Source organism: Micromonospora marina (genome assembly GCF_900091565.1).
GTDB lineage: Bacteria > Actinomycetota > Actinomycetes > Mycobacteriales > Micromonosporaceae > Micromonospora > Micromonospora marina.
In genome coordinates, this window is the sequence record NZ_FMCV01000012.1 from 56,556 (window position 1) to 112,364 (window position 55,809).

Consider the following 55,809-nt stretch of genomic DNA (forward strand, 5'->3'; position numbering starts at 1 on the left):
GGCGTACGAGGCGGTCACCTCGCGGAGCATGGCGATCCGCTCCTCGACGGTGAACAGACCCTGCTTCGACTGGTTGACCAGCACTCCGACGATCACCTCGTCGAACAGCCGGCTGGCCCGGCCGATGATGTCGAGGTGTCCGTTGGTGACCGGGTCGAACGAGCCCGGGCAAACCGCACGTCTCATGATCGGCGACCGTACCAAAGAGTGGTCTCGCCGTAACGTCTGCTGCGCTCCGGAGTGACACCTTCCACCCACGTGACCGCTCCGGTACGGCTGGACCGCTCGACGATCACGAGGGCGTCCGGGGCGAGCCAGCCGCCGTCGACCAGCGCCGCCAGCATCGCGGTGATCTCGTCGTCCGGCACCGCGTACGGCGGATCGGCGAACACCACGTCGTACGGCCCGTCGGTGGGCCCGGCCGCCAGCACGCCGGCGACCTTGCCGGTGACCAGGCGCGCGGCCGGCGCGGCGCGGAGCGCGGCGATGTTCTCCCGGATGACCCGGGCGGCCCGCGCGTCGGACTCGACGAGCAGCACGTGGGCCGCGCCCCGGGACAGCGCCTCCAGACCGACCGCGCCGGAACCGGCGTACAGGTCGGCGAAGCGCGCCCCGTCCAGGTCGACGTGGGAGTGCACGGCGCTGAACAGCGCCTCGCGGACCCGGTCCGAGGTGGGCCGCGTGCCCGCACCTGGTGGCGCGGCGATCCGCCGGCCGCCGAGCGTGCCGGCCACGATCCGGGTCACCGTCGCTCCCTGCGCATGCCCCGACGCTACGCGACGCCCGGCCCGGTGACGCGTCGGCCACCCGGCCGCGCGGCCCTCCCGTGGATCACCGCGCCTCGGGGCCGTCGAGCGCCGACGTGATCGTGGCCGGATCGACCTCGGCCCGGTTGGTCAGCAGGACGAGCCGCTGGTCGGAGTCGGGCAGCCAGGCTGCGAACGCCTTGTAGCCGCCGTTGTCCCCCGAGTGGTGCAGCGCCCACCGGCCGGCCAGCGGGCCGACGAAGAAGCCGTAGCCGTACGCCTCCCCGGGACGCCCGGTGGGCGCGTGCGGTGCGGTCATCGCCGTCACCGAGGCCGCGCCGAGCAGCCGGCCCCGGCGCGGTACGTCCAGCCAGGTGAGCAGGTCCGCAGCGGTGCACCAGACGTCGCCCGCGCCCATGCTGACGGTCGCCAGATCCCAGGACGGCACCGGCCGGTCACCCTCGTGCCCGACCGCCACGTCCGGCCGTCCGTCGCCCGCACCGGCGAAGCTGCCCGTCATGCCCAGTGGCGTGAAGACCTCCTCGGCGAGGAACTCGGCGTACGGCCGGTCGGCTGCCCGCTCGACGGTCCGGGCCAGCAGCACGTAGCCGGGGCTGCTGTAGTGCCACCCGGCTCCGGGCCGGAACAGCGGCGGCAGCGCCGCGAACCGGTCGAGCAGTTCGTCCGGCTCGACCGGCCCGTGCAGGTCGACCGCCGGATACTCCTCCCAGTGGCCCAGGCCGGAGGTGTGGGTGAGCAAGTGGTGCAGCGTGATGCCGGACCATTCCGGCGGCGGCGTGCCGGGCAGCCACCGGGTGACGGGGTCGGTCAGGCGCAGTACGCCGCGTTCGGTGAGCAGCAGCACCGCCACCGCTGCCATCTGCTTGCTTATCGAGGCGATCTGGAACCGGGTCGCCGGGGTGCACGGCCGGCCTGATGTCTCGTCGGCCGCCCCGGCGACCCGGTCCACGAGCAGTTCGTCACCTCGGGCCAGCAGCAGCGCACCGCGTTCGAGTGAGGGTGTCGACATCTGCGCGAGCCTAGGCACGCGACGCGCGTGCCGCCGCCCCGCCGCCCTCGCGCGTCAGCCCTTCTCCAGGTATTCGGCCCGTTCCTCGTCGACCAGCGCGGCGACCGACGCCGCCAGCGCCGGATGCCGGGCCAGATCCGGATCCTCCTCAACCAGTTCGATCGCCTCGGCCCGCGCGTCGCGGATCAGCTCGGTGTCGCGTCTCAGCGACAGCAGCCGCAGGTGTGAGCGCCGGCCGGACTGGGTCGCGCCCAGCACGTCGCCCTCCCGGCGCTGCTCCAGGTCGAGTTCGGCGAGCTTGAAGCCGTCGGTGGTGGAGGCGACCGCGTCCAGCCGCTCCCGCGCGGACGAGCCCTCGGCCGCCTCGGTGACCAGCAGGCAGAGGCCGGCGGCCGAGCCCCGGCCGACCCGGCCCCGCAACTGGTGGAGCTGGGAGACACCGAACCGGTCGGCGTCCAGCACGATCATCACCGTCGCGTTCGGCACGTTCACGCCGACCTCGACCACAGTGGTCGCGACCAGCACGTCCAGCTCGCCGTCGGCGAACGCGCGCATCACCGCGTCCTTCTCGTCGGCCGGCAGCCGCCCGTGCAGCACCCCGATCCGCAGCCCGTGCAGCGGCCCCTCGGCCAGCAGCGGGGCCACCTCGGTCACGGCCAGCGGCGGGCGGCGGCCGTTGTCGTCCTCCCGCGGCGCCTCCTCGTCCGACACCGGCCCTTCTCCGATCCGCGGGCAGACCACGTACGCCTGGTGGCCCTTCGTGACCTCCTCGCGCAGCCGGCGCCAGGCCCGGTCGAGGAACGTCGGCTTCTCGGCGGCCGGGACCACGTGCGAGGCGATCGGCGAGCGGCCCTGCGGAAGCTGGGACAGCGTGGAGGTCTCCAGGTCGCCGTAGACGGTCATGGCCACCGTGCGCGGGATCGGGGTGGCCGTCATGACCAGCACGTGCGGCGGCTGCTCGGCCTTGGCGCGCAACGCGTCGCGCTGCTCCACACCGAAGCGGTGCTGCTCGTCCACCACCACCAGGCCGAGGTCGTGGAAGTCGACGCCCTCGTAGAGCAGGGCGTGCGTGCCGAGCACGATGCCGGCGCGGCCCTCGGCCACCTCGGCCAGCGCCCGGCGCCGGGCCGCCGCGCCCAGCGAGCCGGTGATCAGCTCCACCCGCGTGGCGTCGTCGGCGGCACCCAGCTCACCGGCCCGGCCGAGCGGGCCGAGCAGATCGAGGATGCCCCGGTGGTGCTGGGCGGCGAGCACCTCGGTCGGGGCCAGCAGCGCGGCCTGCCCACCGGCGTCGACCACCTGGAGCATGGCGCGCAACGCCACCACCGTCTTGCCGGAACCCACCTCGCCCTGGAGCAGCCGGTGCATCGGGTGCGGCCGGGCCAGGTCGGCGGCGATCTCCCGCCCGACGACCTGCTGGCCGGAGGTCAGCTCGTACGGCAGCCGGGCGTCGAACGCGTCCAGCAGGCCGCCCGCCGCCGCGGGCCGGGCCAGCGCCGGCGACGCCGCCGCCCGGTGCTTGCGCTGCACCAGCGTGAGCTGCACGGCGAACGCCTCGTCCCACTTCAGCCGGCGGCGGGCCCGGTAGAGCGCCTCCTTGCTGGTCGGACGGTGGATCTCGCGCAGCGCGGTGCCGATGCCGGCCAGGTTGCGGGTGGCCCGCACGGTGGCCGGCAGCGGATCCTCGGGCGGGGTGAACGTGTCGAGCACGACGCGGACGCAGCGGGCGATCACCCACGTCGGCACCGCCGCCGCGGCCGGGTAGACCGGGATCAGCGCCCCGGCGAACTCCTCGACCTCCTCGTTGGCCGCCGCCTCGCCCTCGCCGCCCTCGCCGAGCAGGACGTACTCCGGGCCGTTGAGCTGGCGCTTGCCCCGGAACTCGGTCACCTTGCCGGCGAACAGCCCCCACCGGCCGGGCCGTAGCTCCCGTTCCCGCCACGCCTGGTTGCCGAAGAACGTGCAGGTGAGCACGCCGCCGGAGCCGTCGCCGACGGTGACCTCCAGCAGGTTGCCGCGCCGCTGGCGCATCGGGCGGACCGCGGTGCGCTGCACCTGGGCGAGCACTGTGACCTGCTCTCCCACGTCCAGCGAGCGGATGTCGGTGTGCTCGCCGCGCTCGTCGTACCGGCGCGGGAAGTGGTAGATCAGGTCGCCCGCGGTGTGCAGGTCCAGATGCCCGGCCAGCGCCTTCGCGGTGCGCTCGCCGACCAGCTTCTTCAGCGGCGTGTCCACGGTGGCCGCTTCTCCGGTCATTCGACCCCCACCAGGAGCGGATAGTGCGGCTGCCCGCCCTCGTACGCCTGCACCTCGACGAACGGCCAGGCCCCCTCCACGTACGCGCGGACCCGGTCGGCCAGCCCGGCCGGCGCGTCCGCGCCGCAGAGCAGCGTGACCAGCTCGCCACCACCGCCGAGCATCCGGTCGACCACGGCGGTGCAGGTGTCGACCAGATCCTGCCCGATCAGGTGCACCTCACCCTCGACCAGGGCCAGCACGTCACCCGGGCGGGCCGGACCGGCGACGGTGAGCGACTCCCGGGCGGCGTGGCAGACCTCTGCGTACCGGCAGGCTCCGGCGGCCTCGGCCATCGCGATCACGTCGTCCTCGAAGCGCCGCTTCGGGTCGCGTACGGCCAGTGCCGCGAGCGCCTGCACCGGTGAACGGGTCGGCACCACGCTCACCTTCACGCCGAGGCCGTGCGCCTCCCTGGCCGCCGCGCTCGCCACCGACTGGGTGTTCGGGTCGTTGGGCAGCACCACCACCCGGGCTGCGCCGGTGGCCCGGATCGCGTCGAGCAGCTCGCCCGTGGACGGGTTGGCGGGCACCACCACGGCGCCCTCGGCGGCGAACAGCTCCGCGATGCCCGCGCCGGTGGCCACCACCACGGCGGCCCGCCTCTCGGGCAGCCGCGCCTGCGGCCCCGGCACCGGCGCACCCTGGTCGGCGAAACGGGTCACGGTGATCCGGTGCGGGCGGCCGGCGACCACGCCCGCCTCGACCGCCGCCCCGATGTCGTTGACGTGCACGTGCACGTTCCAGGTGCCGGCGCCGTCCCCGACGACCGCCAGCGAGTCGCCCAGCGTGGACAGCTCGGCGCGCAGCCGGGCCACCGCCTCGTCGTCTGCGTCGAGCAGGTACTGCACCTCGTAGGCGTACACGTCGGAGCCGCTCTCCCGCACGGCGGTGACCGGCGCGGGGCGGGCGGGCGGCGCGGGCGCCGGCTGCGCCGGGCTCTCCCCGGTGACCACCTCGACCAGCGCGTCCAGCAGCAGGCACAGGCCGCGCCCGCCGGCGTCGACGACGCCCGCGCGGGCCAGCTCCGGCAACTGCTCGGGGGTACGCGCCAGCGCGTGCGCCGCCGCCTCGGCCGCGGCCCGGGCCACGGCCCGCAGGTCGTCGCTGTCCGTCCGGCGGGCCGCGTGCGCCGCGGCGGCGACCACGCTCAGCAGCGTGCCCTCGACCGGCCGGGCGACGGCGGCGTACGCGGCGGCGCTGGCGTCGGCCAGCGCGTCGGCGAACTGCCGGCCGCGCACCGCGGGCACGGCGGCGAGTGTGTCGGCGAGACCGCGCAGGATCTGCGAGAGGATCACGCCGGAGTTGCCGCGTGCTCCGAGCAGCGCGCCCCGGGCCATCAACCGCAGCGCGTGCCCGTGCGGGGTGTGCCCGTCGTCGGGGAGGGTGCCGAGGTCCATCGCCAGGGCCTGCTGGGCCGAGGTGAACGTGAGCACCAGGTTGGTGCCGGTGTCGCCGTCGGGCACCGGATAGACGTTCAGCTCGTCGATCTCGCCCTGGTGGGCCCGGAGGGCGGTCAGCCCGCTCGCGCACCAGCGGCGCACCGCTGCGGCGTCGAGGGTCTCCAGCACGTCGGGAAGCCTACTGGCGTACACCGACACGCGCCGGGGTCGTCCGCCGCGTGTCCGCCCCGGCCGACGTACCGGCCGGCCCGCCGGTACGCTGGGTGGGCTCGCGAAAGGGCCGGTTGGGCGTACCGACTGTCATCGGGTAACCTGACCAGGTTGCCCGGGCAGCGCCTGGCGGCGACCTCATGAACGTTTCAATCCCAGGAGTATCCCGTGGCTAGCGTGTGCGACGTCTGTGGCAAGGGGCCGGGCTTCGGCCACAACGTGTCCCACTCGCACCGGCGGACCAACCGCCGCTGGAACCCGAACATCCAGTCGGTGCGTACCCCGGCCGGTGGTGGCACCACCAAGAAGTTGCAGGTCTGCACCTCGTGCATCAAGGCCGGCAAGGTCACCCGCGCCTGACGCGGTAGCGCCACCGGAACATCGTCGGTCGCCGGCGGATCCCTTCGGGTTCCGCCGGCTTCTGTCGTGCCCGGCTTCTGTCGTGCCCGGCTTCTGTCGTGCCCGGCTTCCGTCGTCCCGAGCGACCCGCCGCGCGCACCGGCTGGTATCGGCCGACCCGCCCCGCACCCCTGACCGACCGTACGGCGACCGCCGCGTTCCAGCCGGTAAGGGTGCTGCTGAGCCGGCCGTCCGGTTCCGGCGCGAGCCGCGGGGAGGGTGACCGGTGGACCTCGACCTGGGTCGCGAGCAACTGGTGGTGGCGGGCGCGTCGTTCGGCTCGCTGAGCTGGTTCGACCAGGAGCTGCCGCCCGGCGGCGTGGTGCTGGTCGAGGAGCCGGACGTGATCGCCCGCCGCGACCTGGCCCGGTTCGCCGAGCGGCTGCCGATGATCGGGCGGCTCGTCGCGGCCGAGTACCAGACCGGCTTCGACCCGGATGCCCTGCTCGCCCGCGAGCCCGGCCTCGCCGACGCGCGGCTGGTCCTGCCCGGCCTGGAGTACGCGGTCGGTGCCACCGCCCGGCTCGCCGAGCGCCTCGGCCCTGCTGCACAGCGAAATGGATCCTCGCCGACGGCGTGCCGACGCTGGTGGAGTGCCGACGCTGGTGGAGTGCGCGGCCCGGATGCCCGGCGACATGATCACCGCGCTCATCTCGATCGCCTACGGGCGGGACGTCATCGAGGCGTACCTGCGGATCCTGCGCGGCGAACGGCCGGCGCTGCCGGCGCGGGCGACCGGCGCGCGCCGCGCCGCACGCGCGATCCGCATCTCGGTCGGCTAGAGCGTACGGCCGTACGACAGGCAGCCCGGGGCGTCCTTGTAGAAGCCGAAGTTCGGGATCCGCTCGTAGCCCGCCGAGGTGTACAGGGCGATCGCCTCGGGCTGCCTGTCGCCGCACTCCAGCACGATCTGCTTGCGGCCGTGGTCGCGGGCGGACCGCTCGACCGCGGCGAGCACCGAACGGGCCACGCCCCGGCCCCGGACCGCCGGGTCGGTGTACATCCGCTTCAGTTCGGCCGTGTCGCCGTCCCCGCCGTGGCTGCGCCAGCCGCCGCAGCCCACCGGCCGCCCGTCCAGGTAGGCGACGAGGAACACGCCGTCCGGCGGGGTGAACTCGGCCGCGTCGACAGGGGTCTCGTCGCCGCTGCCGCCGTACCGGGCGCCGAGGTCGGCCAGCGCCGCCCGGATCAGCGCCTGCGACTCGGGCGCGTCGAAGCGCCGCTCCCGGATCTCGATCTCGCTCACCGTGTCAGGTTACGACCGGCTCGGGGCCCGGCCCGGCCCGGCGGCCGGGGTTCGGACGCAGATCACTCCGCTCTCCTGCTGTGCCTGCTACTCCGCTCTGCGGAAGTGGTCCCAGCCGCGCGGGCCGCTGTAGGCGGCGCCGTCGACGGTGACCCCGGCGCCGGCGGCCACCCGCCCCACCGGCTGCCAGCCGTCCGGCAGCGCGGCGTCCGCCGGGAACGTCGCGGCCAGCGCGTGGTCCTCGCCGCCGCCCAGGATCCAGGTGTACGGGTCGACGCCGAGCGCCTGCGCCGCGTCCCGCATCTGCCGGGGCACCTCGAACGCGTCCCGGCTCAGGTCGACCGCCACCCCGCTGGCGGTCGCCACGTGCCCCAGGTCGGCCAGCAGCCCGTCCGACACGTCGATCATGGCGGTGGCTCCGGCAGCGGCGGCAGCGGGTCCGGCGGCGTACGGCACCTCGGGGCGGCGGAACGCCTCGACCAGCAGCCGCGGCGTGCGGAACCCCCGGGACAGCACGGTGTAGCCCGCCGCCGACCAGCCGGTACGCCCGGCCAGCGCCACCACGTCACCGGGGCGGGCCCCGGAGCGGAGCACCGGGGCGCGGCCGGCCAGGTCGCCGAGCGCCGTCACCGCGATGGTGAGCGTCGGGCTGCCGGACATGTCCCCACCCACCACGCTCGCGCCGACGAGCGCCGCCTCCGCGCCCAGCCCGTCGGCCAGTTCCTCGGCCCAGGCCGGGTCCAGCTCGGCCGGCATGCAGAGCGCGACGAGCAGCGCGGTCGGGGTGGCGCCCATGGCCGCGATGTCGGCGAGGTTCGCCGCCGCCGCCCGGTGCCCCACGTCCCGTGCCGACGACCAGTCCCGGCGGAAGTGCCGCCCCTCCACCAGCACGTCGGTCGAGGCGACCACCCGCCGGTCCGGCGCCGCCACCACCGCACCGTCGTCGCCGGGGCCGAGCAGGCAGCTCTGCCCCTGTGCCAGCCGGGCGGTCACCCGGTCGATCAGGCCGAACTCGCCGACATCAGTGACAGTCATTCCGTCCCCTCGCTCCGCTGCGTCGTTCCGCACGTCCCACCCCTGTCCGCACCGGCGTGTGCTCGCTCACCGCGTCCGACCGGCGACCGATAGGGATCACGGCCGCTCAGTACGGTAGTTTCACCCTTCGGGTCGCCCGGAGGCGACGGACGGAGGTCGAGTCGTGGTACAGGCGTACATCCTCATCCAGACCGAGGTCGGCCGGGCGCGTGACGTGGCCGGTCAGATCGCGGACCTGGCCGGCGTGGTACGGGTCGACGCCGTCACCGGGCCGTACGACGTGGTAGTGCTCACCGAGGCGAACACCGTCGACGAGCTCGGCAAACTCATCGTCAGCAAGGTGCAGATGGTGCCCGGCATCACTCGCACCCTCACGTGTTCGGTGGTGCGGCTGTAAGTGGACGAGAAGGACACCTCCCCGCGCCGGGACGGCGCCAGCCGCCGTGCCGCGCTCTGGGCGACGCTCGTCGCGGTGCCGGTGACCGTGGCGGTCGCCGGGTTCACGTTCGCCAAGCTGGCCCCGGAGTCTCCGGAGGCCGAGCCGAGCGCGTCGGCGAGTCCCCGGGCGCAGTCCAGCGCGCCGGTCGAGATGCCCGCCCCCGCGCTGGCCGAGCGTCCGACGGTGCTCTGCCGTGCCCTGATGTCGCAGCTTCCGGACAACGTGCGTGAGCTGCCGCAGCGCCCGGTCACCGCGGGCCCGGAGCAGAACGCCGCGTACGGCGAACCGGCGCTGACTGTGGCCTGCGGCGGCAATCCGGCGGAGTTCCCGCCCACCGACGAGGTGTGGAAGGTCAACCAGGTCTGCTGGCACGCGGCCGAGGAGGGCGACGCCACGGTGCTGACCACCGTCGATCGGGAGACCCCGATCCGGGTCCGGGTGCCGAAGTCGTACGAGCCGCCGCTGCAGTGGGTGACCTCGATCTCCGACACGATCGTCAGCTCGGTGCCCTCGGCGAAGCAGGCCCCTTCGGGCTGCTCCGCCTGACGTCGGCCCCGGTCGGGGGCCGATGTGGCGGTGCCGGCGGTCAGCGGCCGGCGCGGCGGTGCAGGGCGGTCCGGATCAGGCGGTTGACCAGCTTCGGGTACTCCAGCCCGCTGGCCGACCACATCCGCGGGAACATCGACGTCGGGGTGAAGCCCGGCATCGTGTTGATCTCGTTGAGGTACACGTCCATCTGCGGGGTCACGAAGAAGTCGACCCGGGCCAGGCCGGAGCAGTCGAGCGCGGTGAACGCCCGGGCGGCGTAGTCGCGCACCTGCCGGGCCACCGGTTCGGGCAGGTCGGCCGGCACGTCGTACTCGCAGACCTCGTCGGCGAAGAGGTACTTGGCCTCGAAGTCGTACCAGTCGCGGTCGCCGATCATCCGCACCTCGGCGAGCACCGAGGCCTCGGGCGCGCCACCGGCCTCGCCCTCCAGCACCCCGCACTCGATCTCGCGGCCGACCACGGCGCCCTCGACGAGCACCTTGCTGTCGATCTCGCGGGCGGTGACGAGCGCGGCGTCCAGGTCCGCCCAGTCGTCGACCTTGGTGATGCCGAACGACGAGCCGGCCCGGGACGGCTTGACGAAGACGGGCAGCCCGAGGCGCTCCTTGTCCTCCTCGCTGAGCGACATCCCGGCGCGCAGCACCGCGTACGGGCCGACCGGGATGCCCTCGACGGCGCAGAGCTTCTTGGTGAACTCCTTGTCCATGGCTGCGGCGGAGGCGAAGACGTTCGCGCCGACGTAGGGGATGTCGGCCATCTCCAGCATGCCCTGGATCGTGCCGTCCTCGCCGTACGCGCCGTGCAGCACCGGGAAGACCACGTCCACGTCGGCCAGCGCGACCGGCCCCTGGGCCGGGTCGAGCACCATCAGGCCACCGGCGGCGGGGTCGGCGCGCAGCACGAGTTCGGCGCCGGAGCCGGCGGTGATCTCGGGCAGCTTGCGGTCGGCGATGGCGAGGCGGCTCGGGTCGCCGCTGGCGAGCACCCACTGGCCCTGCCGGGTGATGCCGACCGGGACCACCTCGAACTCGTCCGGGTCGAGGGCGGCCAGCACGCTGCCGGCGCTGACGCAGGAGATGCCGTGCTCGGGGCTGCGCCCGCCGAAGACGATCGCCACACGGGTCTTGCCTGGGGTGGTCATGGTCACCTCATCGTTCGCGACTGCGGCTGGCCGTGCTCGCCGGTGGCGCTCACCCGACTGACCTTACTGTGCGTTGCCGCAAGCGGTGGTCGATACCCGGGGAGACGCGGAGTCGCGTGGCAAACGGTCAAGGTTACATCTACGGGGAGTAACGGAATGGCGTGTCTCAGAGGGCCGGGTGCCGGGGCCGGCGGCCGACCGCGATGACCTTCACCCGCTGCCGGCCGGCCCGCACCATGCCCAGCGCCGTGAAGGCACCGGCGATCCGGTCGGCGGCCTCCCGGCTGCTCGTGCCCACCACCTGGCGGCGGCGCTCCGGGCTCGTCCGTTCGTCACGCCGGGTGCCGTCCGGCGGACGCACATCGGTCAGGACCACGAGGAACCTGGTCACCGCGGAACCCCTCCCCGTCTCGTGGACCGGCAGGGGCACGCGGCGGTCGGATCGTGGGGGAGTGAAGAATCCGACCACCGCGCGCCCCATCCCCTCCGGTCGCTCACCACCACCGTCGCCACGACAACCGGCGGTGAGGACGCCGTCACACATTGACAGGTTCACCGGCGTGAATGCAACTCTCATCGACTTTCTCTCATGCCCATTTTCCCGCGGGATGTGCGACCATCGATGCATGGCGCCGAAGACCGCCCGGGCCCGACGGCTCGGCATCGCCCTGCGGACCCACCGGGAGGCCGCCGGCCTCACCCTGGAGGCCGCGGCCGACGAGATCAACAGCACCCGGAGCACGCTGTCCCGCTACGAGAACGCGCAGACGCTCGTCAGTCCCGCCACCGTGCGCGCACTGCTGACCAGCTACGGCGTGGACCCGGCCGACATCGCCGCGGCGGTGCAACTCGCGAAGGACGCCCGCAAGCCGGGCTGGTGGGTGTCCTACTCGTACCTGCTGGACCAGCGCACCATCGACTTCATCGCGCTGGAGGCCGAGGCCACCGGCATCGCGAACTTCGAACCGTCGGTGGTGCCCGGTCTCCTCCAGACCGCCGACTACATCCGCGGAGTGATGCGCGGCGGCCCGCACACGCTCACCGACGAGCAGGTGGAGCAGCGGGTCCAGCTACGGCTGGACCGCCAGCAACGGCTCTCCGGCGCCGAGCCGCCGATCCTCGACGCCATCATCGACGAGGGCGCGCTGCTGCGCCCGGTCGGTGACCGCTCGGTCATGTCCGGCCAGCTCCAGCACCTGCTGAAGGTGGCCGAGCTGCCGAACGTCACGGTGCAGGTGATCCCGCTGGCCGCCGGCTACCACCGGGGCACCCGGGGATCGCTGCACATCCTGGAGTTCGCCGACCCGGAGGACCCGATCATCGCCTCGGTGGAGACCGTCGCCGGGCAGATGGTCCTCGACCGACCGGGTGACCTGCGTACCTGCGCCAAGATCATGGAGCACCTGCGGACCGTGGCCCTGAGCCCGGCGGCCAGTCGGGACCAGCTCCTCCGCCTGCTGAACGAGAGGTGACCAGATGAACGGCACGAACCGCACGAACCCCGCACCGGCCCGCTGGCGCAAGAGCAGCCACAGCGGTGACGAGGGCGCATGCGTGGAGATGGCGCCGCTGCCCGGCGCGGTGGCGGTCCGCGACTCGAAGGACCCGGCCGGCCCGGTGCTGGTATTCCCCCCGCACGCCTGGGCGGCGTTCACCACGGCACCGCCGCGCCCCTGAGCGGCCCGACCGGCGCCCGCTGAACGGCCCGACCGCGTCAGCCGAGCGGGGCGGCGGCAGCGGTGACGGTGGCGCGTACCGCCTCCAGCGCCGCGATGGCCACCCCCCGCGCCCCGGCCATGTCCCGGTCCGGCACCAGCGCGAAGGTGGCCACCGCCCGCTGCTCATCCCGCAGCACCGTGTGCTCGGCGACGGCGGCGAGGAACCAGTCCCGGAACTCCGGCGCCGCCTCCACCACGCCCCCGCCGACGAAGTACGCGTGCGGATCGGTGAAGTTGGCCGCGATGGTGAACAACCGGCCCAGCGCCTTGGCCTGCTGGGTGAACACCAGGCGGGCCAGCGGGTCACCGCGTTCGCCGTAGCCGCGCAGCAGCTTCGCCGCCCGGTCCGGCTCCTCCGCCGCGAGCGGGTGCTCCGGATGCCGCGCCAGCCAGTACGGCAGCAGGTTGCGCCGGATCGCGGTGAGCGACGCGACGCTCTCCGCGTCCCCGGTGAAGCCACAGGCGCAGACCGGCGCCGCCTGGTCCGGCTCGACCAGGCCGTCCAGCGGGATGTGCACGTGCCCGAACTCGCCCGCCATGCCGGCCGCCCCGCCGACCACCCGGCCGGACTCCACCACGCCCCCGCCGAGCCCGGTGCCGACGATCGCGGACACCGACGATCGGGCCATCGCCTCGGCACCGAAGTGCACGTGGTGGGCATAGAGCGCGGCGGCGTTGCCGTCGTTGGCGTACACGACGGGCAGGCCCAGCCGCCGCTCCAGCGCGGTGCGCACGTCGAAGCCCCGCCAGGCGGGCTGGGAGAAGTTCGTCGAACCGCGGGACGAGATCACACCGGTGGCGCTGGCCGGGCCGGGCGTGTCCAGCCCGACCGCACGGACCAGGTCACGCGGCACGCCGGTGTGGGCCAGGACGCCGTCGAACGCCCGCGCGAGCGCCCCCACCGCCGCCTCCGGCCCGGCACCGACCTCGCTCGGGATCTCCAGCAGCCCGTCCACCAGGAACCGGCCGTCGACTGTGAGCACTGTGGCGTTGTCGCTCGTGCCCCCATTGTCCAGCCCCACCACCACCGGCACACCTGCGCTGCCCACCGCCACCGCCTCCCGCCGCGCCTGACCCGAGGCTAGTTCCCGCCCGGCCCACCCGCCACGCCCCCGCGCGGACTCCCCCGCCGTGGTCAGCCGGGACGGCGAGCGGTGACCGCTGTCGCCGCCCGCTCCTCGTCGCGGACCACCACCGGCTCCAGCCCGGCCGCGGTGAAAACGCCGCACAGCTCGGGGGCCTGCGCGGCGCTCGACTCGACCACGACGTGCCCGCCCGGGGCGAGCCACTCGGCCGCGCCGGCGGCGACCCGGCGCAACACGGCCAGGCCGTCGGTGCCGCCGTCCAGCGCCACCGGCGCCTCGTACAGGCGCGCCTCGGCCGGCAGCGAGACCACCGCGGCGCTCGGCACGTACGGCGCGTTCGCCACCACCAGGTCCAGTTTCCCGCGCCGGCCCGCCGGCAGCGCGTCGAACAGGTCGCCCTGGTAGACCGGGACGCCGAGCGGTTCGAGGTTGCGCCGGGCGCAGGCCACGGCCACCGGGTCGATGTCGGCGGCGGCCAACCAGCCGGGTGCCAGCCGCTCGTGCAGCACCACGGCGGCGGCGCCGGAGCCACAGCACAGGTCGAGCACCGCCGGGGCCGGCCCGGCCAGCGCCGTCGCCGCGTCGACGAGCAGCGCGGTCCGGCCGCGCGGCACGAAGACCCCCGGGTGTACGGCGATCCGCCGGTCGCAGAACTCGGCCCAGCCAAGCAGGTGCTCCAGCGGCAGCCCGGCGACGCGACTGTCGACCAGGCGGGTCAGCGACTGCGTCGACTCGGCGGCGGCGATCAGCAGGTCCGCCTCGTCCTCGGCGAAGACGCAACCGGCGGCGCGCAGCCGCCGGACGAGGGCCGGACGGTCGGGGGTGAAGACGGTGGATGCCATGGCATGCCTTTCGGGAAGCGCTCGTCGGCGCCCCCGGCGTCGCCTCAGCCCTGAAGCGACGCGGACTCGGATGGAGCGCCGGTCCTCTGCTTGTGGATCGGACTCACCTCCTCGGGTCGCGACAGCACGGGCCGTGGCTGCCCGTCACCCTAGCCGAGCGGCCGGCACGCCGTCAGCCCGCCGTGTCGAGCGCCGCCGCCACATCGGCGAGCAGGTCGGCGGTGTCCTCGATGCCGCAGGAGAACCGCACGAAACCCGGCGTCGTGGCGTCGCCCCACTGGGCCCGCCGGTCGGCTGTGGTGTGCAGCCCGCCGAACGAGGTGGCGGCGGCCACCAGCCGGGAGGCACCGAGGAACCGGGCCACCCGGCGCTCGTCGCCCAGGTCGAACGAGAGCACGCCCGGCACGCGCCGCATCTGGGCCGACGCCACCGGATACGCCGGGTCGTCCGGCCGTCCGGGCCAGCGCAGCCCGGTGACGTCCGGGCGGCCCGCGAGCAGTTCGGCCAGCGCCCGCGCGTTGGCGGTCTGCCGGGCCAGCCGCAGGTCGAGCGTGGCCAGCGACCGGTGGGCCAGCCAGCAGTCGAACGCGCCGGGCACCCCGCCGGTGGCGTTGCGCCAGGTGGTCGCCGCGTCCCGCAGCCCGGCGTCCCGGGTGGCCAGGTAGCCCAGCAGCAGGTCCGAGTGGCCGGTCAGCGCCTTGGTGCCGGAGGCGACCACCACGTCCGCGCCGAGGTCCAGCGGGCGCTGCCCGAGCGGCGTGGCGGTGGTGTTGTCCACCGCGACGAGCGCACCGGCGGCGTGCGCGGCGGCGGCCACCGCCGCGACGTCGGCGACGTCCAGGCCGGGGTTCGCCGGGGTCTCCAGCAGCACCATCCGCACGCCCTCGAACGACGGGTACGGACCGGCCGTCGGCACGAGCACCACGCGCACGCCGAGCTGCTCCAGCGTGTCCGAGGCGAACGAGCGTACCGAGTAGTAGCCGTCGGCGGGCAGCAGCACCGTGTCGCCGGGGCGCAGCACGGTCAGCAGCAGCCCGGTGATGGCCGCCTGGCCGCTGGCGAAGACCCGGCAGTCGCCGCCCTCCAGCTCACCGATCGCCGTCTCCAGCAGCCGCCGGGTGGGGTTGTCGGGCCGTCCGTACCCGTTGACCGCCGCCGACGGGCCGCGCTCGGGGTCCAGGTGGTACGGCGCGGCGAAGACCGGGCCGGGCAGCAACGGCTGCCCGGGTACCGCGTCCGGCAGGCCGGCGTGCACGCTGCGCGTGCCGTCACCCCAGTGCTCGGTCATCCCCGCTCCGCTCACTCGTACGACTCGGGCTTGGCGGTGCGGCTCATCAGCGCGTCCACCGCCAGGCGCGGGTCCATCCCCTCGTGGCAGATCCGCTCGATCTGCTCGGTGATCGGCATCTCCACGCCGTGCGCCCGGGCCAGGTCGCGGATGGCCAGGCAGCTCTTGACGCCCTCGGCGGTCTGCCGGGTGGCCGCCTGGGCCTGCTCCAGCGTCTCGCCGCGGCCCAGGTGCTCGCCGAAGGTGCGGTTGCGGGCCATCGGCGACGAACAGGAGGCTACCAGGTCACCCATGCCGGCCAGCCCGGCGAAGGTGATCGGGTCGGCGCCGAGCGCCACGCCCAGCCGGGCGGTCTCGGCCAGGCCGCGGGTCATCAACATGGCCCGGGTGTTGTCGCCGAAACCCATCGCGGTGGCGATGCCGTACGCCAGCGCGATCACATTCTTCACCGCGCCGCCCAGCTCGCAGCCGATCACGTCGTCGTTCGTGTACGGGCGGAAGTACGGCGTCCGGATGGACGCCTGCACCAGCGCGGTCCGCCGGCTGTCGGTGCCCGCGACCACTGTGGCGGCCGGCTGCTCGGCGGCGATCTCCGGGGCCAGGTTGGGCCCGGAGACGACCACCACCCGGTCGGCGGGCACCCCGGCGGTCTCCGTGATCACCTGGCTCATCCGCTTCGTGGTGCCCAGCTCGATGCCCTTCATCAGCGACACCAGCGTGGCGTCCGGAGCCAGGTACGGCGTCCAGTCGGCGAGGTTGCCGCGCAGCGTCTGCGAGGGCACCGACAGCACCACCACATCGGCCCCCTCGATCGCCTCGGCGGCGTCACCGGTGGCGGTCACCCGCTCGGGCAGGCGCACGCCCGGCAGGTACTCCGGGTTGTGCCGCCCGGTCCGGATCGCCTCGGCCACGGCGGCCCGGCGGGCCAGGACCGTCACGTCCCGCCCGGCGTCGGCGAGGATCTTGGCGAACGCGGTCCCCCAGGAACCGGCGCCCAGCACGGCGACGTGCCCGCTCATTCGGTGGCCTCCCGGGCGCCGGTACGGGCGGGCCGCTGCCAGAGCGGCGGTGGTGTGCCGCCGCGGATCTCCGCGACCAGATCCCGGATACGCAGCATGATGGTGTCCGTCATCTCCTCCAGGATCGGCCGGGTCGGCGTGGCGCCGGCCCAGCGGCTCAGGTCCACCGGCGGCCCGGCGACGACAGTCACCGGGGTGCGCGGGCGCAGCCCGAACCGGGCCGTACGCGGATCGAACATCCGTTCCGGGCCGACCATGGCGATCGGGATCACCGGGGCGCCGGTCACCAGCGCCAGCCGGGCCGCGCCGGTTTTGCCCTTCATCGGCCACAGGTCGGGCTCCCGGGTGGTGGTGCCCTCCGGGTAGATCACCACCGCGCCCCTCTCGGCCAGCGCGGCGACCAGCTTGTCGAGGGACTTGACCGCCTCGACGGTGCCCCGCTCGACCGGGATCTGCCGGCACCGGTGCAGGATCCAGCCGACCACCGGCACCCGGAACACGCTGGCCTTGCCGAGGAAGCGCGGCCAGCGCCCGGCGTCGTAGATGTAGTGCGCGACCACGAGCGGGTCGGCGTGCGAGATGTGGTTCGGCACGAGGATCACGCCGCCGTCGTGGCGCAGGTGCTCCATGCCCCGCCAGGTGCGCCGGGTCCAGACGATCATCAGCGGCTTCACCAGCACCACGGCGAGCCGTCGCCAGAACCCCAGCCTGCGCCGTGCCACGGTGCCTCCTCGATCCGCCCTCGCGCCCCGGCACAGAATCATGCCTGTTCGGCCCCGCCGCGGCCAGTGCGGGTGCCAGCGCCCTCGCTGGCAGGATGGTCGGCGTGTCTGAGGCCCGCTGGACCGTGGTCATGCCGGTGAAGCGCCTTCCGGCGGCGAAGAGCCGTCTGCGGGGCGCGTTGCCCGGCGTACCCCACGAGGAGCTGGCGCTGGCCCTGGCGGCCGACACCCTGCGCGCGGTGCGGGCGTGCCCGGCGGTCGCCGGGGTGCTCGTGGTCACCGACGATTCGCGCGTGGCAGCGGCGGCCGGCGCGGCGGGCGCCCGCGTCGTCGGCGACCCCGGCGGCGGGCTGAACGCGGCGTTCCGGCACGGCGCGGCCGTCGCCGGTCCGCGTGCCGCGGTGGTGGGCCTGACCGCCGACCTGCCGGCGCTGCGACCGGCCGAGCTGGCCGCCGCGTTGCGGGCCACCCGGGGGGTACGCGGGTTCGTGGCTGATGCCCCGGGCGGAGGCACGGTGCTGCTCGCCGCGCCGGCCGGTGCGCCGCTGGCGCCGCGGTTCGGGCCCGGCTCGGCCGCGGCGCACGCGGCGGGCGGGGCGCTGCCGCTCGCCGGTGAGTGGCCCAGCCTGCGCCGGGACGTGGACACCCCGGCGGACCTGGCCGGCGCCGCCGGGCTGGGTGTGGGGCCGCGTACCGCCGCGCTGCTGGCGCGGGTCGGCGGGGCGGTCCGGTACGGTGCTGGCATGCAGGGGACGGTGGCTACCTACGACGCGTCGACCCGCAGCGGCGTGCTGCTGCTCGACGACGGCACCGAACTGGCGTTCCCGGCCCGCGCGTTCGACGCCTCCGGGCTACGGTTGCTCCGATTGGGGCAGCGTGTCCGGATCGAGCGGGACGCCGACGGCGAGGTGGTCCGGGTGACCTTGCCGACGATGGCGTGAATAACCTGGCCCGAGTTCATTTTCCGTTCACCCTTATCGGGGAATCATGAGGTGGTGAGCACCCCTCGCGAGCACCCCGAAGTCCCGCCGCCGATCATCGACCCCGGCACCCCCCGCAACGGCCGCCGCACCCGCGGCCCGGACGGGCGGTTCCGTCAGACCCGGCCGCCGGAGGAGCGCCTCGGCGCCGATCCCGACGCGGCCGGATCAACCGGACTGGACGAGCCGCTCGATCCGGTGGAGGGCCCCGGCCCGGCCGACGAGACCCCTGCGGACGCGGGCCCGCCGTCCGCGCCGCCGCTGCCGGAGGACCGCTTCCTCAACCGGGAGCTGTCCTGGCTCGACTTCAACGCCCGGGTGCTGGCGCTCGCCGAGGATCCGCGCGTCCCGCTGCTGGAACGGGCGAAGTTCCTGGCGATCTTCGCCAGCAACCTGGACGAGTTCTACATGGTCCGGGTCGCCGGGCTGAAGCGGCGGCTCTCCGCCGGGCTGCCGGTACGCGGCGGTGACCGGCTGCCACTGCGCACCCAGCTCGACCTGATCACCGGCAAGGCGGCCGGGCTGGTCGCCCGGCACGCCGCCTGCCTGGTCGACGACGTGCTGCCGAAGCTCGCCGCCGAGGACATCCGCATACTGCGCTGGAGCGACCTGGACGACGCCGAGCGCGAGCGGCTGCGCACCTGGTTCCGGGAGCACATCTTCCCGGTGCTCACCCCGCTGGCGGTCGACCCGGCGCACCCGTTCCCGTACATCTCCGGCCGGTCGCTGAACCTGGCCGTCTCGGTACGCGACCCGGACGGCGGCTCGGAGCTGTTCGCCCGGGTGAAGGTGCCGAACAACGTGCCCCGGTTCGTCCGGGTGCACCACGACCAGCCGGGCGTGCGGTTCCTGCCGGTCGAGGACCTCATCTCGGTGCATCTCGGCCAGTTGTTCTCCGGCATGCAGGTGGTCGAGTGCCACCTGTTCCGGGTGACCCGCAACGCCGAGGTGGAGGTGGACGAGGACCGCGACGAGGACCTGCTCCAGGCGCTGGAGCGGGAACTGGCCCGGCGCCGGTTCGGCCCGCCGGTACGCCTGGAGGTCGCCGCGTCCATCTCCGACCACATGCTGGAGCTGCTGGTCCGCGAGCTGGACATGGACGGCCACGACGTGCTGCGGGTACGCGGGCTGCTCGACCTGTCCGCGCTCTGGCAGGTCTACGGCGAGGCCGACCGGCCCGACCTGAAGGACCCGCCGTTCGTGCCGGCCACCCATCCGCGGCTGGCCGAGGGTGAGGTGCCGCGCAGCGTCTTCGCCACGCTGCGCGACGGCGACGTGCTGGTGCACCACCCGTACCACTCGTTCGCGACCAGCGTGCAACGCTTCGTCGAGCAGGCCGCCGCCGACCCGAACGTGCTCGCCATCAAGCAGACGCTCTACCGCACCAGCGGCGACTCCCCGATCGTGGACGCGCTCGTCGACGCGGCCGCCGCCGGCAAGCAGGTGGTGGTGCTGGTCGAGCTGAAGGCACGGTTCGACGAGGTGGCGAACATCGGCTGGGCCCGCACGCTGGAACGGGCCGGCTGCCACGTGGTCTACGGCCTGGTGGGGCTCAAGACGCACTGCAAGACCGCGCTGGTGGTGCGCCAGGAGGGCAACCAGATCCGCCGGTACTGCCACATCGGCACCGGCAACTACCACCCGAAGACGGCCCGGCTCTACGAGGACTTCGGCATGCTCACCGCCGACCCGGAGATCGGCGCCGACCTGACCGACCTGTTCAACGTGCTCACCGGCTACAGCCGGCAGACCGCGTTCCGGCGGCTGCTGGTGGCGCCGCAGGGCATCCGCAGCGGCCTGATCGAACGCATCGACCGGGAGATCGAGCACGTCCGGCTGGGCATGCCGGGGCTCGTGCAGTTCAAGGTGAACTCCCTGGTCGACGAAGAGATCACCGACGCGCTCTACCGGGCGTCGCGAGCCGGTGTGCACGTGGACCTGCTGATCCGGGGCATGTGCACGCTGCGGCCGGGCGTGCCGGGGCTGTCGGAGAACATCCGGGTCCGCTCGATCCTCGGCCGGTTCCTGGAACACTCCCGGATCTTCCGGTTCGGCAACAACGGCGACGCCGAGTTCTGGATGGGTTCGGCCGACCTGATGCACCGCAACCTGGACCGCCGGGTGGAGGCGCTGGTGCAGGTGAGCGACCCGGTGGCCCGGGCCGAACTGGACCACGTCCTCACCGCCGCGTTCGATCCCGACGTGGACGCGTTCGAGCTGGCCGCGGACGGCACCTGGCACCGGCGTACCGGGGACGGCGACGTGCCGCTCGCCCACCTCCAGGATCTGTTGCTGCGCCGGGTCGGCGGCCGGGCGGACTGACCGGGCCGTGGCGCGTGCCGGGCGGGCATACGGTGAGCGGGTGAGCGACGACGAGCCGGTGCGGATCCGGGCCGCCGGGGGCGTGGTGTGGCGCCCGGGTCCGGCCGGCGTCGAGGTCTGCCTGGTGCACCGCCCCCGCTACGGCGACTGGTCGCTGCCGAAGGGCAAGCTGGACCGCGGCGAACATCCGCTCGTGGCTGCCGTCCGCGAGGTGGCCGAGGAGACCGGCGTACGCGGCGTGCCGCAGGTACGCCTGCCCACCGTCCGTTACCGCAGCGAGGGTCTCGCCAAGGCGGTCGACTACTGGTCCATGCGGGCGGCCGGCACCGGCGGTTTCCAGCCCGGCACCGAGGTCGACGACGTGGGCTGGTTCCCGGTCGACGACGCGGTACGCCGGGTCAGCTACCCGCACGACGCCGAGGTGATCGCCGCGTTCGCGGCGCTGCCGCCGGTCACCGCGACGGCGCTGCTGGTCCGGCACGCGCACGCCGGCAAGCGCGGCACCTTCACCGGCCCGGACCACGGCCGCCCGCTGGACGAGCAGGGGTGGGCGCAGGCGCGGGCGCTGGTCCCGCTGGTGGCGCTGGTCCGCCCGGCCCGCCTGTTCTCCGCCTCGGCCCGGCGCTGCGTGCAGACGCTCGATCCGGCGGCGGCCCGGCTGGACCTGCCGATCGAGGTCTGCGGCGACTTCGACGAGCCGGCACCGGGCCAGCAGGTCGAGGAGTGCACGCTCGCCGCCGCGGCCCGGCTGACCGCGCTGGCGCAGGCCGTCGAGTCGGTCGCGGTGTGCAGCCAGGGCAAGGTGATCCCGGGCGCGCTGGAACGGCTCACCGGCCGCGTGGACGAGGACTTCACCACCGCGAAGGGCGGCGGCTGGCTGCTGCCGTTCGCCGGTGACCGGCTGTTCGCCGCCGATCGTCTGTGAGGCGGTTTCAGGGCAACGTGACGGTGAGCGTCACCGGGAGGTGGTCGCTGGCCTCGGTGCGCGGTGCGCGTACCTCGCCCGCGGTCAGGCCCGGCGAGACGAGGACGTGGTCGATCTGGCTACGCGGGTCGTCGGCCGGGCTGGTCCGCAGTGGCCGGGCCGCCGCCAGCGCGTCCACCAGGCCCGTGCGGGTGAACTCGGCGAACGCCGGGTCGTCCGGCTCGGTGTTCAGGTCGCCGCCGAGCACAAGTGGACGGCCGTTCGCGTACCGGCGGGCGAACGCGGCCACCTCGCCCGCCTGCTCGACCGGATCCCGGCCGGGCGGCGGTTGCAGGTGCGTGGCCACCACCGCCAGTTCCCGGCCGCCGAGGTCGAGCGTGACGCCGAGGGCCTGCGCCCCGGTCGGCGCGCCGTGCGCGGTCAGCCGCCGGGTCTGCCCGGAGCGCATCGGGAAGCGGCTGAGCACCGCGTCGCCCCACACCGGGTCGGCGGCGGGCGCGAAGACGTACGGCATCCCAAGCCGCCCGGCCAGCAGCGCCAGCGTGTCGTGCCCGCCGTTGAGCCACCAGCCCCGGTCGACCTCGCTCAGCAGCACCACGTCCGCGCCGCGCAGCTCCCGGGCCACCGCGTCCAGGTCCAGCCGGCCGTCCAGGCCGAACCCCATCCGGATGTTGTACGCCGCCACCCGTACCGCAGCCGTCGCGGTCGTGGCCCGGGCGGTCGTGGCCGGCACGTGCAGCACGGCGGCGAGCCCGGCCAGCGCGGTCAGGCCCGCCAGGGCCGCGACCCGGGCGGTTGCGGGCAGCACCGGCCCCGGTGACGCCCCGCCGGACGGCGTCGGGCCGGGGGCCGGCGCGGGCCGGAGAGGCGCGGTAGCCGCCACCAGAGCCACCAGGACGGCCGTGGCGACCGGAGCCCAGCCGTTGGGGTATCCCAGGTCGTAGGCGGCGTAGTAGGCGACCGTGGCCACCGCGAACACCAGCATCCCGAGCGCCGCCGCCCGGCCGCGCCGCGCCCCTGCCCGCCTGCCGTCGGTGTCTCGTTCGTCGGTGGCGGCGGCCCGGCCGTCCCCGGCGGCCGTGTCGGTGAGCGCCAGGCAGCCGCCGAGGCCGACGGCGGTGAGCAGGTACGCCGGCACGAGACGCCCGGTCACGAACAGCACCGACCCGGCGAGCAGCGCCGACGGCCACAGCAGCCGGGCCGGGCGCACCGGTGCCCGGAACAACGCCGCCGTGAGGAAGAGCAGCACCGCGAGCGCGCCCGGCAACGATCCGCCGGCCGGGCGGGCGAGGCCGGGGAAGTCGGGCGATCCGGTGCCGGCGGCGGCGCTCCAGACCGCCGGGGCGAGCGCCACCTGACCGGCGAGCAGCAGCGCCGGCCCGCACAGCAACCAGGTCCGGCGGCCCGGGACGGACGCGGGCGATCCGGCCTCGCCCGCGACCGGGGCGCCCGTCCGGTCCCGCCGTGCCGCCACCGAGGCGGCCAGGAACGCCAGCACCAGCAGGACGCTCAGGCCCCAGGCGAGCACGCCGCCGCGCCACACCAGGTCCTCGGTGCCGAGCAGGGCGTGCCCGGCCGCGTTCCCGGCCAGGCCGAGCGCCAGCCCGGCGACCGGCCGGGGCACCGAGGCGGCGACGGCGGCGAGCCAGATCAGGCCGGCGAGCAGCCCGGCGCAGGCCGACCAGAGCTGGGCCGGGCCGCCGGGTTGCGCGGTGAGCGCCAGCCGGGCCCCCGCCAGCACACCGGCGGCGACGAGTCCGACCGGGGCGGCGCCGATGCGGCGTACGAGCGTGGGCGCGGCGAGCGCGAGCAGGAACCAGCCGAGCGCGAACGCGCCGAGCAACTCGGCAGGTGTCTCGGCGGCCCGGCCGAACAGGGTGATGACCGACGGCAGCCAGATCCGCAGCACGTCCAGCAGGACCGCGACACCGAGCGCGAGCGTGAGGGTGGAGAGGTGACGGTGCCGCACGGGCGCCTCTTCTCGTGACCGACGGGGTTTTCGGCACGGCGATTCTGCGCGGCGCGACGACGGGCGGTCAACGCGTACCCGTGCGGAAGGGCGCCCACCGCGAACGGTGGGCGCCCTTTCGTGGGCCGTCCGGTCAGCGCCGGGTGGCGGCCTTCTTGGCCGGCGCCTTCTTCGCGGGCGCCTTCTTCGCCGCCGTGGTCTTCTTCGCCGCGGTGGACTTCGCCGCGGTCGTCTTCTTGGCGGTGGTGGTCTTCTTCGCCGCGGCGGACTTCGCCGCGGTCGTCTTCTTCGCCGCCGTGGTCTTGGTCGCGGCGGCCTTCTTCGCCGGCGCGGCCTTCTTGGTCGCGGTGGTCTTGGTGGCCTTCGCCGCCGTGGTCTTCTTGGCGGCGGCGGTGGTCCGGCCGCCGGTGGCCTTGGCGGCCCCGGTGGTCTTCTTCGCGGCGGCGGTGTCCTTGGGCACCTTGCCGCTGGCCACCATCTCCTTGAAGCCCGCGCCCGCCCGGAACGTCGGGACGGAGGTCTTCTTGACCTTCACCGCCTCGCCGGTCCGCGGATTGCGCGCTGTTCGGGCTCCCCGGACGCGCTTCTCGAACGCTCCGAAACCGGTGATCGCCACCTTCTCGCCCTTGGTGACCGCCGCCTGGACCTCAGCGAGAACCGCGTCGAGCGCGGCCGTCGCCGTCTTCCGGTCCCCCAGGCGAACGGCGAGCGCCTCGATGAGCTCGGCCTTGTTCACGACTTCCTCCCGATTGTGCAACTGACTCGACGCGAGCCATTCTGCGCGCACGGTATGCCCTGTGCTGCCTGGACACAAACATTCGGTGGAAAAAACCCCTTGTGTCGCAACGGATTCGCCCCCACCGGGTGCATCCGGTGGGGGCGAATGGCGCGGGAGATCAGGCGATCGAGGGCAGGAACGCCGGCCGGCCGGCCTCGTACGCGCCGATCTCGGCCTCGTGCCGGAGGGTGAGTCCAATGTCGTCCAAGCCCTCCATCAGCCGCCAGCGACTGTGGTCGTCCAGCGGGAACGCCCATGTGGCGTCACCGGCGTGGACCTGCCGGGCGGCGAGGTCGACGGTGATCGGCGTGGCCGGCTCGGATTCCACGAGGTCCCACAGTTCTTCCACGGCTCTCAATTCCAGCTCGACCGGAAGGAGACCTTCCTTGAGCGCGTTGCCGCGGAAGATGTCGCCGAAGCGGGGCGAGATGACGGCCCGGAAGCCCCAGTCCCGCAGCGCCCAGACGGCGTGCTCCCGGGAGGATCCGGTGCCGAACTCGGGGCCGGCGATCAGAATCGACGCACCCGAATGGGCTGGATCGTTGAGGACGAATGACGGGTCCTCCCGCCACGCGTTGAACAGACCGTCCGCGAACCCGGTCCGGGTCACCCGCTTGAGGTACACGGCGGGGATGATCTGGTCGGTGTCCACGTTGGATCGACGCAGCGGCACGGCCGTACCGGTGTGGGTGGTGAACTTGTCCATCTGTCGGCTGCCCTTCTACAGGTCGGCGGGGGCGGCCAGCCGGCCGACCACGGCGGTGGCGGCGGCGACCGGCGGGGACACCAGGTGGGTACGACCGCCCCGGCCCTGGCGGCCCTCGAAGTTGCGGTTGGAGGTCGAGGCGGAGCGCTCGCCGGGCTTCAGCGTGTCCGGGTTCATGCCCAGGCACATGGAGCAGCCGGCGAAGCGCCACTCGGCGCCCGCGTCGGTGAAGACCCTGTCCAGCCCTTCGATCTCGGCCGCCTCGCGGACCGCGGCGGAGCCGGGGACCACGAGCATGCGTACGCCGTCGGCGACCCGCCGCCCGCGCAGCACCTCGGCGGCGGCCCGCAGGTCCTCCAGCCGGCCGTTCGTGCACGAGCCGACGAACACCACGTCCACGGCGAGGTCGCGCAGCGGAGTGCCCGGGGTGAGGTCCATGTACTCCAGCGCCCGGCGGGCGGCGACCCGCTCCGGCTCGGTGACGAACTCCTCCGGGTCCGGCACGGCGGCGCCCAGCGGCACGCCCTGCCCGGGGTTGGTGCCCCAGGTGACGAACGGCGTGATCCGGCTCGCGTCCAGCGTGACCTCGGTGTCGAAGGTCGCGCCCTCGTCGGTGGGCAGCGTCCGCCAGTACTCCAGCGCCGCGTCCCAGTCGTCGCCCTGGGGCGCGTTGGGCCGCCCCTTCAGGTACGCGAACGTGGTCTCGTCCGGCGCGATCATGCCGGCCTTGGCGCCCCACTCGATGGACATGTTCGCGATCGTCATCCGCCCCTCCATCGAGAGGTCGCGGATCGCCTCGCCCCGGTACTCGACGATGTGACCGCGCCCGCCGCCGGTGCCGACCTGCGCGATGAGCGCGAGCACCAGGTCCTTGGCGGTGACGCCGGGCGCCAGCTCGCCGACGACGTTCACCGCCATGGTCTTCGGGCGGGACTGCGGCAATGTCTGCGTGGCCAGCACGTGCTCGACCTCACTGGTGCCGATGCCGAACGCCAGCGCCCCGAACGCGCCGTGGGTGGCGGTGTGCGAGTCCCCGCACACGATCGTCATGCCGGGCTGGGTGAGGCCGAGTTGCGGGCCGATGACGTGCACGATGCCCTGGTTCTCGTCGCCCAGCGGGTGCAGGCGGACACCGAACTCGGCGCAGTTGCGACGCAGCGTCTCGATCTGGGTGCGGGAGGTGGGGTCCGCGATCGTGAGCAGGTCGCCGCGCCGGGAACGGAAGGCCGGGTCGTCGTACCCGGTCGGGGTGTTGTGGTCCTCGGTCGCGATCGTCAGGTCGGTACGGTGCACCCCGCGCCCGGCCAGGCGCAGCCCGTCGAACGCCTGCGGGCTGGTCACCTCGTGCAGCAGGTGCAGGTCGATGAAGAGCAGGTCGGGCTCGCCGTCGGCGGAGCGGACCACGTGTGCGTCCCAGACCTTCTCGGCCAGGGTCCTCGGTCGAGTGACTCCCACCATCTGGACATCCTAAATTCTGGGAGGTAAATTTCGGCTTGTGGGACACAGTATGAGCGGTGTCGGCGTTCTCGACAAGGCGGTGGTCATCCTGGCCGCCTGTGTCGACGGCGCCAGCCTGGCCGAACTCGTTGAACGCACCAAGCTGCCCCGGGCCACCGCGCACCGGCTGGCACAGGCGCTGGAGATCCACCGGATGCTCGTCCGGGACACCCAGGGGCGCTGGCGCCCGGGTCCACGCCTGGGCGAGCTCGCAAACGCGGCCCCGGACGTGCTCCTGACCGCCGCCGAGCCGCTGCTCGCCGCGCTACGGGACGCCACCGGCGAAAGCGCCCAGCTCTACCTGCGCCGCGCCGACGAGCGGATCTGCGTGGCCGCCGCCGAGCGCGCCAGCGGCCTGCGGGACACCGTCCCGGTCGGCTCGGTGCTGCCGATGACCGCCGGCTCGGCGGCGCAGATCCTGCTCGCCTGGGAGCCGCCGGAGGCGGTCATGCCGCTGCTCCCCCGCTCCAAGTTCACCGGCCGCACGCTGGCCGAGGTACGGCGGCGCGGCTGGGCGCAGAGCGTCGCCGAGCGGGAGGCGGGTGTGGCGAGCGTCTCGGCGCCGATCCGCGACCGGACCGGGCGGGTGATCGCCGCGATCAGCATCTCCGGCCCGATCGAGCGCCTCGGCCGCCGCCCCGGCGAACGCCACGCCATGGCAGTCGTCCGAGCCGGCCAGCGCCTCTCCGGCCTCTGACCGCCCCCTCTCGCGTCCCGCGAGGCGGGGATGCGGAACGGCCCGCCTCGCGGGACGCGAGACGGGCCGTTCGTGGATGTAGCCCCGACCGGATTCGAACCGGCGCTACCGCCTTGAGAGGGCGGCGTCCTGGGCCGCTAGACGACGGGGCCAGGCACTTTTCCTGCTTCACCACCCTGCCGGGCGGCGTGGCAGTAGTCTAGCGGCATCCCGTCCGGCGCCACCGAGGGGGTCACCCCCTGCGCACGTGGGCCGGACAGCAGAAAGCCCGCCCCGGGAAACGGGACGGGCTGTCGGTGCTGTAGCCCCGACCGGATTCGAACCGGCGCTACCGCCTTGAGAGGGCGGCGTCCTGGGCCGCTAGACGACGGGGCCAGAACCTTCGTTGCACTCCGCCAGCGTGAGCTGCCGGAATCCAGCGTCCGAGGGTTCTCGCGAACCCGCGGCTGCGCTGGGGTACCAGGACTCGAACCTAGACTAACTGAACCAGAATCAGTCGGGCTGCCAATTACCCCATACCCCATTGGCCCCTTGCGGCGCCGGGAATGAACTTTACCCTCCCGGTGCCGGCAGGCCAAATCCAACCCCTCGAAACCCACCTGACCAGCGGAAACGAGGCATCGGAGCGGATCAGGCGACAGGGACCACCGGGTTGCTCAGCTCCCCGATCCCCTGGATCCGCACGGTGACCGTATCCCCCTCGGTGAGCGGACTAACCCCCGCCGGCGTGCCGGTCAGGACCACGTCGCCGGGCAGCAGCGTCATCACGTGCGAGATGTACGACACCAGACCGGGCACGTCGAAGACCATGTCCTTGGTCCGGCCGAGCTGGCGCACCTCCATCTCCTCCGGGTCGCGGCCGACCTCACACCGGATCTCCAGGTCACTGACGTCGAGCCCGGTGGTGATCCACGGCCCGATCGGGCAGAACGAGTCGAAGCCCTTGGCGCGGGTCCACTGCCCGTCGGAGCGCTGGAGGTCCCGCGCGGTGACGTCGTTGGCGCAGGTGTAGCCGAAGATGGCCCGCTCGGCGGCGGCCCGGTCGGCCCGGCGGGCGCCCGGGGCGCCGATCACCACGGCGAGTTCCGCCTCGTGCTCGACCTGCCTGGAGAAGATCGGCAGCCGGATGGCGTCGCGCGGGCCGATCACCGAGGTGGACGGCTTGAGGAAGAGCAGCGGCTCCTTCGGCACCTCGCTGCCGTGCTCGGCGGCGTGCTCGGCGTAGTTACGGCCGACACAGACCACCTTGCTGGGCAGGATCGGCGACAGCAGCCGGACGTCGGAGAGCGCCCAGCGGGCACCGGAGAACTGGATCTGCCCGAACGGGTGGCCCTCGATCTCGGCGATGGTCAGGCCCTGCGGCCCGGCCTCCGGCTCGCCCTCGACGGCTCCGAACGACATTCCCTTGGCATGAGCGAAACGAGCGATACGCACCCGGCCAATCTATCCCCGCCCGCGGGCCGCCCGGCGGACACCGGCCCGGCCGCGCGCCGCCCCTCGCCGGCGGGCGGCGGCACCGGACCGGCAGGAGCCGCCCAGGGTACGCGTGATCGCGCCGGCCGGGGCGGGAATCGCGGCTTCGTACCCGCCCGGCGGGCCCCGGCCCATAGCTTCGGGTCCGGAGGTTCGTTGGTATGCCTGCATCGAGACGACACCAGAGGGCCCTGGCAGTGTTCGTGAACTGCCTCGGCGTCATCGCCGCCGTACCGGCGCTGTCCCCGGCGGCACCCCGCGCGGAAGCCGCACCCGCCCGTCCGGCCCCGCCACCGGCGGTCGTCCCCGGCGCCGCGGCCACCCCGATCCCGACCGGCGTGCCGGCGGTGCCCCCGGCGGTGCCGACCACCGGCCCGGCCCCGGTCCGGCCGTCGATGCCCCCGGTCAGCGTGGCCGTGGGCGCGTCGGGCACACCGGCGCCGGGCTACCGGATCGAGGTCCGCAACGCCGGCTCGGCACCCGTCGACACGATGGTCCGGCAGGAGCTGCCGAACGGGTCGCGGGCCACCACGGTGACCGGCGGTGGCCGGACCAGCCGGCCGGCCGGGACGAGCGCCGGGGAGGTGACCTGGCGGCTGCGGCTGCCGGCGAAGAGCACCACCACGCTGCACACCGCGTTGTCGATCCCCGGGCCGGGCCGCTCGGTGACCGCGCCGACCTGCGTCTACGGCTCGGACGGCACCCGCCCGTACGACTGCGCCACGGCGACCTGGGTGGGCGCCGCGACGGCCCCGGCGGCACAGGTCACCGCCGCCCCGGCCTGGCGGCGGCCGCCGGTGCTGCTCGCCGCGTTCACGGCGCTGCTCGTGGTCACCGTCGGTGTGGTGTGGTGGGCGGTGTGGCGCCGCCGCCGGCGCACCGCCGCGACGCCCACCGGTACGCCCGGAGGCGGCGCCATGCACGCCGGTGCCCCCGGAGGCGGCGTGCCCGGCCTCGGCACGCCGGGCGGAGCCGGGCCCGGCCAGGGCGGCCCTGGCAACGGCACGCCGGGCCGGAACGGGCCGGCTGAACGCGGCACCGTCTATCCGCGTACGGCCGTGCCGTCGCCCGCGAGCCGCCGTCGCCGGCCGCCGGTCTGGCTCGTGGTCGGCGTGGCGGCGGCGGTGCTCGCCGGTGTGGTGGGCGCGGCGGCCTGGTCGGCCACGCAGCGGGTGGCCGCGATGGACACCACCAAGCAGCCGACGAGCGGCGCGTGGGTGGGCAGCAGCGTCACCGGCGCGCTGGGCCAGCCGCTGCGCGAGACCGCGTTCGAGTTCACCGTCTACCGGGTGAGCTGCGACGCGGAAGTCCTGCCACCGGCGCCCGGCGGCGGCCGGCCGTGCCTGGCCACGGTCGGGGTGCGCAACCTCACCAACGAGGACCAGACCTGGCACGGGCAGTTGCAGCGGGCGTACCTGCCCAGCGGCAACTGGGTCGCCGCCGACGAGGACGCGACCCGGGTGGCGAACCTGGGCCGGGACGTCTTCTCCCAGCCGGTGGCCGCCGGGCGGCGGGTGCTGCTGCCGCTGGTGTTCACCATGCGCGGCGACGAGCCGCCGAAACTGCTGGAGCTGCGCAGCGGCGTCTTCTCGGCGGGCGTTCGGGTGGACGTGGCGTGATCCGGGCGAGGGCTGCGGTCGTACCCTGGGGTGTGTGACCGCCGCCCTCGCTCCCGCGCTCGACCTGGCCGACTGGCAGGCGCGCCGGCAGTCCCACGAGGCGCGGGTGGACGCCTGGCTGACGCCGCACCTGGCCCGCCGTCGCACCGGGGTGAAGCACCCGGTGGAGGACTTCCTGTTCACCTACTACTCGCACCGCCCGGCGCAGCTGCGCCGCTGGCACCCGGGTGCGGGCGTGGTGCTGCGCGACGCCGATCCGGGCGATTTCGGCCCGGACTACACCACGAGCGCCGCCGGGCTCGCCCTCGACACCGATCGGGTACGCGCGCGGCGCGCCGAGTCGATCGCCTGGATCCGTACGCTGCTCGCGGCGACCGCCGGACGTCCGGCGCAGTTCGGCTGTTTCGGGATGCACGAGTGGGCGATGGTCTACCGGCAGACGCAGGAGCAGGTACGGCACAACGCCTGGCCGCTGCGGTTGAGCCCGGCGGCGACGGCGGCGGTGGTCGAGGAGCGCGGCGTGCGGTGCAGCCATTTCGACGCGTTCCGGTTCTTCACCGCGCCGGCCCGGCCGCTCAACGTGCTCCAGCCGACCCGGGAGGGCCAGCACGCGCTGGAGCAGCCGGGCTGCCTACACGCCAACATGGATCTCTACAAGTGGGCGTACAAGCTGTCGCCGCTGGTGCCGTCGGAGCTGGTGGCGGACTGCTTCGCGCTCGCCCGGGAGATCCGGGCGCTGGACATGCGGGCCAGCCCGTACGACCTGGCGGAGCTGGGCTACCCGCCGGTGCCTGTGGAGACGCCGGAGGGCCGGGCCGAGTACGCCGCCGCCCAGCGCGGGTTCGCCGAGCGGGCCGCCGGGTTGCGCGCCCGGCTGCTGGCGGCGCTGGACCGGGCCGCGCCGGCCGGCCGCCGCTGAGCGCGGAGCCCGCTTCGGCTCAGCCCTCCGGGTGCCCCCGGTGCCGGTTCCACTCCGGGGCGAGGATCGACATGACCGTGGCGTCCACCCAGTCGTCGCCGTCACGCAGCACCTGGCGCAGCGTCCCCTCCGCGACGAAGCCCACCTTCTCGTAGGCGCGCCGGGCACGCGGGTTGAACGCGAACACCTCCAGGCCGATGCGGTGCAGGCCGAGCTGCTCGAAGCCGTACCCGGCGATCAGCCGGACCGCCTCGGTGCCGAGGCCGCGGTCGCGCCCGCCGGGGCCGATCAGGGTGCGGAAGTTGCAGCTCGCGTTGGCCCGGTCCCACTCGTTGAGGACCACCTCGCCGACGCAGGCGCCGCTTGCCCGGTCCACCACCGCGAGGTCGAGCCGGTCGTCCTGGCTGTTGCGGGTGCCGTACCAGGCCCGCAGTCGGGACGGCTCGAACGTCTCGCCGGCCGGGCTGCCGGTCAGCCGGGCCACCTCCGGGTCGGCCAGGATCTCGGCCAGCGCCGGCAGGTCGTCGTCGTGGAACGGGCGCAGCACCACCCGCTCGCCGGTCAGCGTGGGCTTGACGGAGAAGTCGATCACGACGGGGAATTCTCCGGTCGGCGCGCTCGGCTGCTCAACGGGTTTTCGGTCAGTCGCCGTCCACCCGGCGGTCGCGTTTGCGCTGGGACTGTCGCTTCTTCTCGGCCAGGCGACGCTCCTTGGCGCCACGGGACGGGCGGGTCGCCCGGCGCGCCTTCGGCGGCGGGGCGACGGCCTCGCGCAGCAGCGCGGCCATCCGCTCGCGGGCCGCCTCCCGGTTGGCCAGCTGGGCGCGGTGCTCGCTGGCGGTGACCGTCAGCACGCCGCCGACCAGGCGGCCGGCGAGCCGGGCCAGCGCCCGTTCCCGCAGCGTCTCCGGCACGCTCGGCGAGCCGCCCAGGTCGAAGCTCAGCTCCACCCGGGAGTCGGTGGTGTTGACTCCCTGCCCGCCCGGCCCCGACGAGCGGGAGAACCGCTCCCGCAGCTCGCCGGCGGGCACCACGAGCCGATCGGTGACCCGCAGTCCGTCGTCCACTCCCCGAGGCTAGCGCCCGGCGCGGTGACTCGGGGTGGGGGTGACGCCCGGGGTGGGATCGGCTCGTTCCTCGTCGCCGCCGGACGCCGCGTAGGCGGCCGCGCCGACGAGCAGCAGGGCGATCACCGCGAGCTTGACGGCCACGCCCCGGATCGCGAGCCAGGCGTTGCGCCGGGCGCCGGGGACGCTGGTCCGGATGGTCTGGTAGTCCGTCCAGCCGCGCTTCGCACGTGCGTAGGACGCGCCGACACCGGCGCCGATGATCAGGCCCACCACGAGGAGGGCCGCGACGACAGCTTGCTCCACCTCCGCCAGTATTCATACTCAGCGTGATATTTCTATGCCCCGATGATCCCACGCCGGATATCCGACACTTCGCACCGATCTTGCGGCTCCTGTGCAGGTCAGTCGCCGGATGGGGCGACCGCGCCCGGCGGCTCAACCGCCCTTGCCGATGATGGTGTCGGCGCTCTGCTGGACCTGGTCGATCGGGATGGCGAAGCCGATGCCGATCGAGCCGTTGCCGTCGATGGTGGCGATCGCGGTGTTCACGCCGACGACCTCACCGCGCGCGTTCACCAGCGGACCACCGGAGTTGCCCGGGTTGATGGAGGCGTCGGTCTGCACCGCCGTGTGCCGGCCGTTGCCGATCCGCACCTGCCGGTTGAGCGCGCTGACGATGCCCGCGGTGACCGTCCCGGCGAGCCCGAGCGGCGACCCGACCGCGAGCACCGGCTCCCCCACCCTCGTGGAGTTCGCCTTTGCGAGCGGCAACGGCGGCAACCCGGCCGACGCGGGCACCTTCAGCACGGCGAGGTCGCTGGCCGGCTCCCGGCCCACCACCTCGGCCGGAAACCGCCGCCCGTCCGAGGTCTCCACCATGACCGCGCCGGAACCGCCCCGGGCCAGGATGTGGTCGTTCGTGACGATGTGCTGCTCGTTGTCGATGGCGAATCCGGAGCCGGACGCGGACGCGCCGGAGCGGCCCCCGACCAGCACCGAGACCACCCCGGGCACCGTCTTGCCGGCGGCGGTTACCAGCTCGGCCGGCACCGGCGCGGCGGACGCCGCCGCCGGTCCCGGCGCGCCCCGGTCGGCCGCCCAGGTGCCGGCCGCCGCGCCGGAGACGGTGGAGAGCGCCACCACCGCCGCCACGCTCAGCAGCCGGTGCCGCAGGTTCCGCCGCCCGGCCTCCGGCCCACCGCCGGGTACGTCCCGGTGACCGCGCCCGTCCGGGTCCAGTTCCGGCGAGACGAACCACGGTCCGCGTGGCTCGCCGAGTCCGGTCTGCACTGCCATTCCTGGCTCCTCACGTGTCGTGCGGTAGTGGTGTGCGGATCAGGGCAGCCGGGAGAACCACCGCAGCGAGCCGGCCGCGGCGCCCATCGCCAGGACCAGCCCGAGGCCGATGAAGCGGGCCGACACGTCCTGCCGCTCGGTGCGGTAGCCGACCGAGGTGCCGATGTCCTCGTAGACGTCCTTCAGCTCGGCGGTGGTGGACGCCTCGTGGAAGCCGCCGCCGGTCTGGTCGGCGACCGCTCGCAGCGTCTGGCCGTCCACCGGCACCTGGATCGCCCGGCCGCCCCGGTCGACCGAGCCGCCGGGTGTGCCGAACGAGATGGTGTGCACCGGCACCTTCGCGGCGACCGCCTGGTCGGCGGCCTCCATCGGGTCCATGCCGGAGGTGTTCGCGCCGTCGGACAGGATGATGATCCGGGCCGGCGGCGGATCCTTGGCGGCGGTAGCGTCCAGGCTCTTGACCGCGCCCAGCGAGGTGCTGATCGCCTCGCCGATGGCGGTGCCCTGCACGCCGGTGATGCCCTCGGCCAGCCGCCCGATGCCGTCGTGCAGCGCCTCCCGGTCGGTGCTCGGCGGCACGAGCACGGCCGCGCTGCCGGCGAACGCGACGAGGCCGACGTTGAACTCGTCCGGCAGCCCGTCGGCGAACCGCCGGCCCGCCTCCTTGGCCGCGGTCAGCCGGTCCGGGTCCACGTCACCGGCGAGCATCGAGGTGGAGACGTCCACCGCGACCATCACGGTGGCCCGCTCCCGGGGCACCCGCACCTCCGCCTCGGGCCGGGCGAAGCCGACCACGAGCAACGCCAGCATGGCGAGGAACAGGCCCGCCGGGACGTGCCGCCGCCAGGCCGGTCGGCGCGGGGCGACGCGGTCGAGCAGGCGCAGGTTGGTGAAACGCACCGCGTACCGGCTCTGCCGCCGTTGCAGCACCAGATAGCCGGCGACCAGCGCGGCGACGGCGAGCAGCAGCCAGAGGCGGGCGGGTGACTGCCAGGTCATGCGACACCTCCGCGGGTCGCGGCCGGCACGGTGGCCAGCCGGCGCTGCTCGTGCACGTACCGGACGACGTCCGCGCACCAGTCCCGGTCGGTACGCAGCGCCAGGTGGGTCGCGCCGGCCCGGCGCAGCGTGCGGCGTACCTGGTCGCGCTGCTCGGCGGCGGCGCGCGCGTACCGCTCACGCAGGCCCGGGTCGCCGGTCCACACCTCGCGGTGCCGGCCGCTCTCCGGGTCGACGAGCGTGACCAGGCCGACGTCCGGCAGGTCCAGCTCGCGCGGGTCTGTCACCTCGACCGCGAGCACCTGGTGCCGTACCGCGAGGCGGCGCAGCGCGGCGGCCCACGGCGGCGGCGCGGCGTCCGGGTCGTCGGGCAGCTCGTCGAGGAAGTCGGAGACGATCACCACGAGCCCGCGCCGGGTGGCGACGCGCTGAAGCCCGTCCAGCCCGTCGGCCAGGCCGGACGCCGCGTCCCGCCGGTCCGCGCCGGCCACGCCCGCGCCGCCGGGGTCCGGCAGTTCTCCGGTACGCGGGGCGCCGAGCAGCGCGCGGAGCAGCCCGAGCAGATGGGTACGCCCGCTGCGGGCCGGGAACCGGCGCAGCCCGTCCGGGGTGAGCACCTGGGCGCCGAGCCGGTTGCCGACTCCGGCGGTGAGGAAGCCGACAGCCGCCACGGCGGCCACCGCCAGTTCACGTTTGTCCAGCGTGGACGTGCCGTACTCCATGCTGGGGCTGGCGTCGACGAGCAGCCAGGTGGTGAGTTCCCGGTCGGCGTCGACCTCGCGGACGTGCGGGACTGTGGTCCGGGCGGTGACCGCCCAGTCCATCCGGCGTACCTCGTCCTCGCCGGGGCGGTACTCGCGGCTGCCGGCCGCCTCGCTGCCGGGACCGGGCAGCAGGCCGCGGTACCGGCCGTGCAGCAGGCCGTCGAGCCGCCGGGTCACCGTCAGCTCCAACCGGCGCAGCCGCTGGTCCGGGGCGAGATCGGCGAGCCCGGGTCCGGCTGCGCCGGTCATGCCGCCGCCAGGTCGTTCACCGTCTCCGTCGGCCCGTTCACCAGTCGGGGTGGCGGCACCGCCTCGATCACGCGGCGCACCACGTCCTCGCCGGAGATCCCGTCGGCGATCGCGTCGAAGGAGAGCACGAGCCGGTGGGCCAGCACGTCCACCGCCAGTTCCCGGATGTCCTCGGGGAGCACGTAGTCCCGGCCGTGGATGAGCGCCCGGGCGCGGGCGGCTGCCACCAGGCCGAGCGTGGCCCGGGGGCTGGCGCCGTACGCCAGCAGGGGCGTGACGTCGGGCAGGCCGAAGCGCTCCGGGTCGCGGGTGGCGAGGATGAGGCGGACCACGTACTCGGCGAGCGCGTGGTGGACGAACACGTCGCTGGCGCGGCGCTGGAGTTCACGCAGCCGGTTCGGGTCGAGCACGGTGCGCGCGGCGGGGCGCTCGGTGCTCATCCGGTAGAGGATGGCCAGTTCGTCGGCGTCGCTCGGGTAGTCGACCACGACCTTCATCAGGAAGCGGTCGCGTTGCGCCTCGGGGAGCTGGTAGACGCCCTCGGACTCGATCGGGTTCTGGGTGGCCAGGACGAGGAACGGGTCCGGTACCGGCCAGCTCCGGCCGGCGATGGAGACCTGCCGCTCGGCCATCGCCTCGAGCAGCGCCGACTGCACCTTGGCCGGAGCCCGGTTGATCTCGTCGGCGAGCACCAGGTTCGCCATGATCGGCCCCAGCTCCACGTCGAACCGCTCGGTGGAGGCGCGGTAGATGCGGGTGCCGACGATGTCGGAGGGGACCAGGTCGGGGGTGAACTGGATCCGGGAGAACGTGCCACCGACCACTGTGGCCAGCGTCTGCGCCGCCAGCGTCTTGGCGACCCCCGGTACGCCCTCCAGCAGGCAGTGCCCGTCGGCGACCAGGGCGGTGAGCAGGCGGTCGACGAGCCGATCCTGCCCGACGATCACGCGTTTGACCTCGACGAGGGTCTGTTCCAGCTCGACGCCGCTCGCGTCGGCGTCGACCGGGCTGAGCACGCTGGCCGGGGTGTCCGAGATGTCCGTCACGGTGCTTGCTTCCCGTGCCGGAGCGGCGACAAACGTCGGATTATCGGTCCCTGGGCGGTGGTCGGCGGGCCGGACCGGCAGCTTCTCCCCAGCCGGGGCCGAACGGCACGAACTGGCGCGGCACCGGCCGGATCGGCACGGAACACGACACCGGCCCCCGCCTGCGCGGGGGCCGGTGCGGGGCCGGACGGGTCAGTTGGCGACCAGGATGTGGAACGGCCGGTCCGAGGCGCCGCCGGTGGAGTTGCGGGTCTGCACGAAGACCGCGTTCGGGGTCAGCGTGCGAGGCGCGACCGACACCTCGCCGCCCGGCGGCACGTTCGCCGGGTCGTTCGTGCCGATGGTCGCCACGTACGCCTTCGCGGACACGTTGTAGTCGAACAGCACCTGGTACTGCCCGGCGGTCACGCCCGGGCCGGGGGTGAACCGGAACGAGGAGACCACGTTGCCGGAGTGCTGCAGCAGCGTCCCGTTGGCCGCGACGACCGCCCAGGCGACCTGGCCGGGGGCCGGTGGCGCCAGGGTGGCCCGCATGGCGGTGCGGGCGGCCTGCCGCTCGGCGACGGTCACCGGCGGCTGCGCCGAGGAGTGCCGGGGGCCGGGCTGCGGCCTCGCCTCCGACTGGGCGGCGGCGGCGATCCCGCCGCCGGCCAGGGTGAGCGACAGCGCGGCGAGCGCCACTACCGTCGCCTTCCGCTTGAAGAATGTGGCCATGAATCTCTCCCTTGGTAGACCGTGGCGATACGGCGACTGCGCGTGTCACGTTGCGGATCATCGGGTATCCGCCGGGAGCGCACCGCTTGTGAGCTGGCCTTACTACAGAGAGTCGCGACTTCTCAACCAGGTGGAACCTAGCACCGGAAAATGCAGGCGGTCAATAGCGTCATTGATTGACCGACGGGCCCAGAAAAGGCGCCAGAAATTGTGAGAAACAATTCACGAAACCATTTCGGAGGGGCGTCGCCACCCCTCGGCAAGGCAGCCTGACCATCATGATCACCATGACCCGGGCGGGCACCCGGGGCGGTCGCCCGGCCACCGTCGCGTGCTGGCTCGCCGTCGCGCCGGTGGCCGCGTGGGCGCCGGTGCGCCTGACCGGACAGCAACGCGGTCCGCTGGTGCCGGCGATCGCGTTCACGCCGTACGTCGCCGCCGTGGCCCCGGTGGAGGCGGTGGCGCGACCACCGGGCACTGCTGGCCGAGCTACGCCTGCCCGCCGGATGAGTCAGGCCGCGCTCGCGCCCGGCACCCGGGCCCGGTCTAGGCCGTAGGTGAGCGCGTCGACCAGGGCGTGCCAGCTCGCCTCGACCACGTTCGGGTGCACGCCCACAGTGGTCCAGTCGCGGCCGGCGCCGGCGGTCTCCACGAGCACGCGTGTGATCGCGCCGGTGCCGTGGCTGCCCTCCAGGATGCGCACCTTGTAGTCGGCCAGCTCGAAGTCGCGCAGCTCCGGGTAGTGCCGGGCCAGTCCCACCCGCAGCGCCTCGTCCAGCGCGTTGACCGGGCCGTTGCCCTCGGCGGTGGCGATCACCCGCTCGCCGCGTACCCGGATCTTCACAGTCGCCTCGGAGACCACGGCGCCGTCCTCGCGGTGCTCGACGATCACCCGGTACGACTCGAGCGTGAACGGCCGGGCCGGCGCGGCGTCCGGCAGCTCGGAGCGGACCAGCAGCTCGAACGAGGCGTCGGCGGCCTCGAACGACCAGCCGTCGGCCTCCAGCTCCTTCACCCGCCCGGTCACCCGGGACAGGGCGTCCGGATGGCCGGCCAGGTCCAGACCGAGCTCGCGGCTCTTGAGCTCGATGCTGGCCCGGCCGGCCATCTCGGTCACCAGGATCCGCATGTCGTTGCCCACCACTGCGGGTTCCACGTGGTTGTAGAGCAACGGGTCGACCTTGATCGCGCTCGCGTGCAGCCCCGCCTTGTGAGCGAAGGCGGCGGCCCCGACGTATGCCTGGTGGGTGTCGGGGGCGATGTTGGCGATCTCGGAGATGGCGTGCGAGACCCGCACCATCTGTTCCAGGCAGCCGTCCGGTAGGACGGGCATGCCCAGCTTGAGCTGGAGGTTGGCGACGATCGCGAAGATGTCGGCGTTGCCGGGGCGCTCGCCGTACCCGTTGGCGGTGCCCTGCACGTGCCGGACGCCCGCCTCGACGGCGGCGATCGTGTTGGCGACCGCGCAGGCCGTGTCGTTCTGCGCGTGCATGCCGAGCCGGTCCGGCGCGATCCCGGTCCGCGCCACCAGGTCCTCGATCACGGCGGTGACCTGGGAGGGCAGCATGCCGCCGTTGGTGTCGCAGAGCACGAAGCGTTCGGCACCGGCGGCCAGCGCGGTCTCCGCGACGGCGGAGGTGTAGCCGCTGTCGAAGCGGAACCCGTCGAAGCAGTGCTCGCCGTCGACGAAGACGCGCCGGCCCTGCGCCACCAGGTACGACACGGTGTCGCGGATCATGGCGAGGTTCTCCTCGGCGGTGGTGCGCAGCGCCCGCTCCACGTGCCGCAGGTCCGCCTTGGCGACCAGGGCCACGGCCGGGGTCTGCGCGTCGAGCAGGCCACGCACCTGCGGGTCGTCCTCGACCGCGAGGCCGGCCTTGCGGGTGGCCCCGAAGGCGACCAGGATCGCGTGCCGCAGCTCCAGCTCGGTGCGGGCGCGGCGGAAGAACTCGGTGTCCTTCGGCACCGCACCCGGCCAGCCCCCCTCGATGAAGCCGACTCCCAGGTCGTCCAGCAGGCGGGCCACCGCCAGCTTGTCGACCACCGAGTACGTGAGCCCTTCGCGCTGCGCGCCGTCGCGCAGCGTCGTGTCGTACACCTGGAACGTCATCGGAGTCCTCTTCTCGTGCCCTGGGGGAGCAAACAAAAAGACCCCCCGCGGATGCGGGAGGTCTGCGCGCTCGGCGGGGGAAGGGCCGGCGCGCTAGCTGCTAATGATCAGGACGAAGCTGGTCACGACCCGTACTCTGCCACCTCGCCCCCGGATCTGGGAGGCGAAATCCATATTCCGGGACGACGACCGGCACGGTGATCGTCTTCACACCCGGGCACGCCCGCCACGAGCACGAACGGGGCTGCGGAAGAATCTTGAACAGATCCATTTACTGGCCCGGCGGTGCTGCCGGGTCACGCTCAAGGAGGACCCGTGCTCACTGTCGGTGACCACTTCCCCGAGTACGAACTCACCGCCTGCGTGTCGCTCGACGCCGACAGGGCGTTCGAGACGATCAACCACAAGTCCCACGAGGGCCAGTGGCGCGTCGTGTTCTTCTGGCCGAAGGACTTCACCTTCGTCTGCCCGACCGAGATCGCCGAGTTCGGCCGCCTCAACGGCGAGTTCGCCGACCGCGACGCCCAGGTGCTCGGCGTCTCCGTCGACAACGAGTTCGTCCACTACGCCTGGCGCAAGGACCACCCGGACCTGCGCGAGCTGCCCTTCCCGATGCTCAGCGACATCAAGCGTGAGCTGACCGCCGCCTGCGGCGTTCTGGGCGAGGACGGCGTCGCACAGCGGGCCACCTTCATCGTGGACCCCAACAACGAGATCCAGTTCGTCATGGTGACCGCCGGTTCGGTCGGCCGCAACGTCTCCGAGGTGCTGCGGGTGCTCGACGCGCTCCAGACCGACGAGCTGTGCCCGTGCAACTGGAACTCCGGCGGGGCGACGCTCGACGCCAACGCGCTCCTCGCCGGCGCCGGGGCCTGACGTGGGCCTGGACGCGATCAAGGCGGGCCTGCCCGACTACGCCAAGGACATCCGGCTCAACCTCGGCTCCACCATCACCACCTCGACGCTGAAGCCGGACCAGGCATGGGGCACCGCCCTGGCCTGCGCGGTGGCGGCCCGCAACCCGGTGGTGCTGCGGGAGATCGCCGCCGAGGCGGCCGGTCACCTCACGCCCGAGGCGGTCGAGGCAGCGAAGGGCGCGGCTGCGGTCATGGCGATGAACAACGTCTACTACCGGGCCAAGCATCTGATCGGCGACGAGCAGTACGCGTCGCTGCCGGCCCGGCTGCGGATGCAGATCATCGCCCGCCCCGGCGTGGAGAAGACCGACTTCGAGCTGTGGTGCCTCGCCGTCTCGGCGATCACCGGCTGCGGCGTCTGCCTGGAGTCCCACGAGAAGACGCTGCGCGCCGCCGGGTTCAGCCGTGAGCAGGTGCACGAGGGGCTGCGGATCGCCGCCGTCGTCCACGCCGCCGCGGTGACCCTGGACGCGGAGGCCGCACTGGCCTGATCCACCGGCCCGCGCGCGCCCGACCGGCACCGCGCGGGCCGACGACCCGAGGGGCCGGCGTCACCACCGTGGCGCCGGCCCTCCGGCGTCGGCGGGTCGCCCCTCGCCGGGTTGACGCCCGGACATGGTGGGTAATCCTCCCGACTGACGACGGCGCCGCGACGGCCGCGGCCCTGGAGGACGGGAGGCCGCACATGGACGGACTGGACCCGCGCGCCACGCACGGCGGCACCGAACCGATCCTCGACGACGGCCGGGGCACGGTCGCCGGCGGCGCCCCCGGAGGCGCCTTCGACCCGTGGCGCTACCGGGACGAGGCCGGCGTCGCGAGCGCCGACCTGACCGGCTACAAGGTAGAGGCCACCGACGGCGCCATCGGCAAGATCGACCGGGCGAGCCACGAGGTGGACGACAGCTACCTGGTCGTGGACACCGGGCCGTGGATCTTCGGCAAGAAGGTGATGCTCCCGGCCGGGACCGTGAACCACGTCGACCACGACGCCCGCACCGTGCACGTCGACCGGGAGAAGGACCAGATCAAGGCCGCCCCGGAGTACGACGAGTCCAGCCACGCCGACCCGGGTTACCGGGACCGGCTCGGCGGCTACTACGGCGAGAAGCACTCGGCGCTGCCGCCGGACGTACCGCCGCGCAGCTGACACCTCGGCGACGGCCGGCGGGGACGCGCGAACGCCCCGCCGGCCGTTACCGTGTCAGCTGTGGACGCCCCGGAGAGCCCCTTCCCCGCCCTGTTCAACTTCCGCGACGTCGGCGGGTACACCGCCCGCGACGGGCGCACCGTCCGCCGCGGCCGGCTCTACCGCTCCGACTCGCTGCACCGCATCGCCGACACCGACCGGGCGGCGTTCACCGCGCTCGGCATCCGTACCGTCATCGACCTGCGCCGACCGTCCGAGGTGGAACGCGACGGGCGGGTGCCCGACTACGACGGCCTGGCCTACCGGCACATCCACCCCGAGCACGCCGACTGGGGCGCGAACCGGTTCGACTCCTCGAGCGTCAGCCTGGCCCGTTACCTGGCCGACCGCTACGCCGACCTGGCGCGTACCGGCACCGCAGGGCTCGCCGAGGCGGTCGGGCTGATCGCGGACAGCGCCAACGCCCCGGTGGTGGTGCACTGCGTCGCCGGCAAGGACCGCACCGGCATCGTCTGCGCGCTCACGCTGACGGTGCTCGGGGTGCCCGACGAGGACGTGGTCGCCGACTACGCGCTCAGCACCGCCGCGTCGCAGCGCTTCGCCGCCTGGGTACGCGCCACGCTGCCGGACGCGGAGGAACCGCCGCCGCCGTTCCTGGAGTCGCCGGCCGAGGCGATGGAGCTGTTCCTCGCCGAGCTGCGCACCGGCTACGGCTCGATCGAGGGCTACCTGACCCACGCCGGCGTCACCGAGGCGCAGCTGGAGTCCCTCCGCACCCACCTCCTGGACTGATCAGCACCGCCCCGCCCCGCCCTGGCGGTGATTAAGGAGTTTGTGTCCTCGTCCGCTTCGGAACCGGACGCGAACTCCTTGATCACCGCGGGAGGGCGTCAGCGGACCCGGGTCACCCAGCCATGGGGGTCTTCGGCGCGACCGCGCTGGATGTCGACGAGCTTCTGCCGCAACGCCATCGTGGCCTGCCCCGGCTCGCCGCCACCGATGGAGAACTCGCCGTCGGGGAAGCGCACGCCGCCGATCGGGGTGATCACCGCTGCGGTGCCGCAGGCGAACACCTCGCGCAGCCGCCCGCTCGCCGCGTCGGCCCGCCAGTCGTCGAAGCTGACCGGCGCCTCCCGCACCTCGTGCCCGGCCTCGGCCGCGAGGGTGAGGATCGCGTCGCGGGTGATGCCCGGCAGGATCGTGCCGCCCAGCGGCGGGGTGACGATGCTGCCGTCGTCGTAGACGAAGAAGACGTTCATGCCGCCCAGCTCGTCGACGTACTTCCGCTGCACCGCGTCCAGGAACACCACCTGGTCGCAGCCGGCCTCGATCGCCTCGGCCTGGGCCGCCAGCGAGGCGGCGTAGTTGCCGCCGCACTTCGCCGCGCCGGTGCCGCCGGGCGCGGCCCGGGTGTAGTCCGGCGAGACCCACACCGTCACCGGCTTCACGCCGCCGGCGAAGTACGCCCCGGCGGGCGAGGCGATCACGCAGTAGAGGTATTCGTTGGCCGGGCGGACCCCGAGGAAGACCTCGCTGGCGAACATGAAGGGACGCAGGTAGAGGCTGGCGTCCTCGTGCTCGGGGATCCACGCCTGGTCGATCTCGACCAGCCGGCGAAGCGACTCCACGAACGTCTCCCCCGGCAGCTCCGGCATGGCCAGCCGGCGGGCCGACGCGTTGAACCGGGCCGCGTTCGCCTCCGGGCGGAACATCGTCACCGCGTCACCGGTGCGGTACGCCTTCAGCCCTTCGAAGATCTCCTGCGCGTAGTGCAGCACCGCGGCGGCCGGGTCCATCGGGATCGGCGCCCGCGCCTCCAGGCGGGCGTCGTACCAGCCCTTGCCCTCGGCGTAGCGGATGGTGACCATGTGGTCGGTGAAGACCCGGCCGAAGCCCGGGTTCGCCAGCAGGGCGGCCCGGTCGGCGGCGGTTACCGGCGCGGGATTCGGACGGATCTCGAAATCGAGCTTGTCACCACCGCTCATCGCGCTGACCTCCCTGCGGGTTCACGGCATGCGGGACCGCACGCCGACGTCACTGGTGCCAGAAACTTACCCCGAACGGTCGTTCAGCGGATAGCTCCGCCCCCGGCGGATGCGACGCGCCGGACGGTCGGGGAGGCCCGGTGACGGGTCTGGCGGCCCGGTACCGGGCCGCCAGGAGGTCGGCCCGGTCAGGCTACGGCGTACCCGGCGAGCCGGTCGCCGACCTCCTCGGTGCGCACCGACGCCCCCGGCGTACGCCCGGCCAGCTCGGTGCCGACCGCGGCGGTGACCCGGGCGGCGGCGTCGGCGTGGCCGAGCTGGTCCAGCAGCAACGCGGCGGACAGCACGGCGGCGACCGGGTCGGCGACGCCCTGGCCGGCGATGTCCGGCGCCGAACCGTGCACCGGCTCGAACATCGACGGGTAGCGCCCCTCGGGGTTGATGCAGCCGCTGGCCGCCAGCCCGATGCCACCGGTCACGGCGGCGGCGATGTCGGTGAGGATGTCGCCGAACAGGTTGTCGGTGACCACCACGTCGTACCGGGACGGGTTGGTCACCAGGAACATCGCCGCGGCGTCGACGTGCTGGTATTCGGTGGTCACGTCCGGGTGCTCGGCGGCCACCGCGGCGAAGGCGCGCGCCCAGAGCGACCCGGCGTGGGTGAGCACGTTCGTCTTGTGCACGAGCGTGACCTTGCGCCGCTCCCGGCGGCCGGCCCGGGCGAACGCGTCGCGGATCACCCGCTCGACGCCGTGCCGGGTGTTCAGGCTCTCCTCGGTGGCCACCTCGGCCGGGGTGTCCCGGTGCAGCGCGCCGCCGGCGCCCGCGTACAGCCCCTCGGTGCCCTCGCGGACCACCACGAGGTCGACCTCGCCGGGCTTGACCGCGGCGAGCGGACCGGCCACGCCGGGCCAGAGGCGGGACGGGCGCAGGTTGACGTACTGGTCGAAGGCGAACCGGAGCTTGAGCAGCAGACCGCGCTCCAGCACCCCCGGCGGCACGGTCGGGTCGCCCACCGCGCCGAGCAGGATGGCGTCGTGACCGGCCAGCTCGTCGAGGACGGAGCCGGGCAGCACCTCGCCGGTGCGGTGGTAGCGCGCCGCACCCAGGTCGTACTCGGTGACCTCGATCCCGGGCACCACCGCGTCGAGGACCTTGCGGGCCTGCGCGACCACCTCGGGTCCGATGCCGTCACCGGCCACCACCGCGATGTGTGCCACCTGAGGCTCCTCGTCTCGTCGTTAGGCGCAACCGTACGTCGCCGTCCCGCCCCCCGGTACGAATCTTCCATCATCCGGGATATCGGATCACAGGAGGCTCCCAGCCGACATTCATGGTGTGGTCATCTCCTTTGCTTAGGGTCGAGTTCGCGGGTCGACGGGGGCCCGGGATCCGGCACCGCCGCGACGCAGCGGCGGCCACCGAGGGGGCACGTGTCATGCGGATCGAGCACCGGCGGGCCCACTGGGCTGACGAACAGCCACGGACCCGATGGGTCGACCAGTCCGCGTTCCTCCCGGCCCGGCCGGACCTGCACCTGGGCGCCACGAACCACCGCGTCGAACGGTACGGCGCCTCGGCGTCCGGCCGGATCAGCGTCCGGCACACGGTCGCCACCTCGACCGCCGACTACACCGTGCTGCTCAACGCGCCGGAGTGGTTCGGCCACCGCGCGGTCAGCGAGGCGCTGCGCGACGCCGTCGCCGAGCTACGCGCCGTCGACCTCACCTACGGCCCGAACCGGCCGGACAGCCTCGTCTCCCGGCTGCGCCGCGACGAGATCAGCCCCGACTCGTACCCCCCGCTGGCCGACCTGATCGACCTCTGCGCCGCGATGCGGGCGGCCACCGACGGCTGGTTCGACGCCTGGGCGGTGCCCGGCGGGTTCGACCCGGGCGGCCTGCTCGGCGGCTGGGCGGTCGAGCGGGCCGCGGCGCGGTTGCGCGCCGCGGGCATCCACGACTACGCCGTGCTCAGCGGCGCCGACCTGACGGTACGCGGACACGCGGCGCACGGCGGGCCGTGGCGCGTCGCGGTGCACCACCCCACCGACACCCGCCGGACACCTGTGGTGCTGGAGATGACGACGGGCGCGGTCGGCACGTCAGGCGTCACCGGCCGGCGCGGCCACGTCATCGACCCGCACACCGGCGAGCCGACCGACCGCCTCGTGGCCGCCACCGTGCTCGGCCCGAACCTCGCCGTCGCCGACGCCTACGCCACCGCCCTGTACGCCGCCGGACCGGCCGGGCTGGCCTGGTTCCGCCACGACGCGGACTACCGCCCCCTGTTCGCGCACCACCGGCGCTGAGCCGCCGCCTGTCGCGGAGCGCGATCGGCCCCCACGGTCTCGGCAACGACCGTGAGGGCCGGTCAGCGACGAGTGCGCGTGGCTCGCGCAATCGAGGGGTGCGGGCCGAGGGGCCGTGTGCCCGACCACGCCACCCGAAGACGGGCCGGGGATCGGCTCAGCGGAAACCGCATCGGTACGCTAGCGAATCGACGCAACTCGACGCAAGAGTCTCCACAGCGGACGCCGGGTGAACGATGTCGGCAATCAGCGGTGAACGCCCGGTGGGGCAGAGGTGACGGGCCGGGCGCGAGATGGCACGCTGTCCGCCGTGAGTTTCGATCTGAGCGTGTGGGCCCTGCCGGACGGGGCGACACCGGAGCAGGTGCGGGCGGCGGTGCGACAGTGCCGCGACGGCCGGCACGGCGAGCAGCACCCCGACCCGCGACTCGTCGCCTTCTACCGGGCGATCACGGCGACCTACCCGGACCGCCCGGCCCGGCCCGGTACGCCGTGGGAGGTGGCACCGCTGCACACGGCCGCCGACCACATCGAGATGAAGCTGCATCCGACCTGCCCGGACCAGGTCCTGCTGGACATCGAGCGGCTGGCCGGCGAGCACGACCTGATGCTCTTCGACGGCAGCTCGGTCTACCCGCCACCGGCCCGCGTCCGCTCCTGACCCACCAGGGACCGCGAAGGGCCCGGCCGAATTCGGCCGGGCCCCGATGTGTCCTGTCCGGACTACACGTCGCGCAGGTCGGCCGCGCTGGCCGCGACCGCGCCGATCGAGTCGGCGGCGGAAGTGAGCAGGTCGGCGCCGAGCGCCTGGTCGACGGTGAGCGTCATCAGCGTCTCGCCCCCGGCCTCGCGGCGGGCCACCTGCATGGCGGCGATGTTGACGCCGGCCTCGCCGAGCAGCGTGCCGACGGTGCCGACCACGCCGGGCCGGTCGGCGTAGCGCAGGAAGAGCAGGATGCCCTCCGCGCCGATCTCCACGTCGAAACCGTCCACCTCGGTCAGCTTGAACACGTCGCGGGTGCCAGTGTGCGCCACGGTGCCGGAGACGCGGACGGTACGGCCGTCCGGCAGCGCCCCGCGCACCGTCACCAGGTTCGGGTGGTCGACGGTCTCGCCCGGCGTGGCGAGCGTGACCTCGACGCCCCGCTCGGCGGCCAGGTGCGGCGCGTTGACGTAGGTGACCTGCTCCTCGACCACGGAGCTGAACAGTCCCTTGGTCGCGGCGAGCTTGAGCACCGACACGTCGTGGGCGGCGATCTCGCCGCGCACCTCGACGGTGACGCTGGCGGCCACCCCGCCGGCCAGGGCGGTGAACGCCCGGCCCAGCCGCTCGGCCAGCGGCAGCAGCGGACGGACGTCCTCGGCGACCACGCCGCCGGCCTGCACGTTCACCGCGTCCGGGACGAACTCGCCCTGGAGCGCCAGCTTGACGCTCTTGGCCACCGCGAGACCGGCCTTGTCCTGCGCCTCGTTGGTGGAGGCGCCCAGGTGCGGGGTGGCCACCACGTTGTCGAAGGCGAACAGCGGCGAGGAGGTGCACGGCTCCTTGGCGTACACGTCAACGCCGGCACCGGCGACCCGGCCCTCCGCGATCGCGTCGGCGAGCGCCTGCTCGTCGACCAGGCCGCCGCGGGCGGCGTTGACGATCCGCACGCCCGGCTTGACGATCGCCAGCTCCTTCTCGCCGATCAGGCCGACCGTCTCCGGCGTCTTCGGCAGGTGGATCGAGATGAAGTCGCTCTCCCGCAGCAGCTCCTCCAGCCCGACCAGGCGGACGCCGAGCTGGGCGGCACGGGCCGGCTGGATGTACGGGTCGTACGCGATCAGCCGGGTGCCGAACGCGGCGATACGGGACGCGAAGAGCACGCCGATGCGGCCGAGGCCGACCACGCCCACGGTCTTGCCCTGGATCTCCACGCCGGTGTACTTGGACCGCTTCCACTCGCCGGCCTTGAGCGCGGCGCTGGCGCTGGCGGTGTTGCGGGCCACCGCGAGCAGCAGCGCGACGGCCTGCTCGGCGGCGGACACGATGTTCGAGGTGGGCGCGTTGACGACCATGACGCCCCGGGCGGTGGCGGCCGGCACCTCGACGTTGTCCAGACCGACGCCGGCCCGGGCGACCACCTTCAGCCGCGGCGCGGCGGCGATCGCCTCGGCGTCGATCTGGGTGGCGCTGCGTACGATCACCGCGTCGGCCTCGGAGAGTGCGGAGAGCAGAGCGGGGCGGTCGGTGCCGTCCACGTGGCGCACGTCGAAGTCGTGCGCGAGCACCTCGATGGCGGCGGGGGCGAGTTCTTCGGCGATCAGTACGACAGGATTCATCGGTCCTCGTAGACGCTCGGTAATGGTTCGGCCTGGGACGCCGGGGCGCCGCGCTGCGCCCTGCGCCGATCCGTGCCACGGCCGTCGGGTGCGCTCGGGCACCACACCAAGGATGGTAGGGGGCCGCCCGCCCGGCGTGTCCCGGACTGCGGGGTGAGGGCCCTCACACAGGCCCGTCGCACGCCCGACATCCCCCGTTCACCGGGGTCGGCGCGGGACGAGGCGTTACTCACCGTGTCCCAGCACGTGAACGGACGGCGGCCCGCGGCCCGACGCCGGGGAGAGCGTCGGATCGCGGGCCGCACGGGGAAGAACTCAGGCGGTCTCGGTGATCGGCCGGTCGACCCAGCTCATCATGGCCCGCAGCTTCTGCCCGGTCTCCTCGATCGGGTGCGCCGCGCCCTCGGCCCGCCACTTGGCGAAGTTCGGCCGGCCGGCCTCGTCCTCGGCCACCCACTCGCGGGCGAACTCGCCGGACTGGATCTCGCCGAGGATCTTGCGCATCTCGTCCTTGACCCGGGAGTCGATGACGCGCGGGCCGCGGGACAGGTCGCCGTACTCGGCGGTGTCGGAGATGCTGTAGCGCATCCGGGCGATGCCGCCCTCGTACATCAGGTCGACGATCAGCTTCAGCTCGTGCAGGCACTCGAAGTAGGCCACCTCGGGCGCGTAGCCGGCCTCGGTGAGCACCTCGAAACCGGTCTGCACCAGCGCCGCCGCGCCACCGCACAGCACCGCCTGCTCACCGAACAGGTCGGTCTCGGTCTCCTCGGTGAACGTGGTCCGGATCGCGCCGGCCCGGGTGCCGCCGATCGCCTTGGCGTACGCCAGGGCCAGGCCGAACGCGTTGCCGCTGGCGTCCTGCTCGACGGCGACCAGGCAGGGCACGCCCTTGCCGTCGACGTACTGGCGGCGGACCAGGTGACCGGGGCCCTTCGGGGCGACCATCGCCACGTCCACGTCGGCCGGGGGCTTGATCAGGCCGTACCGGATGTTGAAGCCGTGACCGAAGAACAGCGCCTTGCCCGCGGCCAGGTTCGGCGCGATGGCCTCGGCGTAGAGGCCACGCTGGGCGGTGTCCGGCGCCAGGATCATGATCACGTCGGCCTCGGCCGCCGCCTCGGCGGGCGTGAGCACCCGCAGGCCCTGCTCCTCGGCCTTCGGCCGGCTCTTCGACCCGGCGGGCAGGCCGATCACCACGTCGACGCCGGAGTCGCGCAGCGACAGCGCGTGCGCGTGGCCCTGGCTGCCGTACCCGATCACGGCGACCGTGCGGCCCTGGATCAGGCCCAGGTCGGCGTCGTCGTCGTAGAACACCTCAACGCTCATTGACTTCCCTTTCGTACGGCGGTGCCCGTCGGCCCGTCGAAAAACTTGTGGGTACGGATCAGGCGGCGCGCAGCGCCGGGCCGGCGGTGATGGCCCGGGAACCCCGCCCGATCGCCACGGTGCCGGACTGGACCATCTCCTTGATGCCGAACGGCTCCAGGTCGCGCAGCAGCGCGTCGAGCTTGTCCGGGGTGCCGGTGGCCTCGATGGTCAGCGTGTCCGGCGCGACGTCGACCACCCGGGCGCGGAACAGGCCGACCGTCTCCAGCACCTGGGCGCGGGCCGTGCGGTCCGCGCGGACCTTGACCAGCAGCAGCTCGCGCGCCACCGACACCTGCGGGTCCAGCTCCACGATCTTGAGTACGTTGACCAGCTTGTTGAGCTGCTTGGTCACCTGCTCCAGCGGTGAGGACTCGGCGTTGACCACGATGGTGATACGGGAGACGTCCGGGTTCTCCGTCTCGCCCACGGCAAGGCTGTCGATGTTGAACCCGCGCCGGGAGAACAGCCCGGAGACCCGGGCCAGGACACCCGGCTTGTTCTCCACCAGCACGGACAAGGTGTGCATCGTCATTTAGAGTTCGTCCTCGTCGAACGCGGGGCGCACGCCCCTGGCGAACATGATCTCGTCGTTGCTGGTGCCGGCGGCGACCATCGGCCAGACCATCGCGTCCTTGCCGACCACGAAGTCGATGACCACCGGCGCGTCGTCGATCGCCATGGCCGCCTCGATGGTCTTGTCCACGTCGGCGGCGTTCTCGCAGCGCAGCCCGACGCAGCCGAGCGCCTCGGCGAGCTTGACGAAGTCCGGGATGCGGTGCTTGTGCGTGCCCAGCTCGGTGTTGGAGTAGCGCTCCCCGTAGAACAGGGTCTGCCACTGCCGCACCATGCCCAGGTTGCCGTTGTTGATCACGGCGACCTTGATCGGGATGCCCTCCAGCGCGCAGGTCGCCAGCTCCTGGTTGGTCATCTGGAAGCAGCCGTCGCCGTCGACCGCCCACACCGTGGTGTCCGGCTTGCCGACCTTGGCGCCCATCGCGGCCGGGACGGCGTAGCCCATGGTGCCCAGGCCGCCGGAGTTGAGCCAGGTGTGCGGCTTCTCGTACGAGATGAACTGGCTGGCCCACATCTGGTGCTGGCCGACACCCGCCACGTAGACCGCGTCCGGGCCGGCGATCTCACCCAGCCGCTTGATCACGTACTGCGGCGAGAGCGTGCCGTCGGCCGGCTCCTCGAAGCCCAGTGGGTACCGCTCGCGCAGGTCGTCGAGCTGGGCCCACCAGTCGGTCAGGTCGGCCGCCGGGTGGGCGGCCTGCTCGGCGGTGACGGCAGCGATCAGCTCGTCGATCACATGCCGCGCGTCCCCCACGATCGGGATGTCGGCGTGCCGGTTCTTGCCGATCTCGGCCGGGTCGATGTCGGCGTGCACGACTGTCGCGTCCGGCGCGAACGAGTCGAGCCGGCCGGTCACCCGGTCGTCGAAGCGGGCGCCCAGCGCCACGATCAGGTCGGCCTTCTGAAGGCCGTACACCGCGGCGACGGTGCCGTGCATGCCGGGCATGCCGAGGTGCTGGCGGTGCGAGTCGGGGAACGCGCCCAGCGCCATCAGCGTGGTGACCACCGGGATGCCGGTCTGCTCGGCCAGCTTGCGCAGCCCCTCGGTGGCGCCGGCCTTGAGCACGCCGCCGCCGACGTAGAGGACCGGACGGCGGGCGCCGGTCATCAGCCGGGCCGCCTCGCGGATCTGCTTGCCGTGCGGGTGCAGCGTCGGCCGGTATCCGGGCAGGTCGAGCGTGGGCGGCCAGGAGAAGGTCGCCGGCGCCTGGAGCACGTCCTTCGGGATGTCGACGAGCACCGGGCCGGGCCGGCCGGTCGCGGCCAGATGGAACGCCTCGGCCAGCACGCGGGGGATCTCGTCGGCGGTCTGCACCAGGAAGTTGTGCTTGGTGATGGGCAGCGTGATGCCCTGGATGTCGGCCTCCTGGAAGGCGTCGGTGCCGATCGACGGCCGCGCCACCTGGCCGGTGATCGCCACCATCGGGACCGAGTCCATGTACGCGTCGGCGATCGGGGTCACCAGGTTCGTCGCGCCCGGCCCGGAGGTGGCGATGCAGACGCCGACCCGGCCGGTGGCCTGCGCGTAACCGGTGGCCGCGTGCCCCGCGCCCTGCTCGTGGCGGACCAGGATGTGCCGGACCGAGGAGTCGTAGAGCGGGTCGTAGGCGGGCAGGATCGCGCCGCCCGGGATGCCGAAGACCACGTCGACGCCGAGCGCCTCGAGCGACCGCACGAGCGAACCGGCGCCCGAGACCTGCGCGGCGGCGGGTTCCCGTACGGGCGTCTCGGCCGTGGCGGCCCCCGGAACGGTACGGCCGGGGCGGGCAGCGGGGTCGGAGTCACCGGCCGCGCCGGTGCCGGAGCGGGCCCGGCGGGCGGAGTGGGCGAGGGTCTCTGGCGTGGGTCTCGTCATGGCGGTTCAAGCCTTCGGAAGTTGAGTGGGTGACGCGCTTCTCAGGATGGGACGGAGGGTCCCGGCGATGGTCCGACGGCAACAAAAAAGCCCACGTGCAGGATGCACGGGGCCAGCGCACTCTCGGTGGGAGAGTGCGCTCAGGTAAGTACTCGCGGCGACCGGTTCGACGACATGCGGCTAAGCCTGACGCATCTCACGCGATGAGTCAACTGATCCCACATTCTGGTTCACGGACGTGGGCGTGTCGGTCGCCGGCACCCCCTGCACACCCGGTGCGAACTGCGAAGATCCCTCCATCGGGGGACGCGGGGCGGGCGGGTTGTTGCGCAGCCGGGGCAGCAGCGGCGACGGGGCCCGCGCCGGCGCGGGCGGCGGCACCGGCGGCATCGCGGTGTGCCGGTTGCCGGGTGCCGTGGCCGCCTCCAGCATCGCCTCCAGGTGCTCGGCCGGTACGCCCCAGCCGAACAGCGCGCCCTGGCCGAACCGGCAGCCGGCGGCCACCACGGCGGCCAGCTCGGCCGGGTTGGTGACGCCCTCGGCGATCACCTCCAGCCCCAACTGGTGACCCAGGCGCATGACGATGTCGACCATCGGGGCGAACGCCGGGCCGTCCCGTCCGACCGGCCGTACCGGTTCGTGCTCGGCGACCAGACTGTGGTCGATCTTGAGGATGTCGATCGGCAGCCGCCGGAGCTGGCCGAGCGACGAGTAACCGGCGCCGAAGTCGTCGAGTGCGATCCGGACGCCGGTCAGCCGCAGCGCGGTGAGCCGCCGGATCAGCTCGTCCAGGTCGGTGGCGACCGCGTGCTCGGTCACCTCCAGCACCAGCCGCTGCGGCGGCACGTGGTGCGCGCGCAGCGCGTCGGCGACCTGGACCACGTACTCCGGGGCGTGCAGCTCGCGCGGCGACACGTTCACCGACACCCAGACGTCGTGCCCGTCGGCCAGCCAGCGGGAGAGCTGGTAGCAGGCCTGGTGCAGCACCCACGCGCCGAGCTTGGCGATCATCCCGCACTCCTCGGCCAGCGGGATGAACTCGTCCGGCCGGACGTTGCCCAGCTCCGGGTGCCGCCACCGCAGCAGCGCCTCCGCGCCGACCGGCCGCACCGACGGCAGCGAGGCCACCGGCTGGAAGACCAGCCGCAGTTCGTCGCGCTCGATCGCGCCACGCAGCTCGTGCTCCATCCGGGTACGCCGGCTCAGCAACTGGTCGTACGTGGCGTCGTAGTGCTCGATCCGGTTCTTGCCCCGCTGCTTGGCGTAGCGCAGCGCCAGGTCGGCGTTGCGCAGCAGCAGTTCCACGTCCTGCTCGCCGTGCCCGGCGGCCACTCCGATGCTCACCGACAGGAAGACCGGCAGGTCCCCCTGCTCGTACGGGCGGCCGAGCACCCCGAGCAGGCGGTCGGCGACCGGGCCGGGCCCGGCCGACCCGTGCATCAGCACCGCGAACTCGTCGCCGCCGAGCCGGGCCGCCAGGTCACCCGGGCGCAGGTTGCCCCGCAGCCGCCGCCCCACCTCGATCAGCACCGCGTCGCCGACGTCGTGCCCACGCATGTCGTTGACGTTCTTGAAGCCGTCGAGGTCGAGCCCGAGCAGTACGCACGGCATGCCCGCATCGGCACTGCGGTGCAGGGCGCGCAGCAGCCCGCGCCGGTTCGCCAGCCCGGTCAGCGGGTCGGTGTGCGCCAGCTCGCGGAAGTGCGCCTCCCGTTCGGCCAGCCGGATCGCGTAGCCACGCACGTCGTTGAGGGCCAGATATTGCCGGGTCACCAGGGCGAACCCCTCGACGGTGCCGGCCACGATCGCGTACCCGTCGAACCCGCCGCCCTGCACCAGGTGGTAGATCGCGGAGGCGGCCATGGCGAACATCGGCACGAAGGCGTACTCGCCGTCGCGGCGGATGAAGTCGACGTCGAGCTGTGTCAGGTCGGCGCGGCGCCCGGCCACGGCGGTGGCCAGCAGACCGGCGGCGGTCAGCACCGCGCCGGTGAGCACCATGCCCGGGCCGGCCTGGCAGAGCCCGGCGGACACGCCCAACCCACCGGCCGTCACCGCTGTCGCGCCGGCGGCGAGCAGCGTGAGCCACCCGCGCGGCGGCGCGACCCGGAGCACGACGATCACGGTGAGCCCGGTGGTGAGCGCCGCGCTCACGGTGGCCAGCACGATCGGCAGGCAGGCGACGGGGGTGGCGCCGCCGAGCAGCCGGGTCGGCTCGCTGAACGCCACCCAGCCGACGAACCAGAGCGCGCTGCCCATGATCAGGCCGTCGAGCAGCAGCCGGGCGGTGGCGGCCCGGGTCGCCGCCGCGCCGGGCAGGCGCAGCACGGCGGCGCCGAGGCCGAGCGCGGCGAGCGTCGTACCGGCCGCGACGAGGACCGCCCACCCGGTCCGCTGGCCCTGCCGGTGCGCCCAGTGGTCACCGGCGGCCAGCAGGCCGCCGAGACCGACCACGAGGCTGAACAGGGCGGCACCGGCGGCGACCGCGAGCAGCAGGTGGGCCGGGCGGCGAGGGCCGGTGCGGTGCCGCACCGACGCGGCGAGCAGCACGGCGGCACCGGCCGCGGCGATCCCGCTCAACACCGCGACGGTGACCATCCCCGGGGACGACTGCACGCGTCAACTCTGCCGGATCAGCGCCTCCCGTGGGGCACCGGGTGTGCAACTGTTGGGACACAGGGTGCGCGCCGGGGGATCGCCGCGCCGATGGTGTCAGACTGGTTGTCATGCCTGAGCTGCGGTCGAGGACCTCCACCCACGGTCGGACGATGGCCGGCGCCCGGGCCCTGTGGCGGGCCACCGGGATGACCGACGACGACTTCGGCAAGCCGATCGTCGCCATCGCGAACAGTTTCACCCAGTTCGTACCCGGCCACGTCCACCTCAAGGACCTCGGCGGCCTGGTCGCCGACGCGGTCGCCGAGGCCGGCGGCGTCGGCCGGGAGTTCAACACGATCGCCGTGGACGACGGCATCGCCATGGGCCACGGCGGCATGCTCTACTCGCTGCCCAGCCGGGAGCTGATCGCCGACGCGGTGGAGTACATGGTCAACGCGCACTGCGCGGACGCCCTGGTCTGCATCTCCAACTGCGACAAGATCACTCCGGGCATGCTGCTCGCCGCGCTGCGGCTCGACATCCCGACCGTCTTCGTCTCCGGCGGCCCGATGGAGGCCGGCAAGACGGTGGCGATCGAGGGCGTGGTGCACAGCAAGATCGACCTGATCGACGCCATGATCGCCTCCTCGAACGAGGCCGTCACCGACGACCAGCTCGGCGAGATCGAGCGCTCCGCGTGCCCGACCTGCGGCTCCTGCTCCGGCATGTTCACCGCCAACTCGATGAACTGCCTCACCGAGGCCATCGGCCTGGCGCTGCCCGGCAACGGGTCGACGCTGGCCACCCATGCCGCGCGGCGGTCGCTGTTCGTCGAGGCCGGGCGCACCATCGTCGAGATCGCCAAGCAGTGGTACGACAACGACGACGCCTCCGTGCTGCCGCGCTCGATCGCCGGCCGGGAGGCGTTCGAGAACGCGGTCGCCCTCGACGTGGCGATGGGCGGCTCCACGAACACGGTGCTGCACCTGCTCGCCGCCGCCCGCGAGGCGGAGCTGGACTTCGGCGTCGCCGACATCGACGCGATCTCCCGCCGGGTGCCGTGCCTGGCCAAGGTCGCCCCGAACTCGCCGCAGTACCACATGGAGGACGTGCACCGGGCCGGTGGCATCCCGGCCATCCTCGGCGAACTGGACCGCGCCGGGCTGCTGCACCGCGACGTGCGCGCGGTCCACTCCCCCACCCTGGACCGGTGGCTGGCCGACTGGGACGTCCGGGGCGGCTCGGCCACCCGAGAGGCGGTCGAGCTGTTCCACGCCGCGCCGGGCGGGGTGCGCACGACCGAGCCGTTCTCCACCACCAACCGCTGGTCGTCGCTGGACACCGACGCGGCCGGCGGCTGCATCAGGGACTCCGAGCACGCCTACAGCGCCGACGGCGGCCTGGCCATCCTGCACGGCAACCTCGCG

General features: G+C 73.7%; 54 protein-coding genes, 3 tRNA genes and 1 pseudogene (2 of these 58 running past the window's edge). 20 read left to right on the top strand and 38 right to left on the bottom strand.

What is annotated here, in order from left to right; all coding sequences use genetic code 11:
- The 5 genes from coaD to GA0070215_RS15795 all read right to left on the bottom strand — a co-directional run.
- Positions 1-186 carry the start of a pantetheine-phosphate adenylyltransferase gene (gene coaD / locus GA0070215_RS15775; RefSeq protein ID WP_091046782.1) on the bottom strand. 291 nt of this gene lie to the left of the window's left edge, so the window shows 186 of its 477 coding nt (coding positions 1-186); it begins with the start codon at positions 184-186; the stop codon falls past the left edge of the window.
- Positions 183-746: a 16S rRNA (guanine(966)-N(2))-methyltransferase RsmD gene (gene rsmD / locus GA0070215_RS15780; protein WP_018786305.1), complete on the bottom strand. Its 564-nt coding sequence runs from the start codon at positions 744-746 to the stop codon at positions 183-185. The genes coaD and rsmD overlap by 4 nt, the downstream gene beginning before the upstream one ends.
- A gap of 85 nt (positions 747-831) precedes the next feature.
- Positions 832-1,776, bottom strand: coding sequence for a serine hydrolase domain-containing protein (locus tag GA0070215_RS15785; RefSeq protein WP_091046785.1), 945 nt, complete (start codon positions 1,774-1,776; stop codon positions 832-834).
- 54 nt (positions 1,777-1,830) lie between these two features.
- Positions 1,831-4,032 (bottom strand): ATP-dependent DNA helicase RecG, encoded by a 2,202-nt coding sequence (gene recG, locus GA0070215_RS15790; RefSeq protein ID WP_091046788.1) that lies wholly within the window; start codon positions 4,030-4,032, stop codon positions 1,831-1,833.
- On the bottom strand, positions 4,029-5,642 hold the full coding sequence (locus GA0070215_RS15795) for a DAK2 domain-containing protein (RefSeq protein ID WP_091046995.1): 1,614 nt from the start codon (positions 5,640-5,642) through the stop codon (positions 4,029-4,031). Before GA0070215_RS15795 ends, recG begins: the two co-directional genes overlap by 4 nt.
- 210 nt (positions 5,643-5,852) lie before the next feature.
- Between GA0070215_RS15795 and rpmB the strand changes: the two genes are divergently transcribed.
- Positions 5,853-6,044: a 50S ribosomal protein L28 gene (gene rpmB, locus GA0070215_RS15800; RefSeq protein ID WP_013284551.1), complete on the top strand. Its 192-nt coding sequence runs from the start codon at positions 5,853-5,855 to the stop codon at positions 6,042-6,044.
- A gap of 632 nt (positions 6,045-6,676) precedes the next feature.
- Positions 6,677-6,865 carry a hypothetical protein gene (locus tag GA0070215_RS29100; RefSeq protein ID WP_244167018.1) on the top strand — a complete coding sequence of 63 codons (189 nt, stop codon included), beginning with the start codon at positions 6,677-6,679 and terminating at the stop codon, positions 6,863-6,865.
- On the opposite strand, the gene GA0070215_RS15810 is transcribed toward GA0070215_RS29100, so the two are convergent.
- Both GA0070215_RS15810 and GA0070215_RS15815 read right to left on the bottom strand, forming a co-directional pair.
- Positions 6,862-7,329: a GNAT family N-acetyltransferase gene (locus GA0070215_RS15810; protein WP_018786300.1), complete on the bottom strand. Its 468-nt coding sequence runs from the start codon at positions 7,327-7,329 to the stop codon at positions 6,862-6,864. The two genes, GA0070215_RS29100 and GA0070215_RS15810, sit on opposite strands and share 4 nt — an antisense overlap.
- An 87-nt stretch (positions 7,330-7,416) precedes the next feature.
- Positions 7,417-8,364, bottom strand: coding sequence for a thiamine-phosphate kinase (locus GA0070215_RS15815; RefSeq protein WP_018786299.1), 948 nt, complete (start codon positions 8,362-8,364; stop codon positions 7,417-7,419).
- 163 nt (positions 8,365-8,527) lie between these two features.
- Here GA0070215_RS15815 and GA0070215_RS15820 point away from each other — a divergent pair, with 163 nt between their 5' ends.
- A complete protein-coding gene (locus GA0070215_RS15820) occupies positions 8,528-8,761 on the top strand; it encodes an Lrp/AsnC ligand binding domain-containing protein (RefSeq protein ID WP_018786298.1) in 234 nt (77 codons plus the stop codon).
- Positions 8,762-9,349, top strand: a complete 588-nt coding sequence (locus tag GA0070215_RS15825; RefSeq protein ID WP_091046792.1) for a DUF3515 family protein — start codon at positions 8,762-8,764, stop codon at positions 9,347-9,349. It begins immediately after the preceding gene.
- A 40-nt stretch (positions 9,350-9,389) separates the two neighbouring features.
- Here GA0070215_RS15825 and GA0070215_RS15830 read toward each other — a convergent pair whose 3' ends face one another.
- Positions 9,390-10,493, bottom strand: coding sequence for a D-alanine--D-alanine ligase family protein (locus GA0070215_RS15830; protein WP_091046794.1), 1,104 nt, complete (start codon positions 10,491-10,493; stop codon positions 9,390-9,392).
- Positions 10,494-10,659: 166 nt separating this feature from the next.
- Positions 10,660-10,884 carry a hypothetical protein gene (locus GA0070215_RS15835; protein ID WP_018786295.1) on the bottom strand — a complete coding sequence of 75 codons (225 nt, stop codon included), beginning with the start codon at positions 10,882-10,884 and terminating at the stop codon, positions 10,660-10,662.
- A 235-nt stretch (positions 10,885-11,119) separates the two neighbouring features.
- Here GA0070215_RS15835 and GA0070215_RS15840 point away from each other — a divergent pair, with 235 nt between their 5' ends.
- Together GA0070215_RS15840 and GA0070215_RS15845 are read left to right on the top strand one after the other, a co-directional pair.
- Entirely contained in the window at positions 11,120-11,965 is an 846-nt protein-coding gene (locus GA0070215_RS15840; protein WP_091046797.1) for a helix-turn-helix domain-containing protein, read from the top strand.
- Between the two features lie 4 nt (positions 11,966-11,969).
- Positions 11,970-12,170 carry a DUF397 domain-containing protein gene (locus GA0070215_RS15845; protein WP_018786293.1) on the top strand — a complete coding sequence of 67 codons (201 nt, stop codon included), beginning with the start codon at positions 11,970-11,972 and terminating at the stop codon, positions 12,168-12,170.
- Positions 12,171-12,207: 37 nt separating this feature from the next.
- Here the strand turns inward: GA0070215_RS15845 and GA0070215_RS15850 are convergent, their stop codons facing one another.
- From GA0070215_RS15850 to GA0070215_RS15870, 5 genes are all read right to left on the bottom strand, one after another.
- Positions 12,208-13,260 (bottom strand): ROK family protein, encoded by a 1,053-nt coding sequence (locus GA0070215_RS15850; protein WP_091046999.1) that lies wholly within the window; start codon positions 13,258-13,260, stop codon positions 12,208-12,210.
- Between the two features lie 86 nt (positions 13,261-13,346).
- The gene (locus GA0070215_RS15855; protein WP_091046802.1) at positions 13,347-14,138 is read right to left on the bottom strand and encodes a putative protein N(5)-glutamine methyltransferase; all 792 of its coding nucleotides are present in this window, start codon (positions 14,136-14,138) and stop codon (positions 13,347-13,349) included.
- A gap of 172 nt (positions 14,139-14,310) precedes the next feature.
- On the bottom strand, positions 14,311-15,426 hold the full coding sequence (locus GA0070215_RS15860) for a cystathionine gamma-lyase (protein WP_091046804.1): 1,116 nt from the start codon (positions 15,424-15,426) through the stop codon (positions 14,311-14,313).
- 11 nt (positions 15,427-15,437) lie between these two features.
- Positions 15,438-16,445: an NAD(P)H-dependent glycerol-3-phosphate dehydrogenase gene (locus GA0070215_RS15865; protein WP_018786289.1), complete on the bottom strand. Its 1,008-nt coding sequence runs from the start codon at positions 16,443-16,445 to the stop codon at positions 15,438-15,440.
- Positions 16,442-17,167: a lysophospholipid acyltransferase family protein gene (locus GA0070215_RS15870; RefSeq protein WP_091046807.1), complete on the bottom strand. Its 726-nt coding sequence runs from the start codon at positions 17,165-17,167 to the stop codon at positions 16,442-16,444. The genes GA0070215_RS15865 and GA0070215_RS15870 overlap by 4 nt, the downstream gene beginning before the upstream one ends.
- A 95-nt stretch (positions 17,168-17,262) precedes the next feature.
- Here GA0070215_RS15870 and cofC point away from each other — a divergent pair.
- From cofC to GA0070215_RS15885, 3 genes and pseudogenes are all read left to right on the top strand, one after another.
- Positions 17,263-17,871, top strand: a pseudogene (gene cofC, locus GA0070215_RS29105) (2-phospho-L-lactate guanylyltransferase); the annotation flags it as partial.
- A gap of 291 nt (positions 17,872-18,162) precedes the next feature.
- Positions 18,163-20,469, top strand: a complete 2,307-nt coding sequence (locus tag GA0070215_RS15880; RefSeq protein ID WP_208600352.1) for an RNA degradosome polyphosphate kinase — start codon at positions 18,163-18,165, stop codon at positions 20,467-20,469.
- A gap of 7 nt (positions 20,470-20,476) precedes the next feature.
- A complete protein-coding gene (locus GA0070215_RS15885) occupies positions 20,477-21,394 on the top strand; it encodes an NUDIX hydrolase (protein WP_018786285.1) in 918 nt (305 codons plus the stop codon).
- Between the two features lie 7 nt (positions 21,395-21,401).
- On the opposite strand, the gene GA0070215_RS15890 is transcribed toward GA0070215_RS15885, so the two are convergent.
- The 4 genes from GA0070215_RS15890 to leuC all read right to left on the bottom strand — a co-directional run bounded on the left by GA0070215_RS15890 (position 21,402) and on the right by leuC (position 26,305).
- The gene (locus tag GA0070215_RS15890) at positions 21,402-23,363 is read right to left on the bottom strand and encodes an endonuclease/exonuclease/phosphatase family protein (RefSeq protein WP_091046817.1); all 1,962 of its coding nucleotides are present in this window, start codon (positions 23,361-23,363) and stop codon (positions 21,402-21,404) included.
- Between the two features lie 133 nt (positions 23,364-23,496).
- The gene (locus tag GA0070215_RS15895) at positions 23,497-24,099 is read right to left on the bottom strand and encodes an HU family DNA-binding protein (RefSeq protein ID WP_018786283.1); all 603 of its coding nucleotides are present in this window, start codon (positions 24,097-24,099) and stop codon (positions 23,497-23,499) included.
- 160 nt (positions 24,100-24,259) lie between these two features.
- Positions 24,260-24,847 carry a 3-isopropylmalate dehydratase small subunit gene (gene leuD, locus GA0070215_RS15900; protein WP_091046820.1) on the bottom strand — a complete coding sequence of 196 codons (588 nt, stop codon included), beginning with the start codon at positions 24,845-24,847 and terminating at the stop codon, positions 24,260-24,262.
- Positions 24,848-24,862: 15 nt separating this feature from the next.
- Entirely contained in the window at positions 24,863-26,305 is a 1,443-nt protein-coding gene (leuC, locus tag GA0070215_RS15905) for a 3-isopropylmalate dehydratase large subunit (protein ID WP_091046822.1), read from the bottom strand.
- Between the two features lie 49 nt (positions 26,306-26,354).
- On the opposite strand from leuC, the gene GA0070215_RS15910 reads away from it, so the two are divergent.
- On the top strand, positions 26,355-27,041 hold the full coding sequence (locus GA0070215_RS15910) for an IclR family transcriptional regulator (RefSeq protein ID WP_013284529.1): 687 nt from the start codon (positions 26,355-26,357) through the stop codon (positions 27,039-27,041).
- 79 nt (positions 27,042-27,120) lie between these two features.
- On the opposite strand, the gene GA0070215_RS15915 is transcribed toward GA0070215_RS15910, so the two are convergent.
- The 4 genes from GA0070215_RS15915 to GA0070215_RS15930 all read right to left on the bottom strand — a co-directional run bounded on the left by GA0070215_RS15915 (position 27,121) and on the right by GA0070215_RS15930 (position 28,475).
- Positions 27,121-27,193 (bottom strand) — tRNA-Glu (locus tag GA0070215_RS15915).
- Positions 27,194-27,343: 150 nt separating this feature from the next.
- Positions 27,344-27,416, bottom strand: a tRNA-Glu gene (locus GA0070215_RS15920).
- A gap of 76 nt (positions 27,417-27,492) precedes the next feature.
- Positions 27,493-27,564: transfer RNA gene (locus GA0070215_RS15925), tRNA-Gln, on the bottom strand.
- A gap of 107 nt (positions 27,565-27,671) precedes the next feature.
- Positions 27,672-28,475 (bottom strand): fumarylacetoacetate hydrolase family protein, encoded by an 804-nt coding sequence (locus GA0070215_RS15930; RefSeq protein ID WP_081635945.1) that lies wholly within the window; start codon positions 28,473-28,475, stop codon positions 27,672-27,674.
- Positions 28,476-28,675: 200 nt separating this feature from the next.
- Here GA0070215_RS15930 and GA0070215_RS15935 point away from each other — a divergent pair, with 200 nt between their 5' ends.
- Positions 28,676-30,133 (top strand): hypothetical protein, encoded by a 1,458-nt coding sequence (locus GA0070215_RS15935; RefSeq protein ID WP_091046825.1) that lies wholly within the window; start codon positions 28,676-28,678, stop codon positions 30,131-30,133.
- A gap of 34 nt (positions 30,134-30,167) precedes the next feature.
- Positions 30,168-31,052 (top strand): hypothetical protein, encoded by an 885-nt coding sequence (locus tag GA0070215_RS15940; RefSeq protein WP_018786278.1) that lies wholly within the window; start codon positions 30,168-30,170, stop codon positions 31,050-31,052.
- A 19-nt stretch (positions 31,053-31,071) separates the two neighbouring features.
- Here GA0070215_RS15940 and GA0070215_RS15945 read toward each other — a convergent pair whose 3' ends face one another.
- The 8 genes from GA0070215_RS15945 to GA0070215_RS15980 form a co-directional block, all read right to left on the bottom strand.
- Positions 31,072-31,644: a GNAT family N-acetyltransferase gene (locus tag GA0070215_RS15945; protein WP_018786277.1), complete on the bottom strand. Its 573-nt coding sequence runs from the start codon at positions 31,642-31,644 to the stop codon at positions 31,072-31,074.
- A 49-nt stretch (positions 31,645-31,693) separates the two neighbouring features.
- Positions 31,694-32,119, bottom strand: coding sequence for an alternative ribosome rescue aminoacyl-tRNA hydrolase ArfB (arfB, locus tag GA0070215_RS15950; protein WP_018786276.1), 426 nt, complete (start codon positions 32,117-32,119; stop codon positions 31,694-31,696).
- Positions 32,120-32,128: 9 nt separating this feature from the next.
- Positions 32,129-32,425: a hypothetical protein gene (locus GA0070215_RS15955; RefSeq protein ID WP_026268096.1), complete on the bottom strand. Its 297-nt coding sequence runs from the start codon at positions 32,423-32,425 to the stop codon at positions 32,129-32,131.
- A gap of 132 nt (positions 32,426-32,557) precedes the next feature.
- Entirely contained in the window at positions 32,558-33,418 is an 861-nt protein-coding gene (locus GA0070215_RS15960; RefSeq protein WP_091046829.1) for a S1C family serine protease, read from the bottom strand.
- A 39-nt stretch (positions 33,419-33,457) separates the two neighbouring features.
- Entirely contained in the window at positions 33,458-34,417 is a 960-nt protein-coding gene (locus GA0070215_RS15965; protein ID WP_091046833.1) for a VWA domain-containing protein, read from the bottom strand.
- A complete protein-coding gene (locus GA0070215_RS15970; RefSeq protein WP_018786272.1) occupies positions 34,414-35,430 on the bottom strand; it encodes a DUF58 domain-containing protein in 1,017 nt (338 codons plus the stop codon). The genes GA0070215_RS15965 and GA0070215_RS15970 overlap by 4 nt, the downstream gene beginning before the upstream one ends.
- On the bottom strand, positions 35,427-36,476 hold the full coding sequence (locus tag GA0070215_RS15975; protein ID WP_091046837.1) for an AAA family ATPase: 1,050 nt from the start codon (positions 36,474-36,476) through the stop codon (positions 35,427-35,429). Before GA0070215_RS15975 ends, GA0070215_RS15970 begins: the two co-directional genes overlap by 4 nt.
- A gap of 192 nt (positions 36,477-36,668) precedes the next feature.
- Positions 36,669-37,190 carry a hypothetical protein gene (locus GA0070215_RS15980; RefSeq protein WP_091046840.1) on the bottom strand — a complete coding sequence of 174 codons (522 nt, stop codon included), beginning with the start codon at positions 37,188-37,190 and terminating at the stop codon, positions 36,669-36,671.
- Positions 37,191-37,468: 278 nt separating this feature from the next.
- Here GA0070215_RS15980 and GA0070215_RS29845 point away from each other — a divergent pair, with 278 nt between their 5' ends.
- Positions 37,469-37,747: a hypothetical protein gene (locus tag GA0070215_RS29845; protein ID WP_091046843.1), complete on the top strand. Its 279-nt coding sequence runs from the start codon at positions 37,469-37,471 to the stop codon at positions 37,745-37,747.
- Here GA0070215_RS29845 and cimA read toward each other — a convergent pair.
- Complete coding sequence (gene cimA, locus GA0070215_RS15990; RefSeq protein WP_018786268.1) at positions 37,702-39,300, bottom strand: citramalate synthase; 1,599 nt, start codon at positions 39,298-39,300, stop codon at positions 37,702-37,704. The two genes, GA0070215_RS29845 and cimA, sit on opposite strands and share 46 nt — an antisense overlap.
- A 315-nt stretch (positions 39,301-39,615) precedes the next feature.
- On the opposite strand from cimA, the gene GA0070215_RS15995 reads away from it, so the two are divergent.
- The 4 genes from GA0070215_RS15995 to GA0070215_RS16010 all read left to right on the top strand — a co-directional run bounded on the left by GA0070215_RS15995 (position 39,616) and on the right by GA0070215_RS16010 (position 42,159).
- Positions 39,616-40,176: a peroxiredoxin gene (locus GA0070215_RS15995; protein ID WP_091046847.1), complete on the top strand. Its 561-nt coding sequence runs from the start codon at positions 39,616-39,618 to the stop codon at positions 40,174-40,176.
- Position 40,177: 1 nt separating this feature from the next.
- Entirely contained in the window at positions 40,178-40,708 is a 531-nt protein-coding gene (gene ahpD / locus GA0070215_RS16000) for an alkylhydroperoxidase, AhpD family (RefSeq protein WP_091046851.1), read from the top strand.
- A gap of 194 nt (positions 40,709-40,902) precedes the next feature.
- Positions 40,903-41,367, top strand: coding sequence for a hypothetical protein (locus GA0070215_RS16005; RefSeq protein WP_018786265.1), 465 nt, complete (start codon positions 40,903-40,905; stop codon positions 41,365-41,367).
- 51 nt (positions 41,368-41,418) lie between these two features.
- Positions 41,419-42,159, top strand: coding sequence for a tyrosine-protein phosphatase (locus tag GA0070215_RS16010; protein ID WP_091046854.1), 741 nt, complete (start codon positions 41,419-41,421; stop codon positions 42,157-42,159).
- 98 nt (positions 42,160-42,257) lie between these two features.
- Here the strand turns inward: GA0070215_RS16010 and GA0070215_RS16015 are convergent, their stop codons facing one another.
- Both GA0070215_RS16015 and GA0070215_RS16020 read right to left on the bottom strand, forming a co-directional pair.
- Positions 42,258-43,352, bottom strand: coding sequence for a branched-chain amino acid aminotransferase (locus tag GA0070215_RS16015; protein WP_091046858.1), 1,095 nt, complete (start codon positions 43,350-43,352; stop codon positions 42,258-42,260).
- A gap of 188 nt (positions 43,353-43,540) precedes the next feature.
- Positions 43,541-44,572 carry a 3-isopropylmalate dehydrogenase gene (locus tag GA0070215_RS16020; RefSeq protein ID WP_091046863.1) on the bottom strand — a complete coding sequence of 344 codons (1,032 nt, stop codon included), beginning with the start codon at positions 44,570-44,572 and terminating at the stop codon, positions 43,541-43,543.
- A 218-nt stretch (positions 44,573-44,790) separates the two neighbouring features.
- Between GA0070215_RS16020 and GA0070215_RS16025 the strand changes: the two genes are divergently transcribed.
- Positions 44,791-45,663, top strand: coding sequence for an FAD:protein FMN transferase (locus GA0070215_RS16025; protein ID WP_018786261.1), 873 nt, complete (start codon positions 44,791-44,793; stop codon positions 45,661-45,663).
- 310 nt (positions 45,664-45,973) lie between these two features.
- On the top strand, positions 45,974-46,324 hold the full coding sequence (locus GA0070215_RS16030; protein WP_208600353.1) for a hypothetical protein: 351 nt from the start codon (positions 45,974-45,976) through the stop codon (positions 46,322-46,324).
- A 62-nt stretch (positions 46,325-46,386) separates the two neighbouring features.
- Here the strand turns inward: GA0070215_RS16030 and serA are convergent, their stop codons facing one another.
- The 5 genes from serA to GA0070215_RS16055 form a co-directional block, all read right to left on the bottom strand.
- Positions 46,387-47,985, bottom strand: a complete 1,599-nt coding sequence (serA, locus tag GA0070215_RS16035) for a phosphoglycerate dehydrogenase (RefSeq protein ID WP_091046870.1) — start codon at positions 47,983-47,985, stop codon at positions 46,387-46,389.
- Between the two features lie 315 nt (positions 47,986-48,300).
- Positions 48,301-49,314 carry a ketol-acid reductoisomerase gene (ilvC, locus tag GA0070215_RS16040; protein WP_091046873.1) on the bottom strand — a complete coding sequence of 338 codons (1,014 nt, stop codon included), beginning with the start codon at positions 49,312-49,314 and terminating at the stop codon, positions 48,301-48,303.
- Positions 49,315-49,372: 58 nt separating this feature from the next.
- Positions 49,373-49,888 (bottom strand): acetolactate synthase small subunit, encoded by a 516-nt coding sequence (gene ilvN / locus GA0070215_RS16045; RefSeq protein ID WP_018786257.1) that lies wholly within the window; start codon positions 49,886-49,888, stop codon positions 49,373-49,375.
- A complete protein-coding gene (locus GA0070215_RS16050) occupies positions 49,889-51,784 on the bottom strand; it encodes an acetolactate synthase large subunit (RefSeq protein ID WP_018786256.1) in 1,896 nt (631 codons plus the stop codon).
- A gap of 180 nt (positions 51,785-51,964) precedes the next feature.
- The gene (locus GA0070215_RS16055; RefSeq protein ID WP_091046877.1) at positions 51,965-54,400 is read right to left on the bottom strand and encodes a putative bifunctional diguanylate cyclase/phosphodiesterase; all 2,436 of its coding nucleotides are present in this window, start codon (positions 54,398-54,400) and stop codon (positions 51,965-51,967) included.
- Between the two features lie 110 nt (positions 54,401-54,510).
- Between GA0070215_RS16055 and ilvD the strand changes: the two genes are divergently transcribed.
- Positions 54,511-55,809, top strand: the 5' portion of a protein-coding gene (gene ilvD, locus GA0070215_RS16060) for a dihydroxy-acid dehydratase (protein ID WP_091046880.1). 549 nt of this gene lie beyond the right edge of the window; only the first 1,299 of its 1,848 coding nucleotides appear in the window; the start codon lies at positions 54,511-54,513; the stop codon falls past the right edge of the window.

What these genes read in the sequence shown, in the direction of transcription:
- GA0070215_RS15910 (WP_013284529.1), top strand. Translation starts at nt 26,355, where the DNA reads ATGAGCGGTGTCGGCGTTCTCGACAAGGCGGTGGTCATCCTGGCCGCC.
- cimA (WP_018786268.1), bottom strand. Translation starts at nt 39,300, where the DNA reads ATGACGTTCCAGGTGTACGACACGACGCTGCGCGACGGCGCGCAGCGC.
- GA0070215_RS15865 (WP_018786289.1), bottom strand. Translation starts at nt 16,445, where the DNA reads ATGAGCGGGCACGTCGCCGTGCTGGGCGCCGGTTCCTGGGGGACCGCG.
- GA0070215_RS16025 (WP_018786261.1), top strand. Translation starts at nt 44,791, where the DNA reads ATGCGGATCGAGCACCGGCGGGCCCACTGGGCTGACGAACAGCCACGG.
- GA0070215_RS15960 (WP_091046829.1), bottom strand. Translation starts at nt 33,418, where the DNA reads ATGGCAGTGCAGACCGGACTCGGCGAGCCACGCGGACCGTGGTTCGTC.
- GA0070215_RS15845 (WP_018786293.1), top strand. Translation starts at nt 11,970, where the DNA reads ATGAACGGCACGAACCGCACGAACCCCGCACCGGCCCGCTGGCGCAAG.
- leuD (WP_091046820.1), bottom strand. Translation starts at nt 24,847, where the DNA reads ATGGACAAGTTCACCACCCACACCGGTACGGCCGTGCCGCTGCGTCGA.
- GA0070215_RS15860 (WP_091046804.1), bottom strand. Translation starts at nt 15,426, where the DNA reads ATGACCGAGCACTGGGGTGACGGCACGCGCAGCGTGCACGCCGGCCTG.
- GA0070215_RS15815 (WP_018786299.1), bottom strand. Translation starts at nt 8,364, where the DNA reads ATGACTGTCACTGATGTCGGCGAGTTCGGCCTGATCGACCGGGTGACC.
- GA0070215_RS16005 (WP_018786265.1), top strand. Translation starts at nt 40,903, where the DNA reads ATGGACGGACTGGACCCGCGCGCCACGCACGGCGGCACCGAACCGATC.
- serA (WP_091046870.1), bottom strand. Translation starts at nt 47,985, where the DNA reads ATGAATCCTGTCGTACTGATCGCCGAAGAACTCGCCCCCGCCGCCATC.
- ilvN (WP_018786257.1), bottom strand. Translation starts at nt 49,888, where the DNA reads ATGACGATGCACACCTTGTCCGTGCTGGTGGAGAACAAGCCGGGTGTC.
- ilvC (WP_091046873.1), bottom strand. Translation starts at nt 49,314, where the DNA reads ATGAGCGTTGAGGTGTTCTACGACGACGACGCCGACCTGGGCCTGATC.
- GA0070215_RS15965 (WP_091046833.1), bottom strand. Translation starts at nt 34,417, where the DNA reads ATGACCTGGCAGTCACCCGCCCGCCTCTGGCTGCTGCTCGCCGTCGCC.
- GA0070215_RS15840 (WP_091046797.1), top strand. Translation starts at nt 11,120, where the DNA reads ATGGCGCCGAAGACCGCCCGGGCCCGACGGCTCGGCATCGCCCTGCGG.
- leuC (WP_091046822.1), bottom strand. Translation starts at nt 26,305, where the DNA reads ATGGTGGGAGTCACTCGACCGAGGACCCTGGCCGAGAAGGTCTGGGAC.
- GA0070215_RS15970 (WP_018786272.1), bottom strand. Translation starts at nt 35,430, where the DNA reads ATGACCGGCGCAGCCGGACCCGGGCTCGCCGATCTCGCCCCGGACCAG.
- GA0070215_RS15855 (WP_091046802.1), bottom strand. Translation starts at nt 14,138, where the DNA reads ATGGCATCCACCGTCTTCACCCCCGACCGTCCGGCCCTCGTCCGGCGG.
- GA0070215_RS15785 (WP_091046785.1), bottom strand. Translation starts at nt 1,776, where the DNA reads ATGTCGACACCCTCACTCGAACGCGGTGCGCTGCTGCTGGCCCGAGGT.
- GA0070215_RS15935 (WP_091046825.1), top strand. Translation starts at nt 28,676, where the DNA reads ATGCCTGCATCGAGACGACACCAGAGGGCCCTGGCAGTGTTCGTGAAC.
- recG (WP_091046788.1), bottom strand. Translation starts at nt 4,032, where the DNA reads ATGACCGGAGAAGCGGCCACCGTGGACACGCCGCTGAAGAAGCTGGTC.
- GA0070215_RS15980 (WP_091046840.1), bottom strand. Translation starts at nt 37,190, where the DNA reads ATGGCCACATTCTTCAAGCGGAAGGCGACGGTAGTGGCGCTCGCCGCG.
- GA0070215_RS15830 (WP_091046794.1), bottom strand. Translation starts at nt 10,493, where the DNA reads ATGACCACCCCAGGCAAGACCCGTGTGGCGATCGTCTTCGGCGGGCGC.
- GA0070215_RS16015 (WP_091046858.1), bottom strand. Translation starts at nt 43,352, where the DNA reads ATGAGCGGTGGTGACAAGCTCGATTTCGAGATCCGTCCGAATCCCGCG.
- GA0070215_RS16050 (WP_018786256.1), bottom strand. Translation starts at nt 51,784, where the DNA reads ATGACGAGACCCACGCCAGAGACCCTCGCCCACTCCGCCCGCCGGGCC.
- GA0070215_RS29845 (WP_091046843.1), top strand. Translation starts at nt 37,469, where the DNA reads ATGATCACCATGACCCGGGCGGGCACCCGGGGCGGTCGCCCGGCCACC.